Annotated in this window: 51 protein-coding genes and 1 tRNA gene (2 of these 52 cut by a window edge); 27 read left to right on the forward strand and 25 right to left on the reverse strand. The window is 49.0% G+C overall.

The window, feature by feature from the left end:
- The 4 genes in view from KXJ70_RS06115 to KXJ70_RS06130 are tightly spaced (at most 12 nt apart) and all read right to left on the reverse strand, a layout consistent with a single transcriptional unit that may run on beyond the window.
- Positions 1 to 261, reverse strand: partial view of a pilus assembly protein PilP gene (locus tag KXJ70_RS06115; RefSeq protein WP_219042542.1) — the 5' portion only. 267 nt of this gene lie to the left of the window's left edge; 261 of the gene's 528 nt are visible here — the first part of the coding sequence; the start codon lies at positions 259 to 261; its stop codon lies beyond the left edge, outside the window.
- Positions 261 to 881, reverse strand: coding sequence for a type IV pilus inner membrane component PilO (locus tag KXJ70_RS06120; protein ID WP_369409762.1), 621 nt, complete (start codon positions 879 to 881; stop codon positions 261 to 263). The genes KXJ70_RS06115 and KXJ70_RS06120 overlap by 1 nt, the downstream gene beginning before the upstream one ends.
- 12 nt (positions 882 to 893) lie before the next feature.
- Positions 894 to 1,454, reverse strand: coding sequence for a PilN domain-containing protein (locus KXJ70_RS06125; protein ID WP_219042544.1), 561 nt, complete (start codon positions 1,452 to 1,454; stop codon positions 894 to 896).
- Positions 1,454 to 2,521, reverse strand: coding sequence for a pilus assembly protein PilM (locus tag KXJ70_RS06130; protein WP_219042545.1), 1,068 nt, complete (start codon positions 2,519 to 2,521; stop codon positions 1,454 to 1,456). The genes KXJ70_RS06125 and KXJ70_RS06130 overlap by 1 nt, the downstream gene beginning before the upstream one ends.
- Before the next feature lie 170 nt (positions 2,522 to 2,691).
- On the opposite strand from KXJ70_RS06130, the gene KXJ70_RS06135 reads away from it, so the two are divergent.
- Positions 2,692 to 5,145 (forward strand): penicillin-binding protein 1A, encoded by a 2,454-nt coding sequence (locus KXJ70_RS06135; RefSeq protein ID WP_219042546.1) that lies wholly within the window; start codon positions 2,692 to 2,694, stop codon positions 5,143 to 5,145.
- Positions 5,146 to 5,198: 53 nt separating this feature from the next.
- Here the strand turns inward: KXJ70_RS06135 and radA are convergent, their stop codons facing one another.
- Positions 5,199 to 6,563: a DNA repair protein RadA gene (gene radA, locus KXJ70_RS06140; protein ID WP_219042547.1), complete on the reverse strand. Its 1,365-nt coding sequence runs from the start codon at positions 6,561 to 6,563 to the stop codon at positions 5,199 to 5,201.
- Between the two features lie 115 nt (positions 6,564 to 6,678).
- Here radA and KXJ70_RS06145 point away from each other — a divergent pair, with 115 nt between their 5' ends.
- The 10 genes from KXJ70_RS06145 (at position 6,679) to tatC (ending at position 13,759) form a co-directional block, all read left to right on the forward strand.
- On the forward strand, positions 6,679 to 7,854 hold the full coding sequence (locus KXJ70_RS06145; RefSeq protein ID WP_219042548.1) for a DnaT-like ssDNA-binding domain-containing protein: 1,176 nt from the start codon (positions 6,679 to 6,681) through the stop codon (positions 7,852 to 7,854).
- The gene (locus KXJ70_RS06150; protein ID WP_255558206.1) at positions 7,763 to 8,431 is read left to right on the forward strand and encodes a replication protein P; all 669 of its coding nucleotides are present in this window, start codon (positions 7,763 to 7,765) and stop codon (positions 8,429 to 8,431) included. The genes KXJ70_RS06145 and KXJ70_RS06150 overlap by 92 nt, the downstream gene beginning before the upstream one ends.
- A 122-nt stretch (positions 8,432 to 8,553) precedes the next feature.
- A complete protein-coding gene (gene ubiE / locus KXJ70_RS06155; RefSeq protein ID WP_219042549.1) occupies positions 8,554 to 9,303 on the forward strand; it encodes a bifunctional demethylmenaquinone methyltransferase/2-methoxy-6-polyprenyl-1,4-benzoquinol methylase UbiE in 750 nt (249 codons plus the stop codon).
- Positions 9,300 to 9,935, forward strand: coding sequence for a ubiquinone biosynthesis accessory factor UbiJ (locus KXJ70_RS06160; RefSeq protein WP_219042550.1), 636 nt, complete (start codon positions 9,300 to 9,302; stop codon positions 9,933 to 9,935). The genes ubiE and KXJ70_RS06160 overlap by 4 nt, the downstream gene beginning before the upstream one ends.
- A 10-nt stretch (positions 9,936 to 9,945) precedes the next feature.
- Positions 9,946 to 11,577, forward strand: a complete 1,632-nt coding sequence (gene ubiB / locus KXJ70_RS06165; RefSeq protein WP_219042551.1) for a ubiquinone biosynthesis regulatory protein kinase UbiB — start codon at positions 9,946 to 9,948, stop codon at positions 11,575 to 11,577.
- A gap of 41 nt (positions 11,578 to 11,618) precedes the next feature.
- Positions 11,619 to 12,020, forward strand: a complete 402-nt coding sequence (gene hisI, locus KXJ70_RS06170) for a phosphoribosyl-AMP cyclohydrolase (protein WP_219042552.1) — start codon at positions 11,619 to 11,621, stop codon at positions 12,018 to 12,020.
- Positions 12,017 to 12,349 (forward strand): phosphoribosyl-ATP diphosphatase, encoded by a 333-nt coding sequence (locus KXJ70_RS06175; RefSeq protein WP_219042553.1) that lies wholly within the window; start codon positions 12,017 to 12,019, stop codon positions 12,347 to 12,349. The genes hisI and KXJ70_RS06175 overlap by 4 nt, the downstream gene beginning before the upstream one ends.
- Positions 12,350 to 12,386: 37 nt before the next feature.
- The gene (gene tatA / locus KXJ70_RS06180; protein WP_219042554.1) at positions 12,387 to 12,617 is read left to right on the forward strand and encodes a Sec-independent protein translocase subunit TatA; all 231 of its coding nucleotides are present in this window, start codon (positions 12,387 to 12,389) and stop codon (positions 12,615 to 12,617) included.
- Entirely contained in the window at positions 12,618 to 13,004 is a 387-nt protein-coding gene (tatB, locus tag KXJ70_RS06185; RefSeq protein ID WP_219042555.1) for a Sec-independent protein translocase protein TatB, read from the forward strand.
- Entirely contained in the window at positions 13,001 to 13,759 is a 759-nt protein-coding gene (gene tatC, locus KXJ70_RS06190) for a twin-arginine translocase subunit TatC (protein WP_219042556.1), read from the forward strand. Before tatB ends, tatC begins: the two co-directional genes overlap by 4 nt.
- 13 nt (positions 13,760 to 13,772) lie before the next feature.
- On the opposite strand, the gene dnaB is transcribed toward tatC, so the two are convergent.
- The 7 genes from dnaB to rnr all read right to left on the reverse strand — a co-directional run bounded on the left by dnaB (position 13,773) and on the right by rnr (position 20,798).
- A complete protein-coding gene (dnaB, locus tag KXJ70_RS06195) occupies positions 13,773 to 15,218 on the reverse strand; it encodes a replicative DNA helicase (RefSeq protein WP_219042557.1) in 1,446 nt (481 codons plus the stop codon).
- 130 nt (positions 15,219 to 15,348) lie between these two features.
- Positions 15,349 to 15,795 (reverse strand): 50S ribosomal protein L9, encoded by a 447-nt coding sequence (rplI, locus tag KXJ70_RS06200; protein ID WP_219042558.1) that lies wholly within the window; start codon positions 15,793 to 15,795, stop codon positions 15,349 to 15,351.
- Between the two features lie 39 nt (positions 15,796 to 15,834).
- Positions 15,835 to 16,683 carry a hypothetical protein gene (locus tag KXJ70_RS06205; RefSeq protein ID WP_219042559.1) on the reverse strand — a complete coding sequence of 283 codons (849 nt, stop codon included), beginning with the start codon at positions 16,681 to 16,683 and terminating at the stop codon, positions 15,835 to 15,837.
- A gap of 17 nt (positions 16,684 to 16,700) precedes the next feature.
- Entirely contained in the window at positions 16,701 to 16,928 is a 228-nt protein-coding gene (gene rpsR / locus KXJ70_RS06210; RefSeq protein ID WP_103682882.1) for a 30S ribosomal protein S18, read from the reverse strand.
- Positions 16,929 to 16,954: 26 nt separating this feature from the next.
- Positions 16,955 to 17,398 (reverse strand): 30S ribosomal protein S6, encoded by a 444-nt coding sequence (gene rpsF / locus KXJ70_RS06215; RefSeq protein WP_219042560.1) that lies wholly within the window; start codon positions 17,396 to 17,398, stop codon positions 16,955 to 16,957.
- A gap of 152 nt (positions 17,399 to 17,550) precedes the next feature.
- A complete protein-coding gene (gene rlmB, locus KXJ70_RS06220; RefSeq protein ID WP_219042561.1) occupies positions 17,551 to 18,285 on the reverse strand; it encodes a 23S rRNA (guanosine(2251)-2'-O)-methyltransferase RlmB in 735 nt (244 codons plus the stop codon).
- An 11-nt stretch (positions 18,286 to 18,296) separates the two neighbouring features.
- Positions 18,297 to 20,798: a ribonuclease R gene (rnr, locus tag KXJ70_RS06225; RefSeq protein ID WP_219042562.1), complete on the reverse strand. Its 2,502-nt coding sequence runs from the start codon at positions 20,796 to 20,798 to the stop codon at positions 18,297 to 18,299.
- Positions 20,799 to 20,918: 120 nt separating this feature from the next.
- Here rnr and KXJ70_RS06230 point away from each other — a divergent pair.
- Positions 20,919 to 21,005 (forward strand) — tRNA-Leu (locus KXJ70_RS06230).
- Between the two features lie 45 nt (positions 21,006 to 21,050).
- Here the strand turns inward: KXJ70_RS06230 and KXJ70_RS06235 are convergent.
- From KXJ70_RS06235 to KXJ70_RS06250, 4 genes are all read right to left on the reverse strand, one after another.
- Entirely contained in the window at positions 21,051 to 23,000 is a 1,950-nt protein-coding gene (locus KXJ70_RS06235) for a DUF3604 domain-containing protein (RefSeq protein WP_255558207.1), read from the reverse strand.
- Between the two features lie 824 nt (positions 23,001 to 23,824).
- Positions 23,825 to 25,822 (reverse strand): alkyl/aryl-sulfatase, encoded by a 1,998-nt coding sequence (locus KXJ70_RS06240; protein WP_219042563.1) that lies wholly within the window; start codon positions 25,820 to 25,822, stop codon positions 23,825 to 23,827.
- Positions 25,823 to 25,977: 155 nt separating this feature from the next.
- Positions 25,978 to 27,828, reverse strand: coding sequence for an outer membrane protein assembly factor BamB family protein (locus tag KXJ70_RS06245; RefSeq protein WP_219042564.1), 1,851 nt, complete (start codon positions 27,826 to 27,828; stop codon positions 25,978 to 25,980).
- Between the two features lie 44 nt (positions 27,829 to 27,872).
- Entirely contained in the window at positions 27,873 to 30,212 is a 2,340-nt protein-coding gene (locus tag KXJ70_RS06250) for a TonB-dependent receptor (protein WP_219042565.1), read from the reverse strand.
- 286 nt (positions 30,213 to 30,498) lie between these two features.
- Between KXJ70_RS06250 and KXJ70_RS06255 the strand changes: the two genes are divergently transcribed.
- A complete protein-coding gene (locus KXJ70_RS06255) occupies positions 30,499 to 31,158 on the forward strand; it encodes a TetR/AcrR family transcriptional regulator (RefSeq protein ID WP_219042566.1) in 660 nt (219 codons plus the stop codon).
- A 454-nt stretch (positions 31,159 to 31,612) separates the two neighbouring features.
- On the opposite strand, the gene KXJ70_RS06260 is transcribed toward KXJ70_RS06255, so the two are convergent.
- The gene (locus KXJ70_RS06260) at positions 31,613 to 31,822 is read right to left on the reverse strand and encodes a hypothetical protein (RefSeq protein ID WP_219042567.1); all 210 of its coding nucleotides are present in this window, start codon (positions 31,820 to 31,822) and stop codon (positions 31,613 to 31,615) included.
- A gap of 191 nt (positions 31,823 to 32,013) precedes the next feature.
- Here KXJ70_RS06260 and KXJ70_RS06265 point away from each other — a divergent pair, with 191 nt between their 5' ends.
- On the forward strand, positions 32,014 to 32,178 hold the full coding sequence (locus tag KXJ70_RS06265; protein WP_219042568.1) for a helix-turn-helix domain-containing protein: 165 nt from the start codon (positions 32,014 to 32,016) through the stop codon (positions 32,176 to 32,178).
- Positions 32,179 to 32,354: 176 nt separating this feature from the next.
- On the opposite strand, the gene KXJ70_RS06270 is transcribed toward KXJ70_RS06265, so the two are convergent.
- A complete protein-coding gene (locus tag KXJ70_RS06270; protein WP_219042569.1) occupies positions 32,355 to 33,440 on the reverse strand; it encodes a phosphotransferase in 1,086 nt (361 codons plus the stop codon).
- An 11-nt stretch (positions 33,441 to 33,451) separates the two neighbouring features.
- A complete protein-coding gene (locus KXJ70_RS06275) occupies positions 33,452 to 35,944 on the reverse strand; it encodes a TonB-dependent receptor (RefSeq protein ID WP_219042570.1) in 2,493 nt (830 codons plus the stop codon).
- 200 nt (positions 35,945 to 36,144) lie between these two features.
- Here KXJ70_RS06275 and KXJ70_RS06280 point away from each other — a divergent pair, with 200 nt between their 5' ends.
- Both KXJ70_RS06280 and KXJ70_RS06285 read left to right on the forward strand, forming a co-directional pair.
- A complete protein-coding gene (locus KXJ70_RS06280; protein ID WP_219042571.1) occupies positions 36,145 to 36,723 on the forward strand; it encodes a TetR/AcrR family transcriptional regulator in 579 nt (192 codons plus the stop codon).
- Between the two features lie 22 nt (positions 36,724 to 36,745).
- Positions 36,746 to 37,564 carry an SDR family oxidoreductase gene (locus KXJ70_RS06285; RefSeq protein WP_219042572.1) on the forward strand — a complete coding sequence of 273 codons (819 nt, stop codon included), beginning with the start codon at positions 36,746 to 36,748 and terminating at the stop codon, positions 37,562 to 37,564.
- A 78-nt stretch (positions 37,565 to 37,642) separates the two neighbouring features.
- On the opposite strand, the gene KXJ70_RS19540 is transcribed toward KXJ70_RS06285, so the two are convergent.
- From KXJ70_RS19540 to KXJ70_RS06300, 3 genes are all read right to left on the reverse strand, one after another.
- Positions 37,643 to 40,396: a putative bifunctional diguanylate cyclase/phosphodiesterase gene (locus tag KXJ70_RS19540; protein ID WP_219042573.1), complete on the reverse strand. Its 2,754-nt coding sequence runs from the start codon at positions 40,394 to 40,396 to the stop codon at positions 37,643 to 37,645.
- Between the two features lie 83 nt (positions 40,397 to 40,479).
- A complete protein-coding gene (locus KXJ70_RS06295; RefSeq protein ID WP_219042574.1) occupies positions 40,480 to 41,640 on the reverse strand; it encodes a TonB-dependent receptor in 1,161 nt (386 codons plus the stop codon).
- Positions 41,637 to 42,170 carry a type 2 periplasmic-binding domain-containing protein gene (locus KXJ70_RS06300; protein ID WP_219042575.1) on the reverse strand — a complete coding sequence of 178 codons (534 nt, stop codon included), beginning with the start codon at positions 42,168 to 42,170 and terminating at the stop codon, positions 41,637 to 41,639. Before KXJ70_RS06300 ends, KXJ70_RS06295 begins: the two co-directional genes overlap by 4 nt.
- 616 nt (positions 42,171 to 42,786) lie before the next feature.
- Between KXJ70_RS06300 and KXJ70_RS06305 the strand changes: the two genes are divergently transcribed.
- Entirely contained in the window at positions 42,787 to 43,941 is a 1,155-nt protein-coding gene (locus tag KXJ70_RS06305) for an FAD-dependent oxidoreductase (RefSeq protein ID WP_219042576.1), read from the forward strand.
- A 79-nt stretch (positions 43,942 to 44,020) separates the two neighbouring features.
- Here KXJ70_RS06305 and KXJ70_RS06310 read toward each other — a convergent pair whose 3' ends face one another.
- Entirely contained in the window at positions 44,021 to 44,560 is a 540-nt protein-coding gene (locus tag KXJ70_RS06310) for a PepSY-associated TM helix domain-containing protein (protein ID WP_219042577.1), read from the reverse strand.
- Between the two features lie 253 nt (positions 44,561 to 44,813).
- Here KXJ70_RS06310 and KXJ70_RS06315 point away from each other — a divergent pair, with 253 nt between their 5' ends.
- Positions 44,814 to 46,097, forward strand: a complete 1,284-nt coding sequence (locus KXJ70_RS06315) for an ATP-binding protein (RefSeq protein WP_219042578.1) — start codon at positions 44,814 to 44,816, stop codon at positions 46,095 to 46,097.
- Positions 46,094 to 46,636, forward strand: a complete 543-nt coding sequence (locus KXJ70_RS06320) for a response regulator transcription factor (RefSeq protein WP_219042579.1) — start codon at positions 46,094 to 46,096, stop codon at positions 46,634 to 46,636. The genes KXJ70_RS06315 and KXJ70_RS06320 overlap by 4 nt, the downstream gene beginning before the upstream one ends.
- 78 nt (positions 46,637 to 46,714) lie before the next feature.
- Here KXJ70_RS06320 and KXJ70_RS06325 read toward each other — a convergent pair whose 3' ends face one another.
- Together KXJ70_RS06325 and KXJ70_RS06330 are read right to left on the reverse strand one after the other, a co-directional pair.
- Positions 46,715 to 49,663 (reverse strand): choice-of-anchor I family protein, encoded by a 2,949-nt coding sequence (locus KXJ70_RS06325; protein ID WP_219042580.1) that lies wholly within the window; start codon positions 49,661 to 49,663, stop codon positions 46,715 to 46,717.
- A 146-nt stretch (positions 49,664 to 49,809) separates the two neighbouring features.
- Positions 49,810 to 51,030, reverse strand: a complete 1,221-nt coding sequence (locus KXJ70_RS06330) for an argininosuccinate synthase (protein ID WP_219042581.1) — start codon at positions 51,028 to 51,030, stop codon at positions 49,810 to 49,812.
- Positions 51,031 to 51,245: 215 nt separating this feature from the next.
- Between KXJ70_RS06330 and KXJ70_RS06335 the strand changes: the two genes are divergently transcribed.
- From KXJ70_RS06335 to KXJ70_RS06370, 8 genes are all read left to right on the forward strand, one after another.
- Positions 51,246 to 52,328 (forward strand): ABC transporter ATP-binding protein, encoded by a 1,083-nt coding sequence (locus KXJ70_RS06335; protein ID WP_219042582.1) that lies wholly within the window; start codon positions 51,246 to 51,248, stop codon positions 52,326 to 52,328.
- A 3-nt stretch (positions 52,329 to 52,331) separates the two neighbouring features.
- Positions 52,332 to 53,258 (forward strand): ABC transporter permease, encoded by a 927-nt coding sequence (locus tag KXJ70_RS06340; protein WP_219042583.1) that lies wholly within the window; start codon positions 52,332 to 52,334, stop codon positions 53,256 to 53,258.
- On the forward strand, positions 53,245 to 54,027 hold the full coding sequence (locus tag KXJ70_RS06345) for an ABC transporter permease (RefSeq protein ID WP_219042584.1): 783 nt from the start codon (positions 53,245 to 53,247) through the stop codon (positions 54,025 to 54,027). The genes KXJ70_RS06340 and KXJ70_RS06345 overlap by 14 nt, the downstream gene beginning before the upstream one ends.
- A 43-nt stretch (positions 54,028 to 54,070) precedes the next feature.
- Positions 54,071 to 55,129, forward strand: coding sequence for a polyamine ABC transporter substrate-binding protein (locus KXJ70_RS06350; RefSeq protein WP_219042585.1), 1,059 nt, complete (start codon positions 54,071 to 54,073; stop codon positions 55,127 to 55,129).
- A gap of 119 nt (positions 55,130 to 55,248) precedes the next feature.
- Positions 55,249 to 55,551: a ComEA family DNA-binding protein gene (locus KXJ70_RS06355; protein WP_219042586.1), complete on the forward strand. Its 303-nt coding sequence runs from the start codon at positions 55,249 to 55,251 to the stop codon at positions 55,549 to 55,551.
- Between the two features lie 149 nt (positions 55,552 to 55,700).
- Positions 55,701 to 56,735 carry a dihydroorotase gene (gene pyrC, locus KXJ70_RS06360; RefSeq protein ID WP_219042587.1) on the forward strand — a complete coding sequence of 345 codons (1,035 nt, stop codon included), beginning with the start codon at positions 55,701 to 55,703 and terminating at the stop codon, positions 56,733 to 56,735.
- Positions 56,736 to 56,742: 7 nt separating this feature from the next.
- A complete protein-coding gene (rnt, locus tag KXJ70_RS06365; RefSeq protein ID WP_219042588.1) occupies positions 56,743 to 57,375 on the forward strand; it encodes a ribonuclease T in 633 nt (210 codons plus the stop codon).
- Positions 57,376 to 57,486: 111 nt separating this feature from the next.
- Positions 57,487 to 57,671, forward strand: partial view of a superoxide dismutase gene (locus KXJ70_RS06370; RefSeq protein ID WP_219042589.1) — the start only. 397 nt of this gene lie beyond the right edge of the window; only the first 185 of its 582 coding nucleotides appear in the window; the start codon lies at positions 57,487 to 57,489; its stop codon lies off the right edge, out of view.

The raw sequence follows: 57,671 nt of genomic DNA on the forward strand, positions 1-57,671 counted from the left end.
TAAATCAGGCTTGATATTACTAGCCGTCTCCAAACGCGCAATTTCTTTTACATCTACCGGACGATTAAACGGCGCCCTCATTCCTGAGGCCGAATAACTAAATGCACGGTAAGCCTTTAAAGCGGGAATAGGCGCAATTTGACCAGACGGCGACGCGCGCTTTTCGGCAACGAAGGCATCCAGATCCGCGTATTGATTGCCGCCACTACACGCAGCAAGCATTGATACACCAGCAACTAACACCAAACGAGGGAAAATCATTATTTGTCTCCCCCCTGGTCTTTATAGCGATAGGTTTTTGCTGTAATCGACATACTTTGCTGACTTAAGTTTTTATTAGACTCGATATTGTAATCATGCAAAGTCACTATCCGCGGCAATCCGGCAATGCCACTAACAAACGCCGCTAAGTCGTGGTAGCTGCCGCTAACTTTAATCGCAATTGGCAGCTCTACATAAAACTCTCTGGCGCGCTCAGCTTGTAGCTGAATGCTGCTGATATCCAAACCGTTGGAGACCGCCTTTTCTGTCATATCTTCAAGCAGGCCAGGTACTTCGGTGTCTGCCGGCAGCTGGCTGAGAAGAATACCAAAAGACTCCTCCATTTCCGCCATTTGCTTCTTCAACGGGATAAGCTTAGCCGCTTTGAATGCTTTCTTTTCAAAATCCGCCTTAAGCTGCAATTCCTTTGCCTCAACAGCGGCCAACTGCACACGTAAGTCAGCGATAACGTAAAAATAACCACCAACTAAGCACAGGATAAACACTGCAACCCAAGCGCCCACTCTCACTAGTACAGGCCAAGCACCAATATTGTCTACATTGAGTTCGCTGAGATCGAAGCTCTTTAGCTCGTCGACCAGCTCTTGCCATGCTGCCACTGCCATTGCCCCCTATTTCTCGTCGTCAGGCGCAGGCGCACTGATTTTATATGACAGTTTGAAACTACTTGCTTGGTCACCATAAGCAGAGGCCGCACTAACCGCCGTCAAATTTGGATCTGCAAACCACGGTGACGCATCTAATTTACGCATCAAGCTCGACACACGGTTATTAGACTCGGCAATGCCTTGAACATCGATGCGAGAGCCTCGCCGACTGACGGAGGTATAAAACAAACCGTCTGGCAGTGTTCTCACCATCTCATCAAATACACGAACAATTAATGGCCGAGTACCTTGCAAATCCTGAATTATCGTCATTCGATCCAGTAACTGCTGGCGGCGGGTTTCAAGATTTTTTATCTCTGCAACTTCTTTGTTGATTTTCTTGATATGACCCTGCAGGTAGGTATTTCGCCCCTCTTGATGACTAATTGCGCCATTGACTATCGACATTGCCAAGACAACTAACAATACCGACAACAAGGCGACCCCACCCAATACAACCAAAAATTGCTTTTTAATCAGCTGGCGGCGCTCTTCACGCCAGGGCAATAGGTTAATTGTTGCCATTAATCAAAACTCCTGAGCGCCAAGCCACAGGCAATCAGCATCGCCGGCGCATCACTCGTCAACTTCATGGCATCAACCCCCGGTGCCACTGCCATCGAGGCGAATGGATTTGCAATCACGGTGCTTACTTCAACCCGCTCCTCGACCATTTCGGCCAAGCCCTGCATCGCAGCCACACCGCCGGCGAGTAAAATAATGTCAACGCCGCTGTATTGGCTCGCCGAATAAAAGAACTGTAGCGAACGCGAAACCTGCTGAATGACCGCTTCACGGAACGGAGCTAAAACTTCGCTGTCATAGTCATCGGATAGTCCGCCCTGCTTTTTAGCCAAGCCAGCTTCTTCTGCCGTTAAGCCGTAACGCCGCTGGATTTCCTCTGTTAACTGCCGCCCACCAAACATTTGATCGCGGGTATAGACCGTTTCCCCAGCCACGACGACGGTAAGTGAAGTTGTACTTGCCCCCACATCGACGATAGCGACGACGGTATTTTCATCACAACCTATCTGTTTTGCGATGAGGTCAAAGCTTCGCTCCACAGCGTAGGCTTCAACATCTACCACCTGCGGCTCAATACCAGCAATTTCAAGGGCCTCAACCCGCGTATCGACATTGTCGCTGCGGCACGCCACCAACATCACCTCGACTTGATCAGGGCTGTCTTCAACCTCGCCAAGCACCTCAAAATCGAGCGCGACTTCGTCTAGAGGGTAGGGAATATACTGGTCTGCCTCCAGAGATATCTGGGTTTCCAGTGCATTCTCATTCATCCCAGCCGGCATATGGAGAATCTTGGTGATAACAGCCGAACCCGGTACTGCAACCGCGGCCCGCTTCTGTTTCGACTTGGAGCGCGCATGTACCGCCCTCACAATTTCACCTACCGCTTCTACCTCGGCAATATTTTTTTCCACCACAGAATGCGCGGGCAAAGACATGACCGCGTAACTCTCAACGCGATACTTATCGCCGCTACGGCTCAACTCCAGCAGCTTCACGGCGCTGGAACTAATGTCTATACCTAGCAAACTGCGGGAACCCTGACCGCCAAACAAGCCATCTAGCACTGTAATTTTCCTATTTACATCGTGGACTTAGGGCGTACTCTTACAGATAAGATTAAATACCAGTGTATGCCAATGCGCAAATAGTTCTGAAAAAAAGACGCCGAAAACTTCGCACTTTTCGTTATCCTAGCGTTCAATTTGTGATTCCCACCTCTATTTGAAGGAAAAACATGCCCAGTACGACGCGCTATTTTCGTATTTTCATCGGCCTAGCTGCGCTTGCCTGTTGCGGTGCTTTGATGGTGTTTGCCACCGCATTCCTTTATATCAGCCCTAAGTTACCGTCAATTGAGGCGCTAAAAGACACTCAATTACAAACGCCGCTGCGAATTTACAGCGCTGACGGCAAGTTATTGGGTGAATTTGGTGAGAAGCGCCGCTCACCAATTAGCATCCAAGAAGTCCCCGAACTCTTTATTGACGCCTTCCTTGCCGCCGAAGACGATCACTTTTACACCCACCACGGCGTAGATATCAGCGGACTTCTCAGAGCAGCATCACAGCTCGTGACCAGCGGCAGCATTCAATCCGGTGGCTCCACCATCACAATGCAGGTCGCCAAAAATTATTTTCTCACCCAGGAACGGACATTCACCCGCAAATTCACCGAGATTTTCTTGGCCATCGAGATAGAGCGAGCCCTCAGCAAGGGCGATATATTGGAGCTATACCTAAATAAAATCTTTCTTGGCAATCATGCCTACGGTATAGAAGCTGCAGCGCAAGTCTATTACGGAAAACCCATACGCGAACTAAACCTGGCCCAAATGGCGATGATCGCCGGACTACCCAAGGCACCGTCAGCCTACAACCCGGTAGCCAACCCGTCGCGGGCAAGAGTCCGCCGAAACTGGATTCTCGGCCGCATGCTTAGCCTGGGCTACATAAGTGATGCCGACTACCAAGCCGCGATGCTTGAACCCATCAGCGCCAAGGCTTACGGCACGCAGCTTGATGTTGACGCACCCTATGTTTCAGAAATGGTGCGCCTCGACATGCTGGCGCGATTTGGACGCAATGCATACGAAGACGGCTATACCGTTATCACAACCGTCAAAGCGGACTTACAGGAAGTCGCCAATAAAGCGCTACTCGATGGCGTTATGGAATACGATACCCGCCACGGGTATCGTGGTGCGGAGCGCCACTGGACCATCCCCGCTGAGTTAAGCCCAGAAGACAGGCAAGACTTCAGCCAAAAACTCGAAGAGATAGGCCGCATAGGCATCTGGCACCCCGCACTAGTGCTAAATGTAAAAGAAAAGTCGATCACAATTCTGCTCGCCGGAGAACTGCAAACAACCCTTGAGTGGGAACACGGACTCGCCAAAACAGTCCGCTATATCAGCGAAGACCGCGTCAGCTACGCAGCAGAGACCGCGTCTGAACTGGTAAAAACCGGCGATGTCATCCGTGTGAAAATGAGTGACACCACACCACGACACTGGGAGCTGTCTCAGCTACCTAAAGTGCAAAGTGCACTCGTATCGCTGGACGCGGATAGCGGCGCCATTCTTAGCTTGGTGGGCGGCTACAATTATCAAAAAAGCGCCTTCAACCGAGTCACTCAGGCAACACGCCAACCCGGCTCCAACTTTAAACCATTTATTTATACCGCGGCTCTCGACAATGGCTTTACACCCGCCACCATAATTAACGACGCCCCCATCGTCTTTGATAGTGACGCACAGGGAAATACATGGCGCCCAAGCAATGATAACGGCAGATTTAACGGGCCAATGCGCTTGCGGAAAGCGCTGTATTTATCCCGCAACTTAGTATCAATCCGAGTGCTGCGTGAACTCGGTATTTCCAAAGCAATTAACTATGTCGGTCGATTCGGCTTCGACCCAACTACACTTCCACACGACCTTTCATTGGCATTGGGGAGCCACTCACTCACCCCCTTAGATATCGTCACCGGTTACGCCGTATTTGCCAACGGCGGCTACAAAATTTCACCTTACTTCATTGATCGAATTATCGATCGCGACGGCAATACCATTTATCGAGCCGACCCCGAAATAGTGTGTCGCCAGTGCGATGATGAAGACGACAACGCAGTAAAAAACATAGAAGCCGACACTCTCGACGATATCATTTCCGGTGACAGCGGCGCGCTGCAATCTAGATTTGCCAAACGTGTGCTCGACGAAGAGGTCGCTTTTCTTATCGATAGCATCCTAAAAGATGTTGTTACCCGCGGCACTGGACGAAAAGCACTGGTGCTCGAAAGAAGTGATGCAGCCGGTAAAACCGGTACCACTAACGGACCAACCGACGCGTGGTTTTCTGGTTATAGCGGAGGTATTGTTACGTCCACCTGGGCCGGCTTCGACCAAAACCTCAACCTTGGTCGCCGCGAATACGGCGGCTCAGTAGCACTACCGATATGGATAGACTATATGCGCGAAGCAGTTAAAGGGCACCCAGAGCGTCATTTGAAACAGCCGGACAGCGTAATTTCAGTTCGCATCGACCCCGATACCGGCAGTCTTGCTCACCCCGGTCAAGCCAATGCCATCTTTGAGTACTTCAGAGCCGACAGCGCGCCAACTGAAGACTTTGATCAGCCCGCAAGCCCCTACGGTCCAAACAGCGACGATCCTATAGAAATATTTTAAGACGATAGTCACCGCTGTCGAATTGACGGCGGTGGCACAATAGTGTCTCTGCCTTAAATGGCTTCAAGCGCCTCGGCCAGCGTTTTCACCCCAATAACTGTCATCCCCAAATCACCGCGCGGCGCATTGCCATGGGGCACGATCGCTCGCCTAAAACCGTGCTTGCGCGCCTCTTGCAAGCGCTCCTGGCCGCTCGGCACGGGCCGAATTTCGCCAGACAACCCCACTTCGCCAAACACAACCAAATCTTCCGGGAGCGGCCGATCCCTGAAGCTAGACACAATGGCGAACAGCAGCGCCAAATCAGAACCTGTTTCTAGTACCTTAACCCCACCGACGACGTTCACAAACACATCCTGATCGCCTACCTGTAAGCCACCGTGTCGGTGCAAAACGGCCAGCAACATCGCCAAACGATTCTGCTCCAAACCGACCGCCACCCTGCGCGGATTGCCAAAGCCAGAACTATCCACCAGCGCCTGAATCTCTACTAGCAATGGCCTTGTGCCCTCCCACACCACCATCACGGTGCTGCCCGACGTGACCACATCGCCGCGGTTTAAAAAGATTGCCGACGGGTTTTTCACCTCTTTCAAGCCCAGCTCGGTCATAGCAAAAACGCCCAGTTCATTAACCGCACCGAAGCGGTTTTTACTCCCGCGCAAGGTTCGGTAACGACTATCGCTGCTTCCTTCCAACATGATTGAGCAATCAATTATATGCTCTAACACCTTTGGCCCGGCTAAGCCGCCATCTTTTGTCACATGACCAACCATAATCAGCACCGTGCCCGTCTCCTTGGCAAATCGGGTTAATGCCGCCGCGCACTCGCGCACCTGCGATACACTGCCCGGCGCCGAACTCACATCATCACTGTGTAAGACCTGAATCGAATCGACCACCAAGACCTTGGGTTTATTCGTCGCCGCCTGAGAAAGCAGCCTATCAAGGCTGGTTTCGGCACATAATTTTAGCGTATCAGCTTTTAGGCCTAAGCGTTTTGCCCGCATAGCAATTTGGGGCAAGGACTCCTCACCCGTCGCGTATAGGCACTCGCACTGTGCCGCCAGGCGACAAAGTACCTGCAATAGCAGCGTGCTTTTACCCGCGCCAGGGTGCCCACCCAATAGCACTGCCGAACCGGGCACCAAGCCACCGCCAAGCACGCGGTCAAATTCGTCAAAGCCAGTGGACTGACGCGGTAACGCCTCAATACTGACATTCGCCAACATTTGCACCTCACCGCCCACCGCGCCGGCATAACCTTGCCTAGACGCCGTCGCTTTGGCCGCACTCGCCGGCCCCAGACGAAATTCCGACAAGGTATTCCACGCATCACAGTCTTGACACTGCCCCTGCCATTTATTGTGTTCAGAGCCACAATCCACACATACAAAGGCGACTTTTTGTTTTGCCATAGTGTTACCTAAAAACATCCATAATCAATTTATTGAAGCCACTGCGGCCAGACACAGGGCTGACAGCCGACCCACCAAAGCCGTACAATGACCCGCTATTAATAGAGTACTTCAGATGTCAGCTGCACTAGTAGAACGCCCATTACTTGTCTCTCCCTCCCTCGCCGCCACCCTTGGGCTAGAGGCAGCGCTGCTGTATCAATTAATCGCCGAATGGCTGCCACTGCTCACGGGACGGGAAAATCAGGGGCAGCGATGGTTTCTCATCGACAAAGACCAATTAAGCAAACAGTTGCCGTTTTGGGATTTGAACAAAATAGAGGAGGTTCTGCGCACACTCCACAACCAAGGGCTCATTATTATCGGCGCAGCCCTAATGAGCAACGCACAAAACATTCGCCTAGCACTACCTAAAAGCCAAAAAGCGGACGACGCCGGCGTCAACCAATCCCCTCACCTTGCGCAGCCTAGACAACAAACCCATCACACATCTAAACCCCCTGTTGGCAAGCCCAACAGTGCGCCACCCAGCAGACCCGTGCCAGGTAATAATATTATTCCCGCCGACTGGCTGCCTGACAGGGCCGGGCTCGACTATTTAACGCGCTTCAACCAAGTCGAGCCCGCCTTTATTGATGCCGTACTTCCCGAATTTATCGCCCATTACCGCGAAACCGGTGAAACGCGAAGCTCTTGGAATAGCGCCTTCAGCCAATATGTCAGCCGACGCTGGAAAAAACAGCAGTACGCAAAAATTGAAGAATCTCGCACCCAACCTATCGATGGTAACTGGAAGCCAAGTCTCGACGCACTAGAAATACTGCAGCGAGACCACGTTAGCCAGTATTTTATTGAAGACGCGATACCGGAATTCATTTTGTACTGGCGCGAGCGCGGAACACCAGACAGCAACTGGAATTCACGCTTTATTCAACATATTCGGTTACAGTGGGCCCGATACACCAACACGGTGAGCAATGAAAATGAGATTGCGCCAATTAAGTCCAACTGGCAACCCAACGACGCGGTCTTCGACATTCTACATATGGCCCGCATCGACGCTGAATTTGCCAGAGCACAGATCGCCGAATTTATACTATTCTGGCAAGACAGCGGCACCGCCCATCGCTCTTGGAATACAAAATTTCTCCAACATGTAAAATACCGTTGGGCACACAGTCATCAACTGGGACAGAGCAATGCACGACAGCAACAAGCTACTGGAGCAAACCAGCCGGCAACTGGCTTCATCGAAAAACACACCGACCGCAGCTGGGCAGACGAACTCTGATCCCGCACCCGACAAAAATGCGGTTATCGATGCACTAAACCAAATGTTTGCTGAGTTTGAGTTGGTCTATCACAACCAATACAACAAGGCCTTTTCCAACCCAGAAAAGCTCAGCTACGCCAAAAAACTGTGGTTCAGCAACCTGCGGCATATCCAGCCAGATAGAATCATTGCGGCAACCCATCGCGCCATTCGCGAATCAGAGTTTTTGCCTACCATCAAAGGCATCCTAAAATACTGCGAGCCAGATAATATCGAACTCGGCCTGCCGGACAGCCACAGCGCCTACCTAGAAGCCTGCCGCGCACCACAACCCAAAGCTGAATATAAGTGGTCGCACCCAGCGGTATATCATGCGGGCCGCGCCAGTGACTGGTTTTATTTATCAAGCACCGTTGAGCACAACGCCTACCCGGTATTCCGCCGGCATTACGACGAGGTGTGCCAGCGCATAAAGAACGGTGAAACCTTTAGTCTACCCAGCCAAAAGGCCATACCAGAGACCATTAGCAAACCGCTAACGCCAGCGGAACAGCGCCAACGCATGCAAAAACTCCGCGATGACTTGGACATTTAACTAGCGCCCGACAACATAATTACACGCCCATAAAGCAATCGTGCAGGGTCCGCGCGCAAGCGCTACAATAGCGCCCACTTATTCCAGCCCCATGCGGCTGATGACACAGAACAGGCAAGTATATGGCAGACGACAAAACCACCCACTTTGGCTATAAAACAGTCGAAACTCAGGACAAGGTAAAAATGGTTGCCGGGGTTTTCCACTCGGTTGCTGCCAAATACGACCTAATGAACGACCTGATGTCGGGCGGCGTCCACCGCCTCTGGAAACGATTTACCATTGAGCTTTCTGGCGTACGCAGCGGCAACGCGGTGCTCGATATTGCAGGTGGCACAGGTGACCTTGCGGCCAAATTCAGCCGCCTAGTTGGCCCAACTGGCCGGGTGGTGCTTGCCGACATTAACGACTCCATGCTCACTGTTGGCCGCGAAAAACTGACCAACAAAGGCATCGTCGGCAACATCGAATACGTGCAGGCCAATGCCGAGTGCCTGCCGTTCCCCGACAATAGCTTTGACTGCATCACTATCGCATTTGGTCTGCGCAATGTGACAGACAAAGACGCCGCGCTACGATCCATGAATCGTGTACTCAAACCCGGTGGCAGACTCTTAGTTTTAGAATTTTCTAAGCCCGTCAATCCCGTTATCGGCAAACTGTACGACCGCTACTCCTTCGATATTTTGCCCAAAATGGGACAGTTAGTTGCCAATGACGAAGAAAGCTATCGCTACTTGGCAGAAAGCATTCGCATGCACCCCGACCAAGAAACCCTCAAGGGCATGATGGCCGATGCGGGATTTGTCGATGTTCGCTATCACAATATGACCGCCGGTGTAGTTGCCGTGCACCGAGGCGTAAAACCGTGATTCCACCGGTTCTTCAAAGCGCAGCGTTATCGAGTTTAGAAAACTTAGTTAACAAAGCATTGCAACTGGACCCAGCCACCAGCGCCAAGCTACAAGCGCTGGACGGACAGCGCTTCTCGCTAGAATTAAAAGAACCCGACCTTAAGCTTGCCATAGGCATTACGGGCAAGCGCCTGCGCTTACTTCAAGCTAGCGACGCCGTTACCACTAGACTCAGTGGCGCGTGGAGCGAATTCGCCAAAGTCGCCACCGCAAAAGACCCCGCTGGAGCGCTTATCAATGGCGATATCAGCATTAGCGGCGACACCGCGCCGCTATTGGAGTTACGCAAAATTCTTGCCGAGCTCGACTTAGATTGGGAACAACCCCTAGCCGACGCCTTTGGTGATGTCGCCGCTCATCAACTGGGCAATGGCTTACGCGCAGGACATCGCTGGCTGAACAGCACTCGCGTAAATCTACAGCGACAATTTAGTGAATTCATTGTCGAAGAAAGCCAACTGGTTCCTCACCCCTGTCAGGCTGACGATTTTTACAGCGATATCGATGATTTAAAAGCGCGCAGTGAGCGACTAGAAGCCAAAATTCGTCGCCTACAACAACGTATCTCAAGCCCATCCAATAATAAATAAGGACACCAATATGGGGCTGCGCCGACTGCTCGTCATTTGCTGGATCATTTGTCACTACCGCTTAGACACATTGATTCCCGCGGAAAAGCTGCCCTTGCGCGCACGCTTACTGTTACGTTTAGGTCCCTGGCGATTATTTCCACGCAGGCATTTTAGTCGCGGCGAACGACTGCGTTGCGCACTCGAAAACCTCGGCCCAATATTTATTAAATTCGGCCAAATTCTCTCCACTCGGCGGGACCTACTCGCCGACGACATTTCCGATGAGCTAGCCAAACTGCAAGACCAAGTTCCCCCGTTTTGCAGCAAGCTCGCCGTGACCACCATCGAAACTGCACTTGGAAAGTCGATTGACGAGCTATTTGCCGCCTTTGACACCCAAGCGCTAGCCTCCGCCTCCATCGCCCAAGTGCACACCGCGACGCTCCACAGCAATATCGATGTGGTGGTTAAAGTCGTCAGACCCGGCATTGAACGCACCATCAGCGCGGATGTTCGCCTACTGCAAACACTGGCCGGGCTTGTTGAGCGCCACATTCCAGATGGCCGCCGCCTGCGCCCAGTCGAAGTGGTAGAAGACTACCGCCACACCATTTTTGACGAACTCGACCTCAAGCGCGAAGGTGCCAACACCTCTCAGCTTCGGCGTAATTTTAAAGACTCAGAAATACTCTACGTACCGGAAGTATATTGGGACTACACACGTCGCAATGTACTGGTGATGGAGCGCATACACGGTATTCCAGTGACCGACGTGGCCACCCTGCGCGAACAGGGTACCGATATGAAAAAGCTCGCCGAACGCGGGGTCGAAATCTTTTTTACGCAGGTCTTTCGCGATAGTTTTTTCCACGCCGACATGCACCCCGGCAATATATTTATCGCCCACAATAGACCGTCGTCACCACAGTACATCGCCATCGACTGCGCCATCATCGGCAGCCTAAGCGACTTTGACCAATATTATTTAGCACGCAACTTACTCGCCATTTTTCAGCGCAATTATCGCGAGGTTGCCGAACTTCACGTAGAGTGCGGCTGGGTGCCACCCGAAACCAGAATCCATGAGTTTGAAGCGGCGATACGCAGCGTCAGCGAACCCATTTTTGAAAAGCCCCTCTCAGAAATCTCCTTCGGCCAATTACTAGTGTATTTGTTTCAAACTGCTAGGCGCTTTGACATGGAAGTTCAACCATCGCTGGTACTTCTACAAAAAACCTTATTAAACATCGAGGGTTTGGGCAGGCAGCTCTACCCCCAATTAGATTTATGGTCCACTGCCATGCCGTTCCTAGAGCGCTGGGTTCGCGACCGCTATTCGCCGCAAAGCATGCTCAAACGTGTCAGTCATCGCCTGCCGGGGTGGTTAGAACAACTGCCAAATCTACCCGAAACCTTGCTAGAGCGCGGCACTCCGAGCAGACACAACATGCAAAATGAAAACAGTCACTACAAGGGCGAATTAGACGCCCTTATTCGCCAACAAGCAGCGCGCGCCCGCAATCAACGCATCGCGATCATTGCTGCGATAAGTGCCGCCCTACTCGCTGACCCAGGTATTAGAGAGGGACTTCGACACTTGCCAGACAGCAGTATTGTGCTGTTTGGCATCGCTTTGTATTTCTTTATTCGCAGCCGCTGAGGTAAAGTAATGCCCTCGCAAAAACTGTATTGTGTACCACTATGAGCAATGAGTTCCTTAAACATATCAAATGGAATAGCGACGGCCTGGTCGCCGCCATTGCCCAGGACGCGAGTAGCGGTCGCGTACTAATGATGGCATGGATGAACGCTGAGTCACTGCAAATTAGTGTCGACACCGGCGACGCCGTGTATTGGTCGCGCTCGCGCGCCAAGCTATGGCGCAAAGGTGAAAGCTCTGGGAATGTCCAAAAAATTCGCGCGATCGAGCTAGATTGCGACGGCGACGCCCTGCTTCTTCAAGTAGAGCAACTTGGCGGTATAGCCTGCCATACAGGTCGTCAAAGTTGCTTTTATCGCCGCCTCTCTACTGGCGACTGGCAAACGACCGAAGCCGTATTAAAAGATCCGGCCACCATGTATCAACACGTGGACAAGACATGACACAATCTATTCTGGAACAACTAGACACCGTGTTGGCATCGCGCAAAACTGGCGATCCTGACAGCTCTTATGTCGCCAGCCTACATCACAAAGGTTTAAATAAAATACTTGAAAAAGTAGGCGAAGAAGCAATCGAAACCGTACTTGCAGCAAAAGACGCAGAACGCGACCAAGATAATAGCAAACTTATTTATGAAACCGCTGATCTGTGGTTTCATAGCTTGGTTATGTTGTCACATCTCGGTGCTGGTCATGAGCAAGTGCTCGACGAATTAGCGCGTCGATTTGGTCTTTCTGGACACGACGAAAAAGCAGCGCGCGACAAGTAAACTCCCAACAAATTAATAAGCAATAAGGAACGACATTATGGGTTTAGGCGGCATTAGTATTTGGCAACTCTTAATTATTCTCGCCATCGTAGTTTTGCTATTTGGCACCAAAAAACTGAAAGGCATGGGCAGCGATCTCGGCGGCGCATTAAAAGGCTTTAAAGACAGCATGCAAGGCGATGACGACGCCAAAAATATTGAAAAGAAAGAACAAGAAGACACTGACGCTGCTCAAAAAACAGAGAAAAAAGACGAGTCAAAACTGTAAATGTTTGATATCGGCTTTGCAGAACTACTGGTCATTGCCGTTCTAGGCCTGTTAATACTTGGCCCAGAACGCTTGCCCGGTGCAATTAGAACAACGTCTTTGTGGATCGGACGCCTGCGCCGAAGTTTTAATAACATTCGCTCTGAAATAGAAAAAGAAGTTGGCGCCGATGAAATTCGTCGCCAGCTACACAATGAGTCGATACTGGCCTCGCTAAAAGAAACCAAAAACACCGTAAAAAAAGAAATTCAAAATGCCGAGCAGCAACTCAGCGAAGCAGAGAACAGTATCGCGGCAGACAACACGCAAAACAAACCGGCAAAAGACTCAGACGACAACTCCATTCAAGAAACACACACAGCAACAGATCAAGATAAAACACCATGAGCGATGCCGAACAGGATCAAAGTCAGCCACTAATTGCCCACCTAACTGAGCTGCGTGATCGGCTACTGCGTATTGTCCTCGCTGTATTAATCTGCACACTGGCGCTGTTCCCGTTTGCCAATAACATTTACACCTTTGTGTCTGAGCCTATGCAGCGCCTATTGCCTGAAGGCAGCAGCATGATAGCGACGGAAATTGCATCTACCTTTCTTACACCCTTTAAGCTGGTCTTAGTCTCCGCATTTTGCCTAGCTATGCCAGTCATTCTGCATCAAATATGGCAGTTCGTTTCACCGGGCATGTACCGCCACGAAAAACGCATCGCCGCACCGCTACTAATTTCAAGTGTCGCCCTATTTTATGCCGGCCTGGCCTTCGCCTACTATGTAGTATTTCCATTGGTGTTCGGCTTTTTCAGCGGCATTACACCGGAGGGCGTAAGCTACACCCCTGATATAGCACGCTTCTTAGACACTGCGCTTAAACTCTTTTTGGCTTTCGGAGTCGCTTTTGAAATCCCTATTGCGACGGTACTCGTCATCGCCTCGGGCGCCATCACAGCAAATGAGTTAGCCGAAAAACGCCCCTATGTGGTCATTGCCTGCTTTGTCTTTGGCATGCTGCTAACACCACCGGATGTGATTTCACAGATGCTACTAGCGGTGCCTATGTGGCTATTGTTTGAAGTCGGAATTATCTTCGGCAGACTGGTAAAAAAGAAGGCGGCAGCGATTGGCGGCGAAGAACAAGATTAGATTGCAAGCAATATCAATACTCGTCTGGCGGCGCCTCGTAACCAAAGGCTAGATTTTCAAAACGGGTGTGCTTCCCGATAAAGCTTAGGCGCGCTGTTCCAATCGGGCCGTTACGCTGCTTACCAATAATAATTTCAGCCATGCCCTTATCAGCCGACTCTTCGTTGTACACTTCATCGCGATAAATAAACATGATGACGTCAGCATCCTGCTCGATCGCACCAGACTCCCGCAAATCTGAATTGATTGGTCGCTTATTTGGTCGCTGCTCCAGGGCGCGGTTAAGCTGCGACAAGGCAACAACTGGGCACTCAAATTCCTTGGCGATTCCTTTCAAGGAGCGCGAAATTTCAGATATTTCTGCGGTACGGCCTTCACTGCCAGTACCGGCTACTTTCATTAACTGTAAATAGTCGAGCATGATCATGCCGATACCACCGTGTTCACGGACGATTTTTCGTGCACGTGAACGCACTTCGGTCGGCGTTAATGCCGGCGTATCATCGATAAACAAGGGCCGATCTTTCAGCTTTGTTACCGCTGCACTCAGCTTTGGCCAATCCTCCTCTTCAAGTTTGCCGGTCCGCACACGGGTCTGATCAATACGCCCAACCGACGACAACATCCGCATCATCAATTGATTTGCCGGCATCTCCATACTGAACACAAGCATCGGCAAATCGCTATTCAGCAGGGCATTTTCGACCAGGTTCATCGCAAATGTGGTTTTACCCATCGACGGTCTCGCCGCGACAATGATGAGATCAGATTTTTGCAAACCCGATGTCATTTCGTCGAGCTTTTCAAAGCCGGTGGTGAGACCAGTAATTGCGCTGTCACTGCTAAACAATTCGTCGATTTTATCAACGGCCTGTTTGAGTAACGGGTTAATCGGGGTGAGACCACCGGTCTTAGGGCGCTCCTCAGAAATCTGCATGATGGCCCGTTCGGCCTCATCCAAAATTTCATCACTGTTACGGCCTTCGGGATTAAAACTATTATCAGCGATCGCATTAGCTGCGCTGATCAATGAACGAAACGTTGCCCGCTCCCGCACAGCCTGCGCATACGCGCGAATATTGACTACGGAAGGGGTATTACTGGCGATGTCAGCGAGATACGCAGAACCGCCCACTGACTCCAGCTCACCAGATTTTGCGAGCGATTCAGCAAGAGTGACGACGTCTATCGGTTGCTGTAGCTGCACAAGGCGCACCATTTGCGCGAAAATTTTGCGATGCTCAGGCCGAAAGAAATCTCCTTCGCCAACCACGTCGGCGACAGAATCCCAGCCCTCATTGGCAATCATCAAGCCGCCAAGCACCGACTGCTCTGCCTCTACCGAGTGCGGAGGCAATTTCAGCTGTGCGAAATCGCGCTCTTCGGCGAAATCTGGTGGTGACTCTGGGTAAACGTCGGGGTGCACTGGACCATCACTAAGCAATATAAGATCGGGCATTGTTGCAAAAAAAAAGCACCACCGCTACAAACAGCGATCGTGCTTTTTTACTCACATAGCTATATACGCATGTGCTGCGATACTGCAGCGCTATTTCGCTGCAGTCAATCTAGCTAATGGTGTAGCAGTCTTACTCAGCAACAACAGTAATACTGACAGTCTGTACTACATCGCTATGCAATTGAATAACGACGTCGTAGCTGCCTAGGTCGCGAATTGGACCCTCTGGCATACGGACTTCGCTTTTATTCACTTCAACGCCAGCAGCAGTAACAGCGTCTGCAACGTCGCGAGTACCGATAGACCCGAACAACTTGCCACCATCACCCGCGTTTGCGCCAATAGTTACAGCTAGCTCAGCCAGCTTAGCGGCACGCGAGTCAGCGCTGCTGCGCTTCTCAGCTGCAGCTGCTTCCAAGCCCGCGCGGCGAGTTTCAAACTCAGCAACATTGGTTTTAGTAGCAGGAACAGCCTTGCCATAAGGAATCAGGAAGTTACGTCCGTAACCGGATTTAACGTTAACCTGATCACCCAGATTGCCAAGTTTGCCAATTTTCTCCAGCAGAATCACTTGCATGGTTCTTACCCTCTCAAATACGCCGACATTCACGTTGCCCTAAGGTGCAGGACGAACCGGTAAACGCCGTCTAATATCAATCCAACTATCCACAATCGCTGCCAGTATCAACGCCACCCATAGCGGCCGCAATATTAACAACGCAACGTAAAAAACTATTAACCAAGCACGGCCTAAGCCCAAACGACCAACCACACCATGCACTAAAGCTAAACCAGCAATCACAATCGGCATAACGCACATTATCGCCCAAAACCGGTAATCACCACCGACTTTGCTTAACAACAACATCACCACCACAAGCCCGATGGTTATTATCGGCGAGAGCCTAAGCTGCCACATTTCCAGACGAAACCCGCCTGGGTTGTACAACAAAGCCTGCCACCAACGCCCCAACATTACCGCCAAGGTGCTCCATAGCACCGCGCTCACGCCGATCAATGCCGCTACATCTCCAGTGGTAATCTCTGGAAATGCACCCGGTGCTGACGCCTGCATTTGTTGCAGCATAGGCTGCACAAGCTCGAGCACCGACACCAAATAGGCATTGGCAAATTGCGTAAGCAGCAAGGCTGAAAACAAGCCTACTGCTGCCGCAGTAACTAAGGCATTTGACCACTGCTGCGTGTTGCGAAGCACAAGCGCTGTGGCCGAAGCCCCAAGCAGCATTGTCAGCGGACCAACATCTGCCCCGATTGTTGCCACCGCTATAGCCGGCAACAGCGCCCAAAAAACCACATAAGCGCCTTCAGCCAAACCTTTGCGCAGTAACACAAGTACCGCTGCTGCCACGCCGACCCAAGCAAATACCAGGGTGCCGACACCTAAGCCTGCAACGGCTACTGCCTGCAAGCGCCCTTTCATTATAAATTCAGCTAAGGCGCGCATGGTATTACGTCGTTTTCTTACTTATGGCTGTCTGTATAAGGCAGCAAAGCTAGGAAACGTGCGCGCTTAATTGCGGTAGACAATTGGCGCTGGTATTTAGCATTAGTACCAGTGATACGGCTTGGTACAATTTTGCCTGTTTCAGAAACATAGGCTTTCAGGGTTTCCAAATCTTTATAATCGATCTGGCTAACACCTTCCGCTGTGAAGCGGCAAAACTTACGACGACGGAAAAAACGTGCCATAACTATTCTCCTAACTCAGTCCGCAATTATTCAGCGTTATCTTCTGCCATATCGGCATCAGAATCGCTATCGTCATCAGCTGTTGACTCAGAGTCATCACGGCTGCGCTCTACACGTTGCTCGCTGCGGCTACGACGCTCGCGGCTCTCTTTTTCCGCTTTCATGATAGGCGACTCTTCAGTCACTGCTTCATCGCAACGGATAATGAGGTTACGCAATACAGCGTCGTTGTAACGGAAGTTAGTAGTCAACTCTTCCACTGCTTCAGCAGACGCTTCAGCATTGATCAACACGTAGTGTGCCTTGTGGATTTTGTTGATAGGGTAAGCCAGTTGACGACGGCCCCAATCTTCTAGACGGTGAACTTTACCGCCATCTTTTTCTATGGCTTGAGTATAACGCTCAACCATACCTGGTACTTGCTCGCTCTGGTCTGGATGAACCAGGAACACAATCTCGTAGTGACGCATTTTCAGCTCCTTACGGGTTAAGCCACCCTTTACGGTGTGACAAGGAGGACAACTCTGCCTGAACTAGACGGAGCTACCATAAATCAAGAGCGCGGATTTTAGGCAAGGCAGACCTTATATGCAAGCAATTAGCACAATTATTAGCCAATTCTTCACTTTTGACGTTGACGAACAACCTCAAACAGACAAATTCCCGCCGCAACGGAAACATTCAGGCTACTGACCGTACCCGCCATGGGTAGCTTGGCCAAATAATCGCAGTTCTCCCGAGTTAAGCGCCGCATACCGGCACCCTCTGCCCCTAGCACCAAGGCGGTCGGGCCACTTAAGTCGCGATCATACAAGGAGGTATCCGCCTCACCCGCCATACCCACAATCCAAATGCCAGCTTGCTGCATTTGTTGAAGGCTGCGAGCAAGGTTGGTGACCTGAATAAATGGCACCACGTCGGCTGCACCGCACGCCACTTTAAACACGGTAGCGCCTAGCCCAACAGAATTATCACGGGGCGCCACCACGGCAGTTACCCCTGCCGCATCAGCACTACGCAGGCATGCACCTAAATTATGGGGGTCCGTAATACCGTCAAGCACCAATATCAAGGCTGCACTACCTGCCGCCGCCACAAGATCCGGCAAATCCTTTTCTCGAAACTCGGGGGCTGGCTCGACTTGAGCAATCACACCTTGGTGGCGCCCTTCGACCATTTTATCCAGCTCATCCCGCGGCCTCTGCACCACGCCAATTGACGACGACGCGGCCAAACTAAGCACCTCCTGCAGACGCTTATCCGCTCGCCCATTTTGCACATAGAGATTTTTTACCCGCTCAGGACTGCGCGACAACACTGCCTGTACGGCATGGATACCAAATATTTTTTCAGTCACAACTTTTTACTCTACCGACTGCGACGTTTACTAGATACGCCCGATTTCTTTGCGGTTGCGGACTTACCCGCACCGGTTTTCTTAGCTTTAGTGCTTGCGGCCTGCTTGGACGCTGGCGCCTTCGCCGCAGCCGTTTTTGGCTTTGCACCCCGACGCTTAGATCCGCTAGACTTGCCAGTCGTAGCCTTTCCGCGACCCGACTTCGCATTCGCAGGAGGCACCAAACCCTTGGCTAGGGCCTCGCGCACGGATGGCTTTTGGCGCTTGGCGGGCTCGCCCGACGGCAGCGCCAGATCAATCTTACGCTGATCGAGATCAACCCCCATCACCTGTACCCGGACGGTATCACCCAACTGGAAAACCCGCCGAGTGCGCTCGCCAATCAAGCGCTGATGCGCCTGATCAAACTGATAGTAGTCCTGCGGCAAAGCTGAAATATGCACTAGGCCTTCTATATACAAGTCTTTAAGTTCGACAAACATCCCAAAACCAGTAACAGCGGCAATAACCCCGTCGAACTCGCTTCCCACATGCTCTTGCAAAAATTCGCACTTTAAAAACGCCATGACATCGCGGCTCGCATCATCCGCTCGGCGCTCTGCCATCGAACAATGCATGCCCTGCGCGACTAACGCTTCCAGATCATAGGGATAGATTTTCTTGCGATTTAAAGCTGGCGCACCGTCTACTTTCAAAAAGCACTTAGCTGCCTCACCGCCACCACTGCGCACTAAATACCGCAGCGCACGGTGCACGAGTAAATCGGGGTAGCGGCGTATTGGAGAAGTAAAATGGGTATAACCAGTATAGTGCAGGCCAAAATGACCCTCGTTGTCAGGCTGATACACCGCCTGACTCAAAGACCGCAATAACATGGTTTGAATAACGGCCGCATCGGCACGCTCGCCCAAACTAGATAACAGTAGCTGGTAGTCTTTCGGACTTGGCTCCGCACCACCACGCAAGCCCAAACCGATTTCTTGCAAAAACTCGCGAAGATTAGTGAGCTTTTGCTCGGTAGGTCCGCTGTGCACACGATAAAGCGCCTCTAAGCCCGCACGCTCCAGCGCCTTGGCCGTTGCCACGTTGGCGCACAACATGCACTCTTCGATCAGGCGATGTGCGTCATGCCGACGAATTGGCACAATCGCTTCGATGCGCTTCTCATCATTGAACACGATACGGGTTTCAACGGTCTCAAAATCGATTGCACCTCGCTCAGAGCGGGCTTTGCGCAGAGTAAAGTAAAGCTGGTGCAAATCTTTTAAATGGGGCAACAGGTCGCGGTTTTTGCCTGTGTCATAACTAGGGTCAACATCCTTTAACTCCAGTAGAGCGCCAACCTCGTTATACGTTAGTCGCGCATGAGACCGAATAAGCCCCTCATAAAAATGGTAACCGCTCAGCTTACCAGTCGAACTGATGGTCATTTCGCAGACCATGGTTAAGCGGTCTACGTCGGGCTTTAATGAACACAATCCGTTAGACAATGCTTCAGGCAGCATAGGCACAACACGGTCAGGAAAATACACCGACGTCGCACGCTTGTGCGCTTCTTCATCTAATGCCGAACCGACTTGAACATAATGAGAAACATCGGCAATCGCCACCCACAAACGCCAGCCGCCGGATTTTTTCGGCTCGCAATACACCGCATCATCAAAGTCGCGCGCATCTTCGCCATCAATTGTAACCAAGGGAAGCTCACGCAAATCAACACGATGTTTTTTGTCTTTCGCCAAGGGCTCCGAACCAAAGCGTCGCGCCTCTTCGTCTACTGCCTCCGGCCATTCAAAGGGAATATCATGGCTGCGAATGGCCAACTCAGTTGCCACACCGACGGTGCGGCGATCACCCAATACTTCGGTAATCCGACCGCGAGCCTGCTGGCGCGCACCGGGCTGTTGAGTAATCTCAAGCATAACGTAGTCGCCTTCTTTGGCAGTACCTACGTCGGCGTCCTCCAAAGCCAGCCAATTCTGAATACGGGTGTTTTCAGGAACCACCTGCGGCAAGCCACGATGCATCATCAACTTACCAACCAATTGCTGAGTATTGTGCTCAACAACTTCAATAATCACGCCTTCGCGTCGACCGCGCTGGTCAACACCAGTTACCTCAACCTTGACGATGTCACCGTCAAACACTTGCTGCATTTGGCGATTGGCCAAATACACATCCTCATCCTCACCCTCAATGACGACAAAACCAAAGCCATCGCGATGCCCCTGCACTCGACCCAACATGGCATCACCAGCACTGATCGCGCGCAAACGCCCGCGTCGCCCTTCAATGATCTGACCGTCTCGGAGCATCGCTTTCACGCGGCGACGCAAGCCCTCCTCCTGGTCCTCGCCCTCAACTTCTAGTTGCCGGCGAAGCTGAGACAGGCTCAGGCCATTCTCAACATCTTTCAATTGCTCGAGAATAAACTCACGGCTTGGCACCGGATTATCGTAACGCGAAGCCTCGCGCTCAGCGTGGGGGTCAGGGAGATTGCGGCGTTTTGCCATTCAGTAAAACTTCCTTTGAAAAGGGATTTAAAAACATGCTGGGTAGTGTAACGCAACCGTTGACAAAAATACTTTCTATCAGTAAATTGCGCGCCTCGGTATAGTAGCCGCTCATCTCCTGCCCAGGTGGTGAAATTGGTAGACACGCCAGCTTCAGGTGCTGGTCCTCGCAAGGGGGTGGAGGTTCAAGTCCTCTCCTGGGCACCATTTTAAAATCCAAGATAACAAAGAAAAAATCAGGCTCTATAGGCTCTACAACATGCGGGGGCTATACCATATAGGCGATGTATAGGCACGTTCCTGTATGACTGCCGGCCCCTCATAAGGTGTTTCAACCCCCAATGCTACTGCATCTAGTTGCGAATGGCGTATGGTAGGTATTTGCAATACCCGCACGTAATAAACCGCTTCAGCATTTGGATCAAACTCCGGGTCACGCCATACAGTGGCGAGGCGCGCAGCACCTATAGTATTGGCCGTTTTGCCGGTGCGAATATTCACAGTATTACCGACTGGAAGCAGATTTCCCTTGTCATCAATTTGGCGATCTTGCGACCAAGCGATATTAAAGACTTTTTCCTGGGCTTTACCATCCTGGTTAACCCAGCTTTTTACCATTTGAATACGATCCAGATTGTGATCCAATGCTCCCTTAAACGCGATAACCATGAAGCTAGGTGATCGGTCTCCTTCCACCGCTGTTAATTCACCCCCCATGGGTACACCTTTAGCATAGCCGATGCCAGTAAAATCAGTACTAATTAAATCAACTTCGTTAAAATCCCATCCGGCGAATAGTCGTACAGCAATTCTCGGCCCTGTTGTCGCATATGTTTCGCGGCGCTTCATCGCCGCAATTATTTCCTCGCGCGTATTGTCCCTTGCCCATACCGCAGCTAAGCCACCTGCCGACATACTCCAGCCATTAAAACTGTCTATGCCATTGGCATAAATATCTTTATCGCCTGGTTTGTACTTACGTTTGTTCTCTGGGATAGAGTCCGTTGACACTTTGCCCCAAAAATTTGGCTCCTCCGCAGAGGCGATACCGCTATGGGAGTCAGTCGAACCAATCATGCCAAATTTAAAAGGATTAACGCCTAGAACTAACTCAAGCTCAATACCGGACTGCAGTGCACTGCGAGCGGTATCGCCTTTTTGAATTTGATAATCCTTCGCCTGCGGTACGGCTTGAAGGTAAAAATTAAATCGCTCAAAATCAGCAAATTCGTCAGCTGGGCTAAGGTCTGGATGAGTTTCACTATCTCCTTTGATTTGGGTTACTTCGACTATCGGCTCCCATTTTGCTCTCTTACGTGCGTACTCTGCATCAAAGGCATCGCCATTTAATTTTCGTTTAGCAAACATATAGCCTTTTGATAAGTTGGCATTGTGAGGAATGGAAACAAAGTTCGCCCCAGTGCTGGATGCGATTTCTTCGAGCTTGTCCCACAATTGCTCGGGATAGGGCGCATCATCAGAACCTACAGGGTCAAATGTACTCGCCGTTCTACCGTCAGTATCTGAGACAATCACTCTGTGTAGGTTTGCACCACTTGCGGTTTGAGACCACTCCCAACCCACTAAAGTCGTAAATCGGCCCGGTTGATAATGACGATCAGCCGCTTGCATGGATTTTTGCCATTGTGAAGCCATTAAGCGTACGGCCGTTTCATTCGATACTAAACCTAGCTTTTCCAAGCCCCCGTCGGTACCGGCATCTACGGCTGCTTGCACGGGATCCCTCGTGTCGCCAGACTTGATCTCCGGGACGGGTAATAGGCTGGTATAGTACTTTGTACCCACCGTAGGATCTTTAATTTTATAGGCCAAGAATTTAACAATAATCCAGGACTTCAGTCGTGCAAGTAAACTCATTTCACTTGTATCTACATTGCCACTAAAAATTAAAGGCACTACGCCTAAATATTCAGCGTGATCTGCCACAGATAGAAAATCTAATGGTTGCTGGATTTGCACACGGGTTCTATTGTAAGGGTGAATGACCGGCTCCCCCTTGGCATATCGATAAGCTACGTCGGGGTCAGCAGACCGATTTCCCGCCATATAGGCGTCAACTGAATACGAGCTGTGTAAATGTGTATCCCCCCATAACAGCTTGTTTGCATGTTGCGCCGCGGCTTCGCTAGCCATCCACCCGAACATGACGATGGCAATAGATTTACGGAATTGAGTATTCATAGCCAGACTCCTTTATGTATATTTTCGACTAACTTACAAGCAATCTGAAAAAGGTATTTCGTGTCAGAGTTAATAATTTTTATTTTCTAAACAGAGACATGCTTTTTCTAACTCACCGCTCGTTCCACTACACGACATCTACTCGATTCACTAAACACGAAGATTAACGACAATGTCATACCAAAATTGGTACCAGATCGCTAGGGAACCTCTGCACAACCTGGTGATACCTCAGGCTTTGCCTTAAAGTGCTCAGCAAGGCGGCGTTATGCAGGAAGGCTGGTTGCCTTTCAAAAAACGCCAACGCGACGGAGCGCTTTAAGGCAAATCCCCGGAGGGCGGGACTTTGGGGCGCACTGGACGTCGTTGCCGCACTCATCAAGGACAACCAGCATTGATCTTCGCACGGCGCCTCGCCAGTACGCCCCAAAGACTCCGCTGAGGCATTCCCAGGTTGTGCAGAGGCTCCCTAGTTAGGTCACAAGATGCATAGCCCCTCTAATAGTGACTAGGGAAAGTTTTATGCATAGCTGATAAATGCATAAACAAACGGTTATCACTAACAAACCAGCACCATTCAACATTGACAAATAGATGGTTTTTTGAGGCAAACTGAGTACTTCTTCCAATGTATTCCCGTGATCGTATGCATCAAATAATTCTTTGAGTCATGAAATTGCATAGCCTCGTCTAACTAACAATAAGATTCTACGCAGTCAGGTACGATGCGCCTCGGTACGCTTGATGTCTGACTGTGAAGAGTCGAATTTTTACAATGTTTCATGGGCGTTCAAACTAGAAAGGACAAGTATTCCTACTGCAGATTAGGGAGTTACTATCGGAAACACTTCCTTAAATGTGTCCTGTAGCGAAAAGAATTTAAGTAGATCTAACTTACTTCCATCTATGGTTAAATTACCTGATAGAAGTATTTCTTTGATACTCGCCTTGCCAAGCACCACATCCAGAAATAAGTCGTGTGTGATATTTACAGTAGCGTTGGCTGAAGGATCCGCAGCTCCCTGACGATGATGAAGGACTGAATTTTTCAACGTGAGAAGGTGAGTTTCATTGATATCCGTAAAAACGAAATTAATGGTCATCTCGATGCCCTCGGCCTCAGGCCCATTTAACTGAGCAGCCATTACATCGAAAAAATTTTCTCGCGGCGAATGAACCACCATATCTTTCGCGAGCCCGAGATCTAAACTAGGGCTTGTAATACCACTACGTAGCTCATATGCAGCGGTAAGATACACATCTCGCCAAGGGCCAGATTCCGCCTGGTATCCAAGCTGCTCGTAGTTACGAGCAAGCAGATTTTTGGCAGCCTTAAAATTTGGTTCAGCAAAAACGAGGTGGTTCAATAATGTAGCTGCCCAGCGATACTCCCCAGCGTCGAAGTATTTCTTAGCATGCTCTATAACTTTTTCAGGGCCACCCATTAAGGCTATATAGCGACGACCCTCTTCTACCGGCGGCAGCGGGTTTAGATTCGCCGGATTTCCATCGTACCAACCAAAATAGCGCTGATAGACTGCACGCGAATTGTGTACTAGTGTTCCGTAATAACCGCGATTCGAAAAGTCCTTTTGCAAAGATTCAGGTAACTTCAATTCTTCTGCAATTTCCACAGGAGTGTAGCCCTTATACGCCAATCGCAAAGTCTGATCATGGATGTACTTATAAGTATCACTCTGGGTCTCTAAAAATGTCGCAATGCGTGAACTTCCCCAGACCGGCCAATGATGACTGCCAAAGTAAATTTCCGCTTCGCTGAACATGTCAGCAGCCTCATCAATAAAGCCGCTCCAAGCCAAGGCATCACGAACCTTTGCTCCCCGCAAGGTATATAGATTATGCATATTTCTCGATAATAGCTCTGCACCACAAAAGGCCTTCTTGTCTGGGATGTAGAATGTCAGCTCAGAGGCCGCCTCCGATCCAGAAACTATTTGGAAGACAAATTCTAGGCCATCTACTATGAGGGTCTGCCCAGATTTTCTAACGGTGTCTGTCGGCTTGAGTATTCCCAGCGTACCGAAGCTGGGCTCCTTACCTAATCCACTATCCACGTGACCACGCTCTGATCGGGGCAAAGGCATTCCGTACATATATTCAGCGCGTCGTTTCATTGTCTGTCCAGCCAGCACGTTCTCGCTAACTGACTCTTCAACAAAACCTTCCGGCGCTATTACGCGCAAAGTGTCGGACACACCCTTTGCACCCGCCATAGCGCCAAACACACCGCCAAAATGGTCAATATGGCTATGTGTGAAAATAATTGCGCTAATAGTAAGGTCACTCAAATGCTGGCGCGCGAACTTTATAGCGTATTCAGCGTTCTCAGCGCTCGAGAGCGGATCGACGAGTATCCAACCGCTATCACCTTTTATTAAGGTGATATTTGCCAGATCAAAGCCACGTAGTTGGTATATATCGCTTGTAACTTCGAAAAGACCATGGATATTATTCAACTGAGCCTGGCGCCATAGGCTCGGATTTACGCTGCCAGGAGCAGATTTCTCATCTATAAAATCATAAGCGGTGCGATCCCACATCACCTTACCGTCAGGCCCAATAACCCTTAGATCATTATCTTTAGCAATAAGGCCTCGTCGTGCATCAATAAAGTCTTGATTGTCACTAAATGGAAGTGAAGTCAGAATTTCTTCATTTTTTCTTTCAGTGAATTCTGTGGCTGGGAAAGCACCACTACTATCAACATCCGAGTTCGCGGTGAGATCGACATCACTACAACCGGCTAGCAGTAGTGACATGATAAAATGTGGAAAATATCTAAGTGAAAAATGAAATTTCATAGTTTTACAAACTCATCGGAAGATTGAATATTCAATTCTCATAGAGGGCATATTGAGATTGGCCTTGTTCTATTTGCATCGTTCTTATGTCTTTGCGTTGACATGAAGAACCTGCCATTCCAACTAAAACAAATCATGGCTATAGTGTTGAGATATTAATTTGGACAATGACCAAGAAGAACTTCTGATATATTTCGAAGTACCAAGTCCCCACTGATTAGCTCGTGAATCAAAGAGTTATATTGAGAATCGTTCCGAGCGGCCTGCTCTAGCAAAACTCTTACGTGTTCTTTATCCGCAGCGGCCGATTGTGGATGTGTATCCTCGTGATCTGCGGCATTTTTCGCACGGTATGCTGCTGCACATAAAGATTCTCTTGCAAGAAGCTTGTGATTAGTATTTTTATATCGGCTGATACCACCAACTATTTTTGGAATTCGGTCACCAAATAATGCTTTCGCTGCCATCCTTCGAATCGGCGACCCTGCCGTATAGACCTCTCCATCCGGCCCCACCGTCGTTACTGATATAGAGTCTTCTCGACCTTCTGCAAACGATCGCAGCCTTCCTGTATCGCGGTCGAGCAGACCTATACCTACATTCGACATTAAGTGCCCCTTCCCAACCTTCACACCAGCACCCTGAGCAATAAGAAGGCCGTTCGCTACAATTGTGGGGGTAAGCGCATTAAAGTTGTTTGAGGTCGGATAGGCATCAAGTTCTGCTTTCCAAGCCAAGCTAGCGTGACTTCCATGATCGATTAGCTTAAAAACATCCTTTTTTGTTACTGCATAAAGCTCGTTATTGTCACTAGAAATCGCGACTGAAGCGACTAATTGGTCGCCCACATTAAGCCTCCAGTCCTCAACGAGAGTGTGGGCATTAAGAGCAATTACATTGCCTACTTCATCACTAACAACCAGACGTTTACCGTCTTGGGACAAAGCAGGTGTAGAGCCCGACCCACCATCAAAAACAAAGGTCTGCGCAATTTCGAAACGATACCCATCAGTCTCCGGCAAGAGTTCCAATACGTATATAGCGCCGTTGTCGGAATATCCATCTAATCTTCCGTCAATTTCGTCTCGCGCTGTTGCCGCGATGTAAATACGCCCAGTGTGCGGGTCTACAGCGTATGCGTTAGAAACCTGAGCGGTACCACCATAGATAACTTGAAGTACACGAGTAAAATGGTCTACTCCAAAGGCGTCGAGACTGGCAGAGCCTGCTTTATCCACAATCAGCGCTGGAAAGGTATTGGCATTTTCGTTTTCTTTAGTTGGTCGGCCAGGAAGCCTAAAGACCGGCGCCACTGGTCTTCCTGTCTTTCTGTCATGAGCAAACACATAGGCGTTCATTGTTACGCCGATGACAGCGTCTGCCTGTGGAACATAGCTAACACCCCACTGATGGGTTGGCTGATATTCGCGACTATCATCGTCCGGCTCAGGTAACTTTGTCTCTTCCCGCCAAATTACTTTGCCATTTGTGGCAACGGCCCAAAAATCACTATATGTTGAATGATAGACGACTTTTTTTGACGGAATATCAGGGTTATTTAGTACCAAAGGCGCGCCGCCTCCATTTCCGCCCCCAGGAAGTGTCCACAATCGCTCACCCGTTTTTGCATCGAGAGCGACTAAAGACACATCCTCCTTAGGAACTAGAGGGCTAAAAAAGAGGCGCCCCTCGTTGTCAAAAGTTGGGCCCTCAGGAACAAACATGTCTGGCTCAGCAACCCAATCGAGCTCCATACTCGGCGCCGCAGCAATCCACATTTCATCAGATTGCTGCAGATCACCATGCATTGTGTACCATGAGGTAGATTTCGGGATGATGTCATCATTTAAGTACGACGGGGTTCGCGGCCCTTCCGGACGCCAGGAAGTAGGATTAGCCTCCCCAAACACCCTTGCCACTGGAACACTTAACCAGGTATTAAATAACGCCCAACACCCCACTACTATCGCCAGCGCAGACAAAAAATAGACACTCGGTTTCAACATTATCTCACTCCAGCGAAAGTCTTATTAGTTTCTGATTTTTCTTACTACCACTGATACTGGAACTCAACAAAGTAGCGACGACCTGTATTAAACGTACCAAAATGACTACCGGGCTGAAGGGGAACGTCACCACCATGCAACTGTATTAACTTGTCGGTGATATTCTTAGCACTAAGCAAAACCGTCCAGTCGCCATTAAGTCCAGCTATCCTCATATTTCCGTTAATTTCAGTGTGCGAACCTTGTTTATCCGACGAATCGAGATCGGTGCTAAAGTACTGTGTGGTCCGGAACGTCATATCAAGTCCAAATCCCAAATCAATAGGTAGATACTCGCCCAAAGATGGAATTAGGTCACTTGCACTCACGCGAGGGTTAAACGTGATTTCCCACTCAGGCGCTCGAGTCAATTCTGCACCGCTCAAATCACAGGTATCTTGTTCACTTGTAGCCACGCACTGACCGCCTAGATATTTGTCGTATCTAGCATTGAGGTAGGCAATAGACCCGCCCAAACTTAGCCAACTAGCGGGAACCAGTTGACCTTCGATTTCGACACCCTTCGATATAGCGCTTGCTGCATTACCCACCGTAAAATTAATGCCGTTAAACATACTCACTTGGAGATTATCAAATTCCGTGTAGAACAGACCTATATTCAAAGTCGCAGCGCCATCGAGCAATCGCATCTTAGTACCTGCTTCCCAGGTTAGTGCCTCCTCTGGCTCAAACTCCAAATTGGTGTTATCTACAGATTGCTCATTAAACCCGCCTGCTTTAAAAGCCGTCGCCCAGGTAGCATAGAAGTTAATATCGTCACTAATATCGTACCGTACGCTTAACTTAGGGGAGAGATCGCTTTCGTCTCGACGCCGAGATTCTTGGTAACCAGTCTCGTTGAGAAAGGTATTAAAGAAAAGAGCTGCGCCTGCGTTATTATGGCTTAGCGCCATATCGGCTTCTTTAGTTTCTTCGGAGTAGCGCAAGCCAAGCATTAGAGCCAATTTCTCAGTAGCGTACCAAGTCGCCTGGCCAAACAGCGCTATGGATTTAGTCTGCTGATCGAAGAATCGGTCGTTGTTAATATTTTGCGCCGTTGTGCTTATGGGGAAACTACCTGGCGGTAAGCCCAACAGGGAGTCAATTGTGGCGGGTACACCTAAACGATCCTGAGCTACAATTTCGGCAATCCTACTTGCATTCAATATCGTCTGGCCTTTTCCTACAAAGTCAGATTCGAAATAGAATAGACCCGCCACATAATCGATGACCTCACCCGGCGAAGCGATCCTTAATTCAGCACTGCGCTGGCTATAGGAATCCTCATTGGCGACCAATATTGCGGATATCGGGCCAAAGTCACCATCCAAAGCATCAGATTTATCGAAATCCGAACTACTAAGAATTCCCGTCAACGTTTGATATTCAAATTCATAGTCAAACTGAAAGCTATACGACTCCCCTTTCCTGACGGTGTCCTCGTTACTACCAATTGACGTGCGCCTATTACCGACGGCTTCCGTAGCCGGGTCATATCGGCGGTAGACCGTGAGCGTCGCATCTGATGCCTCACTTAATTCAACGCCCGATGAGTTTCCAAAAATTGACGAGGTAGTCGCAGTAAACTTCAAATCGAGCCCATCAAGCAGGTTTGGGGCCTGCAAACTAATGCGCCCTACATGGTTATTTCGATCTCGAAGATTCTGATCTATATTCCCCCTGTCCGGATTTTCAGCGCTCGACTGGTCGAAAGTCGTGTTATAGATCGGCCCGTCATGAGAATCCTCGTCCCACGCAAGTCGAACATTCAGTGCATCCTCTATCACCGGCCCTCCGGCAGCAAAGCGCAAACGCTTCCGATCTTGTTCTCCGCCCATTACAGATAGGTTCCCAGTGAACTCTGGAGACGGGGTAGCTGTTGTAACGTTCAAGGCGCCCGCAATAGCATTCTTACCAAACAATGTTCCCTGAGGACCTCTAAGTATTTCAATTCGCTCAACGTCGACCAGAGATTCAACTAGATAGTCCTGCCTGCCGTAATACACACCATCAATAACGAGTGCAACGGATCTTTCAATTCCCTTGTTATTCCCGGAACCCAAGCCTCGCATCGAAACGTAGCTAACGTAGGGCGATGAGTTAATAACTAGATTCGGCGCAACGCGAGACAACTCAGCAACATCTGTCACTCCCGCGTCATCCAAGAACTCAGCCCCTAGTGCAGTTATAGAAATCGGTACGTCGCGAATGTTTTCGACTTTTTTCTGGGCCGTTACAACAACCTCTTCTATTGCGTAGCCTTGCGTGCCCGAAATACTCGCAGAACAGTAAAACAAAGGTACCAGAACAGACCAATGCTTTATTTTACGACCGATATTTTCCATATTTTTCACCACTAACATGCGACCATTTTTATTTTGTATCACTCTTTAGTCGTTTGATTGGCACATTACACACCCTGTCGGCGCACATGTGGGCGATCAAGCTTATTCGAGCATTGACCACAATCTACACATTTAACCCAATCGAGTCAACCCAGCTGGGTTAATATTTCGTTCTAAGACGACAGTCTTTTAGTATCATCAATTCGATTTTGATATCCTTTCTTGGCTCAACTGGGTTAACTTTGTATAGTGATACTCGTGTCTTGTTGTAACTAGAGCCCACTTGATGTCTAAATCCGCTACTGATCATGTCGACGAAGTACCTCAACGATTAGTTAAATCCGCGATCGAATTGTATGGAACCCAGGGAAGCAATGCGGTCTCAGCTCGCGAAATTCAGAGGAAGGCCGGCGTCGCTAATGAAGCAGCCGTGCGCTACTATTTTAAAAACAAGGCGGGACTACTCGAGGCCTGTATTGCTCATCTAAGCACAACGTACAAACCGCTAATTGAAGAGGCCTGGAAGGAGCTGGAGATTAAAAAAAGCAAGAAAGCGCTAACAGTCACAGACGTTATGAGTGCACTCGTTATCTCATTTGGAAATCTTTCAATAATCGATCCGCCCGGAGTTCATTTGGTAGCTCGAATGATCCGCGAACAAGGCTCATACGGTCAGCGCTTGCTTGTATCCCATTTCGGAGACGTAATTTGGAGACTGGAAGAAGCGCTGAGGGACTTGCTGCCCTGGAAATCACCTGAAGCGTTAAGACTTCATGTATTTCTCGCAATTAATAGCACGGTGAACGGTATGGTAGATCAATCAATACTCTGGCGCTTGCCGGGCACAAAATCAGATGAGAAGACATTTAAATTAGAACCAGATAATTTGGCAAAGGGCTTTATTGCTTTCATTTCTGCCGGCGTGTCCGCTCCTTCAGATTTTTAGATCGAGAAATTGAGCAAGACCTTCGACGCAAGAACAACAGTTAAAGATCATTTAACTTCCGTCAGGATTCTGAAATCCAGCCACCAAGTATTTGACCCCCTTTAAGAACTAGATTCACACTAAAATAGCAGTATATTTCTTTATTTTTTGATATTCAGGATTGCAAGATTTCTGCATAATTAGTGCAGATACTGCAGCGCGGCGGAGATCACGCTCTTGTGCGAGTGACCAGCGGGAATGGTAAATGAGGGCGGGGCCGACCATCGGGTTTATAGCTATATAATGACCCATTGAGTAGAGCCTTCCCTTCATGGCCTGTAGGTATTTATGCCCTACGGGTACGCAAGCGGAGCGAGTGCCTCGGCTACGATTTTGCCAACAGTAGGCGCCTTTAAGCGACGCCGGCAGAGAGCAAAATAAAATCGTGCAAAGGTCTCTGCCTATAATTGTTTGATCATACCACCGGCAAACTGCTGCTCGATGACAAGCTTGGTAGCATTACCCTGCTCTGCCCCAATGTTTGAATAGCCTGACCATAGTCCGAAAGACTTTGCAAAACAACGCCTGTGCCACGGCCATTGAGCAGATTTACCGCCAGTGCTTTGCTAACAAACACGATTAGCATATTGATCAGGCAAAAGCGGAAAACCGCCGAATTAAACACTCCAAGGTTACACCGGCAATTTGGATACTTTGAAGATATCGCTAAGCGCCGAGCGAGGCGATACAACACACCAAAAAGTAATTTTTATTTTACTTTAAATAGTTTAAAGATAAATGTAATTGACAATATTGGAAGGGAATTCTATTCCAAATCGGTGATATGACGACCAAATACCAACGAAAGGCACAACCATGGCAAAGCTGAAGCGAAGCTACTCCAACAGAGCAATGCAGGCCCTTAAGGTCTTTGCACTGCAAATCCAGGTCGCCCGCAAACAGCGCGGCTGGAGCGAGGCAGAATTAGCCGAAAGAGTTGGCCTGCTCGTTACGGGTAATAATCATTTCAGCGCCGAATGATACAAGCTCTGCGGTAACAATTTTGTATTGCTTATACCACTCAAACACTCAGTGCTAACTATTGTGAAGAGGAAAATTCTCGTACCGAGCTTGCGTGAACCTTACCCTGTAACGCCTTACCAACGTCGTCAAAAACAAGACCTTAACGGTGGAATATAGTTTAAGCCTGCAGCACCTCAGCCCCTACTGGATACAATACTTGTCAGCGCGTCTCGCGTATCCAGTTCAACAAAAGCACTGCCGAAACGCTGCGCCAGATTCTGGCAGATCGCGGGGCTCTGGTAGTCATCCTCCGCACCGGTGCATATCCAGATTGGAAGACCGTACGCGGGAGAACAGCGGTAGTGCAGCCAGGCCTCGTCGAAACCGGGCTTATCCGCCACGCCAACTGTAAGCGAATCTATATACAGCCTTAGTAGGTGACGCTCGTGCTCACGACGATCTTCGACACTCAACGCACTTACCAGAAAATAGCCGACGTCAAAAGACCAATGACCGCGACGAACAACACCCCAGTCGTAAAAACCGAAACCACCATCGGGAAGCAAGTAGGTATTGCCAACGTGAGCATCACCATGCAGCAGTGTCTGCGGGCCTATTGAAAGACTCCGCAAGTACTCCGCCCAAGCATCTACCAGCATCCTGGGACCAGCGTCGACTACCTGTGCTGGCAAGTAATCCAACAACCGCTGAATTCCTCGCCCACATCCGTATTTCATCAAAAACGTAAAGGTGCCCGAAGCTTTCCAAGGGCGAACCCACTTAAGTTCTGGATGGGTCTTATTATTCAAACCCCAAAAGGCGCTATGCATCTTGGCAAGTTCTTTTAATCCGGTGGCAACTTGATCGACGGTCAAAGGCGTTGTTGCATCATTCAGGGTAGCACCCCTGCTACCTACATCTTCCATAACGATGACGTCGTTCATACGCAATTTGTCTACGGCGCCATAATAGAACAATGGATGCTCAAGACAGAGGTCGACACCTGAGTTACAAAGGCTACCTTCTATGTAAGCATTACCTGTCATGGCGTGAAAAAACCTGCGCAGCCAGTTTCCCTTAGTCTTCGCAAACACCGTTTTGGGGCCATCCCCACTGGCATATTCCAAAGCGAATAACGCCCTACTGCTTGTTCCATCGGAGCCACCTATACGATGAAACGCCTTTAATCTGGCTTCGGGATAATGTTTGGCAATGACCTTTTCCATCCAAGCAATGCCGATATTCCATGTTGCCGGTACTGCTCGCGTACTGTTATTCATCGTGCTATTCCTTAAAAGCTATAGCGCAGACGAGCGCCGTACATTTTTGGAAATCCAACCTGACGACTCTCAATGCCCGTCGCTACATAGGTTCCAGAGACATAGGTTAAATACTGCTCATCCAAAATATTTGTACCAAAGAGAGTCAAATCAAAATTGCTACCCAACACACCTAACCAAGAGGCATTAACGTTCAACAAGTTATAATCAGGCAGAACGTCGTGAGGTGTTGAATTTGATGCCGCTGCGCGTTGCTCGCCAGTGTAAGTGTAGGTGACACCCACATCCATTAAACCTATGTCTGCGCTGACGGGAAGCTGGTACTTTAGCGTTGCCACCCAAGAGGATTCAGGCGCGTAAGGAAGTTCATCGCCTTCTGCCGCTATGGGAACAAACGTGGATGCGGCTATTTGACCAGACAAGGGATTGCCTGACGCCTCTGTAACTGCGCGTTCAACATCCGCCGGGTCGACATCGCTCTGCTTTAGCAGCTCGGTATCCAGTTGCGAGTATGAAATGCTCAGACTAAGGGGCTCGAACAGCTGAAAGTAGGCTTCAACTTCAAATCCGTTGATTTCCGCCTCACCCGCGTTAACAATCCCCGTAGTAGGACCGGAACTCGCGGAGTTATAGCCGATTTGAAGCTGCATGTCTTTTAGGTCATTGTGGAATACCGCAATATTAACGCGACCAGGAACAGGCCCGCCAAAGGTGGTTTTCGCACCGATTTCATAGGTATCTACCGTTTCGTGCTCATGCGTATCGAGACCAGGATCAGAAGCGACATTAACACTGCCCTGACGATAACCCCTGGTGTATTTTGTGTACAACATCACATCATCGATAGGCCGATAGTTAAATTCTAAGAATCCGGTTGGCGCTTCGCTTTTCACTTCCGGTGTAGAACGACTAAACACAGGCGCTTGTCGAGCCGACAACAAATATGCGTAACGCTCTTTAACGCCTTCGCCCTTGGTTTCATCCCAGGTATAACGCAAGCCAAGTGTGGTACTCAGCTGTGGCAATACGTCGTAAGTCGCCTGGCCATAAACCGCCTGGTTTAGAAATTCGGTTTTGCTTTTGAAGATTAATACGCCACCCGCTATCCCGAGCAGGGGATCGAAGCAGTTAAACTGAGAAGGATCACTCGTTTCGATAGTTGATAGGTCGCAGTAAAGTAAACTGGCGGCATTCTGTCCAGAAAACCCATCTGGCGTGCTAGTTTCATGGTAAAGACCAGCTTGCCAAATCATGCGACTATCGAGCGCCACGCCCTGTAGCTGCAGCTCCCCCACCCATGTTTGCTGGCTGGTAGACGGGAAGTCAGGATTGACAACAGAGGCGCCCAAGGAGATTTCACGACGCGGATCCACCAAACCAAGAGGCAGCCCAAATCCGAGTAGCGCGGCGACGTTTTCCTGAAAGCGCGTACCGAAAATATCAGACCCGTTGGTACCCTCTAGATGAGCATAGGCAATGATGCCTTTCGCTGTCAGATTTTCATCAATCTCCCATGTGGTTGTATTGATAAAGCGCTTTTCTTTGATCGTTGTAATCGGCGTTTTTACAGTACTAAGCAGATCGTAGAAACCATCCTGACCGGTTGATTCCTGCATCTCAAGTTGACGAACACACTCCGAGCCTATTGTTAGCGCGAAGGGATTATCGACAACGGTCTGATCGGTATTACAGTCAAAAAGCGTGGCGGTATAGCCTGCTGATTCGGAATCAACATAGGTGAGAATTGTATAGTTCTCAATGGAGTCACTTATATCCCATACCAAGCTGAGCCGGGCAGCCAAATATTCGGTATTCCCCAGCTTCCGTGCACCGACCCCCGTTATATTATTCAGGTGGCCATCGCGCTCGTTCTGATCCAGGCCGAAACGCACCTTGAAATTATCAGATACCGGAAAGTTCGCTACCACTTGCTGGCGTCTTGATCCTAGTTCTCCGGCAGAAAACTCGACATAGCCTTCATATTCTTCCGACGGTTTATTAGGCACTAAAAGAATGGCACCGCCCGTGGTATTGCGCCCGAACAAGGTTCCCTGAGGCCCCTTGAGAACCTGAATATTGGCAAGATCAAACAGCGTTCCCGGCCCGGCACCATCACCTGACGTCTGAGCCACCGCGCCGCGAGGCGCAACCACGTCGGCAAAGTACGTTGCGACGGAAGCCGTGGTACGAAGCGACTGTGTAAAACCACGAATCGCAAATGAGGTATTTTCATTACCAAATCGAGTGTCGACGGTTAGCGACGGCGTATATGTCGCTATGTCACTCGAATTTATCATGTTTGCATTGGCAATCTGCTCTTGATTAAAAACCGTCACAGAGATCGCTACATCTTGGGCATTTTCCTCACGTCTTTGCGCCGTAATTATAACCTCCTCTATTGCCGGAGTTTTCGCTGCGCTTTGCGGGTAAGCCTCACCCGCAAACATCATTGGCAAGAGAAATAGTATTCCCCTTGATTTTTTCACGCTAATTAACCGAATCATACTGACAACACCTCTTATTATTTTTGCCCGTGTTATCGCACTGACCAGTAGCGCCACAAGCAATGATACGCACTGTATCAAATGATACTCCATGAATCAATTGATATTGTGCGTATCACTAAATTGCCAGTTCTTGTACAATTAGCGACCACATGAGGCAAAGCTTGCCCTCTTGATTTTTGAATGCTTCGGTCGGACAAATGCCTGAATTAAAAACCAAACATAAAGACACCATGGGACTTCGCCCTCAAAAATCTCGAGAAGCCCTACGCGCAGCTCTCCTTTCAGAACTTGGAGAAAGGACGTTTCAGGACATTACGGTAAAGGAGCTCACTGCGAATGCGCGGATCGGCTATGCCACCTTCTTCAGGCACTATGAAGGCCTCGATGAGTTATTAGTAGATGTCGCCAAAGAACAAATTGATAAAATGATTTATGACGTTCTACCGGTGATGGAACAGCAAGATACCCTGTCAGCCTGTAGAGCAATGTGTACATTCATTCATGACAATTGGGTAGTGTGGTCAATTCTGCTTACCGGCGGCGCCTCAGAATCCATTCGCCAGGAGTTGATGCAGCTATCTACCAATTATGCCGGACTACAAACGCAATTTTCGTCTACTCTACCTGACGACCTCGGTATTACCCTCTCAGTGAGCACAACTATCGAACTGCTCATTTGGTGGCTGAGACAAACTGAGCCTCGCCCCATAGAAGAGGTGGCACAGCTGATCAACGAAATAATACACACCCGATTGCTACAAAGCCGAAAGGCCTAAAACCACATACGAGACAGTAATAATGAAAAGAGTTTCGATCATCACAGGCGGCGCCGGTGGTATGGGTCTTGCCACTGCCAAAATACTCGGCTCAGATCACCGCCTAGTGCTCTGCGACCTAAATCAAAATCGTCTTGACCTCGCGGTACAGGAGCTGTCGGAGGCCGGTATCGAAGCGGTCGGAATCGTGACAGATGTCACTGATCGCAATTCCGTAAACGAACTAATAGTCCGCGCTCAGTCGCTAGGAAACCTAGTATCGCTTGTACACACCGCGGGAATCAGTCCGCAAATGGCAGATGCCGAACAAATTCTTCGTGTGAACGTGCTAGGGACTGTAAACATTGTAAATGCCATGTTTGACGCCGCTAGCGAAGGGTTTGTTTTAGTCAATGTGGCGTCTATGGCTGGACATATGCTGCCTGAATTCATGATCCCACGACGAACTTATCGCTATGCATTTTCAGATTCAGGAAAGCTGATAAAGAAGTTATTGCTGCGCTGCAAGCTGATGCCGACAGATTTCTATCGTCGCGGCATAGCCTACAGTATCAGCAAAAATTTCGTCATGTGGTTTAGCCGAGAGAACGCGGCGAGGTACGGCGTCAAAGGAGCCCGTATTCTCAGCATTTCACCTGGAATCTATGATACCGAAATGGGCAAACTCGAAGAACAAAGCGGCGGCGTAGACATTGCAATGAAATCCGCCGCGCTCAAGCGTGTAGGACGACCAGACGAAATAGCCGAACTCCTAGCATTTTGCGCAACCACTAAAGCAGGATATCTTACCGGCATTGATATTCTGGCTGACGGTGGCGTCATTGCCGGGAGGAAGTCCTAAGACAAGTAAAAGCTACTTCTCCGTTAGCACAAAAAACCGGCCACAAAATTTAATAACTTAGCCAACTCGACACGATGCTTACGCGCCTTTGATCGATAGCGAGAGATCAAGGGCGCTAATCGGTACGGGCCGGCACACATAATAACCTTGAACGCATTCGACACCAATTTCCCGCACGATATCAAAAGCCTCACGATGCTCAACACCCTCGACAATAACCTTTTTACCGAGGTTATGGCTCATTTCTACCATCGACCTTACTAGAATCTGATCGCTTTCCCGCTCGTGAATAAAGCGGATAAACGATTGATCAATTTTTATATAGTCTACCGGTAATTCACGAACGTACTCAAACGATGTGAACCCAATACCAAAATCATCCAAGGCAACCTTAGCACCTACGTTTTTAAAGTTGTTTAGCAATTTACGGGCAACACTAAGGTTCTCCAGCGCATCAGTTTCAACAACTTCAAAAATCAAACGCGCTGGATTCGCTCCAGTTCGACTAATCATATCGACTAGGCGGGCCTCAAAATCTGCCTGCTCCAAAGTAAACGCCGTTATATTAATACTAAGACCAACATGAATGCCTGAATCTTCCCATATTCGCTGCTGACGCATGGCTTTCTCCATAACCGAGAAATCCAGCTGCGGCATAAGGCCAGACTCAGCTGCAATACCAAGAAAATGCGCTGGCGAAATAAACTCACCCTCGCTATCGAGCATCCGCACCAAGCATTCACAGTGACTGATACTGTTCGACGCCAAATCGAGAATCGGCTGATAAAAAACCACCAGACGATTATCAGCCAACGCAGACTGCAACTGCTCCCTCATACGATATTTCATTTGCCGCTGCTGCTTGCTTGAGTCGCCCGACTCCGCCGCGTAATACAAACTGCCCTTTATCTTACTTTTTACTTTGGCCATGGTCGATGTTGAATTAGAAATTAACTCATCTATCCCGCTAAGGGACTCGTCGTAACAATCGACCACAATCGAGATACATATTTCTTCATGGATGTCATTGTGAATAAAGATATACCGCGCCAGCGATTCCAGGCTTAAATCTTTAACACTCTGGCCAGTGCTTTTAGCATGTTGGATGATGGCACAAAACTCGCCAGAACCCGTTCTCGCCAGCAAGCAATGATCAGGTAATACTTGCATCAGATATGCCGCCAAACTATTGAGTAAACAATCACCCGCGTCAAAGCCAAACCGATCGTTAAAAATAGCGAAATCATCGATATCAAACATGACCAACTCAATGTGATGGCTATCATGATATTTAGCGATAGCCTCACTTGCACTTTCTGTAAAGCTGCCGCGATTAAGCAAACCGGTGATACGATCATGTTGGCCAAGCCAATACAGACTCTGAGCGGTTTCTTTCCGCTCAGTAATATCAACCCCCATTGACAAAATGCGTGATTCACCATTTATTTGTAGACAGGAATGAGTCCATAAAAAATACAGTTTGTGACCGCTATCAGTAAAAAAGGCCATCTCCCCCTGCATCTTCTTACTAGTTGAATCGAAAATATTTGCCAAAGCACTAGACAAGGATTTGCTTGAGTGTTCATTTTTTACCCAATTATTGATATTCGCTGCTACCGGCGAACTCGATGATAAACCCGCCAGCTCTCGACCGAGTTTATTGATGTTATAAATCACACCATCGCGATCATGGATAACCACTACCAGCGGCGACGAGTCGAGTATCAATTCGTTAAACAGTTTAGCTTCCGTTAGTGCTTCAATTTTTAACCTAAGCTCATCCCGGTGCTGACTAACACTAGCGCTCATGTCTTCTAGTGAGTCGACAACTTCATTAACGGTGTACTGCAAAACATCAATTTCATCACTGAATTTTTTCTTAGCATTTGCTTTATTTAACTTCTTAGCATCACTAAACCGCCCCTTCGGTAATAGTGGCAACACCTCAGCTAATCTCATTACGCGGTTTAGAGATGGCTTCAAAATCAAAGCAATTAGCAACACAACAAGGACTAAAGTGATAACAGTAGAGAAAACGATGTCTTTTAGCGCTTGAATAATTAGCGCTCTAATATGACTTTGGTCTTGTAAAACTGCCGCGTAAGAAATGATATCGCCGTCGCTACTCAAGGGGAAAAACCGAGCGCTGTAAAGGCCGTTTAAGATCGAATCAAAAAATATATGATTGCCGTGAGAGCTATATTTACGTGACTTCAATATACCAACTAATACTGAGCTTATTATTTCAGCATTGCTGGCAACAAATACTTTATCAACAGCGAGCACATCACTTTCTTTACCAACCGAAAACAGAGCAATATCCGCCCCTGTGATTTCATAAAAATCTTGAATCAATAATGTCGCAGAGCGGTTAATATTAATTATTAGCTCACGTCCATCGTCCGCAATAACAGGAATAAATACACTTTGAAAACACTGCAATAGGCAGCTTAGGTTTGCATGAGGACGCTGCTCACGCCGTAAAATGTCCACGGCGTCGCTAATTTGCTTCTCACTCAAGTACTCATTTGAACCAGCTTGCTTGGAACTATTCAATATTGTTCCGGTGTTACTCAAGTAGTAGATCGATTCAATGCCAGATATCAAAGATGGTGCGAAAGCTTCACCATCATCAAGTTCATTTTCTGCGGGAACTCGCAGCTGATCTGCGAGCCGAAAGAGTTCATTGCTCGATCTTTGATGTATTGCGTGGAACGTCGCTTCCAGCTGCGATAAATCAAGCTCGACCTTCTCTCGCTGTGAATTAACGGTTTGAACAAAACTAAGGTATCCCCGCCCGCCCATCACCAGGGTTACAGCTAAAAAAAGCACAATACTTAACTTTCGCTGCAAGCCAAACGTAACTATCGGTGCAGTCGTCACCGAAGCACTGTCATTAATCGGCTCAGAGTTTTTCAGAATCGATACCCTATCATCACAGAAAAGATTTCAGTTCTTTCACTAATCGGCATATTGTCGACATTATCAACACCGGGAATACCAGACTGCCCTCTAATTCCGTAGACATCAATATCGACTATCCAACTTGGTGATGGTGTCCAGCGCGCACCAAACACAAGATGGTGACCATCTGTTTCGCTGCGATTATCTCGATCCAGCACGATGTACTCATAACGGCTAGTCAAGGTAAATTCCGGGCGAATACGATATTGCGCCTGCAGATACGCCGATTCAATTTCGTTGACCTCATTCCCTAGCGACGTCCTGAACTCAGTGCTTAATAAACTGTACTCTGCGGTGAAGGTCCAGGTTGCAAGGTTTTTTTGCGCAGAGAAAACATAACCACTGGCGTCGAGGGTAAGGTCCGAGAAAAAACTGGAATTTGAATGTAAATCCAGATGAACATTCAACATAGAGAACGCAAATTTACTGTCTCCGCCATTCCTGGAATGGAGAAGCTGCATAAATATAGGGGTCTTAAACTCAGCTTTGTGAACGAGCGATGCGCTGGCGCCAAATAAATTTCTCAGGATATCTGCCGAGAGACTCTTGTCCCGTCCAAGTGTGAAGTTAAAATTTGTCGAATTTTCATCCGAATCCCAATAACTGTAGAGCTGAATGCCATCGCTAGCAAAAAACAATTCGCGAAAGCCATTTCCCTCAAAATAAACTGCCTGCGGCATTAAAATGGTGGGACGAGTAAAAAGAACGTCGCGGGTATCATTGTACAAACCAAAGGCATTGCGAACGCGACCAAGCCGAAACCCTAGGCCTGACGCATCACTTTCAAAGGTTTTTATATCGGCGAATAAAAAATCTACCTTAACGTCACCATTATCGGTATTCCCAGCGTCGCGACTGATGATTTGACCTGCAAAATTCAGCGTGGGACTTGCCCTCCACGTGCTATTAATACCAGCCTCTCTGTAGTCAGTACTTCCCCTCAGGCTATTACCATAAAAGTTATTGCCATCACTGAGCAAATACCCCTGAGACAGGAAGCCGTGAAACTGCAAATCAGTATTTTCGTCAGCGCAACTCAGGCTCGAACCGATTAAGGCAGCGAGGAAAACCACTGCGGGTCGACAATATTTTCTATATGAATATCGCATCATTTTGTACTCGCTTCAGATTCTAGCTCTGAACTTTTCGGCGGGATTTTTTCAATAGATGGCATGCCTTTTTGAGTATCCACTGCGGCATAACCTATTGCCCCTGAGGTCGCATTAACCAGAGCAATGAGTTCTTCTTCACTTCCTACCGTCGTTGGCGGAATTCCGGTTCCACTAAACAGCAAGCGATCCCATTGTTCGCGGAGTACATAGGGATAGACTTTCAATACAGATTTACAAAACCGCTGATGAAGCCCGTGATTATCTGGAAGAACATATACCTTGATCGGTGCCTTGTTTTCCCAGCGCCGCTTACGTACGGCAAATATTGCCCGCAAATCTGCCAGTTTCAGTTCACCCGACCCGACATCCGCGTTCCTGATCACCATCACCCCGGCTTCATTAGCCTCACTGCTGACGACATCGGCATGGCTATAACTGCTAAATACCGTCGTAAGAATGAACAGCGCGGACAAATGCCATTGCCTCTTGGGGTGTTTTTTAGTCCTTTTTAAGGTGCGTGGATTGCTCAAAACATAGTCCCGCGGTGTCGACGACTCCATATCCCATACCCGTGCTATATTTCGCAAACACAAGGGGCACTTTCCTTATATAACGTCATCTGTGCAAAATACTTGAATGAATATCTTATTCGGTATTTACGCCGTCCTATCATGGAGGCAGGCCGAACTGTACTTAAATAGCGCGCTAGAGTTACGTGCCCTGAAACAGCCAAAACATGAAAGAGCGACGAGTTCTTTTACCCCAAAAGACATTAAACTCAACGAGCTTGGGCCCGCATCAAACCACCCACCAATCGCTTAGATCAGGCCCTTGGCACTAACTGGCACCATCCCAGCCTTAATCATCCCTTTCGTCGCTAGAGCCTCTCCTCTGGCCTTGCTAAGCTCACATTAATCTTTAAGCACAAATATCATAGTAGCTTATGCACGGCGTATTGCTAGCTGCTCCCGCAACTATTCACTAGCCCAGCGAGTCATCCAAGGCTAAACATGACAATAAGCAAAGGTTCCATCAATCAGCTTCGCATCAAAGACCTCTTTGCCGATATCCCGATTACTACTTACATGCCTCGCGTGTTAATTTACACTCCGATCTACCCCAAACACGGTTTGCGCATAAGACTTTATGACAGCACCTCCCCCAAACAACAATGCTCAAGAACTCGTTCTCATCGGCGGTGGTCACGCACACGTACAAGTACTGAAGTTGTGGGGCCGCAATCCAATCAAGGGCGTTAGCCTCACACTCATCTCACCACAACAACATACGCCCTACTCCGGCATGCTACCTGGACTTATTGCCGGTCATTATCAAATGAATGAAACGCATATAGATTTAGCGGAGCTATGCCACTTCGCAGGCGCGAAATTGATTCAAGGCAGCGTCAGCCAAATCGATCTGCACAATAAGGAATTACAGATTAGTAATGGCGCAACTGTAAAAGCATTTGATTGGCTGTCAATTAATAGCGGCATTACGCCCGATTTACATATCCCTGGCACAACGGAGTTCGCCACAGCTGTAAAGCCAATCAGCGAGCTCTATCCGCGCTGGCAACACATACTGCAAGAGCTAGACAATGCAAATACCAAACAGTCCATCGCTATCGTTGGCGGGGGTGCAGCGGGGGTCGAGCTGGTCCTAGCCATGCGTCATGCTATTTCTGAGCGCCAGTCGATCTCCGCTCCAGTGACACTTCATCTGGTGTTTCGTGGCAACCACGCCCTAAAGGGCTTTCCCCGCCGAATTCGCAAGCGCTGCGAGACTGCCTTGGAAAAGGCGAATATCCATCGTCACAGAAACTGCCATGTTTCAAAACTCAGCAAAGGCGAAATTCACTGCACAGGGACAAAGCCGATTCCAGCTGACTTCATCGTTTTATGCACCCACGCAGCCGCACCTAGCTGGCCGAAAACTTCAGGTTTAGCAACGGACATCAACGGTTTCATATCACTTGACGATACCCTGCAATCGCGCAGTCACCCCTACGTGTTTGCGGCGGGAGATATCGCGCAGCAAACACGTCACCCGCGCCCGCACGCGGGGGTGTTCGCAGTTCGACAAGGCCCCGCGCTGTTCAACAACTTACAACGGGCACTGCAAGGCTTGCCGCTGCAGCCCCATCACCCACAGCGGAATTTTTTGAGTATTCTTGCCCTAGGCGGAAAGTCAGCTATTGCTTATCGACGGTTTTGGCCCGTTATTCAGGGCAAATGGGTATGGCGGTGGAAGGATTCCATCGACAGACGATTTATGGCTCGGTTTTCTCAACAAAAATAATATAAAGACAGCACTGATAGCGGAGTCGCGACCTAGCGCCCGTTAAGAAAAATATCGTTCTGTCTTTGCCATTTTATAATCAGAAAATAATCAAGCTAGCAAATACAAACAATCCCAAACCACTGATCAACAAGGTTTTGCGCTTATACATTGGTGACATCCATCCCAAATATAGGCCGCTGAGCATGATCAACACTAAACCTAGGGCAAATATTTTTTCAAATAAAACATATATTTTAGAACCATGACCTTTGTGGAGTTCCATCATCGCTGCCTGCAAATCAGGATTAGCGACCTCAACATCAACACCCGACTCAGTCTGCCTCAGGGTATAGTTTTGTCGGCTAGATGGGCGAGTATAAAAATTATCGCCGCGCACCCGGACCTCTTCTACCCGAGTGCGAATATTGAGCGCTGCTAGGACTGCAACAACATCACTGCTTAACGTGTGACTACTAGCATCTAGTCTGGCACCGGCAACATGACCGACTTCAGTTCGGATCACTTCACCTTCGTAATCTAACAGATACAAACCACCGGACACGGCCATGATAATGACGACGGGAGAAAAGAAAGCAGCAAGATAGAGGTGGATAGAAACAAATAGTTTGCGCGACATCGGGCAGTGCTCATAGCGGTAAAAACAGCCGAGAATTATCCTTGTTTATACCGATAATTACAGCCGCAATGTGCTTTTAATTTCATTTATTAGAAGCGCAAGCTAATCAAATCCACACTTTCAGGATGCTGGCATAAAACGTCACCGAAGCCCAGCGTAGAAAAAGATGCGACAATGTGTCGCACTCAAAGCTCGTCGCTATTAGCAAGACCCGAGTATACTTATTATCATTTAACTAGCATTGAATAGATTCATGGTCGCCATAGCAAAACAAAACGGGAGCTTAAACCCAAACACAGCTAACTTACGTGGCCTTTGCATCATTCGCAGCCTGGTCATCGCCGGTCAGTTTGCGGCGGTATTTTACGCAGAGGCGCAGCTCGGCTGGCTGCTTCCCTATGTCACGCTTAAATTGCTGCTTGCTGCAATTTCGGTATTTGCGGCCTTCAGCTGGTGGCGCAGTTTTCGCAGCTGGCCGGTGACGGATATCGAGTTATTTGTCCACTTATGCGTAGATACTATTGGCTTTAGTGCCGTGCTTTATTTCTCTGGTGGCGCCAACAACCCTTTTATTTCCTATTTACTAGTGCCACTGTGCATTTCTGCCGCAACCCTGCCATGGGCCTATGCATGGACACTAAGCATACTCGCCTGTGCGGCCTATAGTTTACTGCTATTTTTCTATATCCCTTTAGAAGCGGTATCACCACTCAACCACCAGCACGGTGCATCGCCCAACACTCACATACTTGGCATGTGGGCAAGCTTCCTGGTTAGTGCGCTACTGATTAGCTACTTTGTTTTCAAAATGGCTCACCGCTTGCGCCAGCGCGAAAACGAGTTGGCACGCAGCCGCGAACATCGTCTGCAAGATGAACAAATGCTCGCGGTTGCCACTCTCGCCGCCGGGACCGCCCATGAACTCGGCACGCCGCTATCAACGATGAAAGTGATACTGGAAGATTTAGCAGAGCAGAAAAGCGCTGAAGACGCAGACGACATTCTCTTATTAGAACAGCAGCTCGATCACTGCAAAGACATTTTAAACAAGTTAGTTAGCACCGCCCGCGATCTAAGTGAGGGCGAAGTTATTTCTATTACCGCAGGCGATTATTTAACTGAAATAACTGAACGCTGGCAGATATTGCGCCCCGCGTGCGAACTGAAAACGTCAATCAGCGGTGACACTACATCGCTGCTGATACAACTCGATGGCACAGTTAGCCAAGCAATTTTGAATTTATTAAATAATGCTGCCGATGTTAGTCCCAGCGATATTTATTTGGAATTAAGACATACCAGTAGCAAGCTCATATTCTCTATCGAAGATCGCGGTCCTGGGCTCAGCCCTGAACAGGCAGCTATGTTCACCAAGGCATTTGTTAGCACGAAAGGGAAAGGTCGCGGCTTGGGTTTATTCCTCAGCCATGCCACCGCCAATCGCTATGGCGGCACATTAAGTTGGCAGCAGCGGGAAGGCGGTGGCAGCCAAGTGGAGTTAAAATTACCGCTGGATAAAATACAGAGGCCAGCATGAATCACAGCTTAGAAAAATTTTTGCTTGTTGATGACGATATCACCTTTAGTACAACACTAAGTCGTTCACTAAAACGTCGAGGCTACGCCGTAGAAGTGGCTCACAGTGTCGAGGAGGCATTACAGCGATGTGAAGACTTTACTCCAGACAAAGCCGTTATCGATTTAAAGTTAGAAACCCGTTCAGGGCTAAACCTTATTCCCCTGCTGCGCAAACGCTTTCCCCATTTGCGAATGATCGTCCTGACCGGCTACTCCAGCATAGCCACCACCGTCGACGCCATCAAAATGGGGGCCGACAACTATTTGCAAAAACCTGCCGGTACCAGAGAAATCCTCGCCGCCTTTGACGACCACCCGACCCAAGATGAAACGCCCACAGAGACGCTCAGCCCGCCTTCTTTAGATAGAATCGAGTGGGAACATATTCAACGTGTGCTGGCAGAAAACGACGGTAATATCTCGGAAACCGCACGCCAACTCGGCATGCATCGACGAACCTTACAGCGCAAATTGCAAAAGCGGCCCGCAAAGAACTAATAATTTTGCGCCAAGCCGAACAAGGCAAAAAAAAACCGCCTTGCTAGCAAGGCGGTTTTTGGAGAAAGCTACGTAGCTTTATTCACTTGTTTCTACACCTGGGTCGACTTCGATAACCCGGACATTGCCAGACATAGCATTGGCGATTACTAAATAGGCTTTACTATCCAAGAAAAACACCGCCGTACCGTCGGCGCCGAAATCCTTTGTCACTCCAGGACTGTTGTCAAAACGATTATTCACATATTGAATAAACTGCACACCCAATGGTGAGGTGATATCGTAAACCGCAATACCGCCAGTGCGCTCTAAACTCACAAACGCGTATATGCGATTTAAACTGGATAATAGAGAAATACTTTTGGGCTTAGCGCCGCTCTCGTCACTACCCTGATCGAGATCATTAAAGCCATTATTCGGAAGGTTTTGGGTGATTTTCGCCAGATCAGCACCGGAGTCGTACATCAATTTTCCGTCTTCGCTCCAGATGGAAAACGAACGCGCACCAAAAGCTGTTATCTCGTCAATATCACCGTCGTTGTCCGTGTCACCAGCTTCACTACTGATAAACAAACGACCTAGCTGGCTGCTGTTCTGAGCGGCAAACGCACTTGGGTTAGCTGCATCGATCTCTGCGGCATTTCCGAAACCATCAGCGTCTTGCGCGCGAACGGCTTCATTAAAGGCGGAGTTTGCTCGAACCTTCCCGTCGTTGGCGGTAACAAAGTAGTTTTTATTTCCGAAGCGGTAAGCGGCAATACCATCGGGCTGATACATCCCGTAAACACCACTCCAGGTTCGAATATCAATATTACCGTCGTCATTAACGTCTAGCTCATTACCAGCTACGCCAAAATCCTTACGACCAAGCGGGATAATACGATCAATACTCAGTCCTGCAATATCAATGACGGCAACCGCATTATTTTCCTGAAGAGTTACAAACAATTTATTGTTGTCGAGGGAAACCGCAATATGCTCCGGCTCCAAATCTTGTGCCACAGACGGGTTGTTTGCACCATAAATTCGCACACCAGCTGGCAAAGTTTTACTGCCACCCACATTGAAATCTTCAAACCCGATGGTCGTCAATACTGGCGTATCAACACCGTCTGAGATATCGATAATAGTCACTGAACCAACAGGGTCGACGCTGTAATCATCACTGGGGACACCTTCATTGGCTACGGCAATGATCGTCGACAGGGCGTCGAAAATGATCATCTTGGGTGCGGCACCTACGGTATACGTGGTTACCAAACTCAGATCGTCAAGATCGTATAAAGCGAGAATACCATTGGCCTGCGGGTTAATATTATTAATCGCCACTGCGACATAGCCGCCGCCAATGGTAACCCACTTCGGCGCATCGATACTGATGCCAGCATCATTGGCTGCAGCCACAAGATTGAGCTCGGTACTATTTGCCGGTGGCGTTAGAGGCTCAGAGATATCCCATACATCGACAGAATTACTCTGATTATTGACAACAAACATTTGCTCACTAGCACTATCGGCAACCACCGACGTCGCCGCATTGGAACCGAAATTACTGTCGCCCCGCATATAAGATGCGGAATTGGCGTAATCTAGGGAAGGTTCTAGCGGCGCGGACGATTGCACAACAAATGAACCTATTGGCAATACTTTAGCAATGCTTGCATCATCATAAATGCCGTACTGGTTATCGTTCAGCAGTACTGCAAAATTAGAATCCAACAGTGCCATGCCTTCAATATTTTCGGCCAGCGGCTCAATATTGTCTGGCAGCGGCATCGTCAGCGAATCAAAGCCAAGCTGCTTAGTAACAAACTTAATACCTGAAGGATTCTCCTGCTCCTCCACACTTGGCGAAATACCAAAAGTATCCGCGCTGGTACCAAGAATATTGGTGGCATTTACTAGATTGATTCGAAAATATTTACTCACTGTCTTAGCTTGTTCAACCACCACCAAGTAATCTTCAGCGAGCGCAATGGCCTCATTAATAGTCACTTCACTTTGGGCAAGAAAATCGCCATTGCCATCGAGGTCACCGCTATTATCTGACTTGATACCGTAGTTCGAGCTCGGATCTAGTCGATATAGATACTCCCCCACCATTGCATTCGGCGTGCCGTCACTATTAAGCTCGATCTTACCGATTCGCACATTTCGCGAACTTTCCGCGGTAGCGCTGTCAGGGTTTTCCAGCGGGCTTTGCATAATGAAATACAAAAATTTGTTATCTGGGCTTAAGGCCAAAGCCTCAATACCACGATCTATTTTACGACGGGAAAAAATCGCCGGTAAAATTGCATCACTAACGGTGTAATTGGCGCCACCTAGATCGAAGGCAGAACCCGCTGGCACTTGCCGCTGTAAAACCCGACCATCAACATCGACCAGCAGCAAACTAGGGCCGTTTTCTTCGGCAATCCAAAATTTACCATTGTCGAGTTGAACAATCGCCTCTGGATCGACACCGCTTGGGCTTGGCTGCAACTCTATCCCGCTTGGGCCAAAGGCCTTCTCATTGCTCGCATTGCTAAAGCTATTGGGCAGACCATTAAGCTCAACACCGTTGCTACCACCCTTCAAGGTAATCACTTCGGTTTGTTCAAGCTTCAATGCGGTACCGATACCACTAAGCTGCCACTTGATGATTTTAGGGACATAAGCAGGGATCGCAAATATAGATCCGCTGTTACCACCGCAGAAATTGGCAACGCCAATAGCTGCCTGGCTGTCGGCACAGTCGATAGTTGGACCACGATCACTAATTGTGTAAAACACATCATTAGATCCATTTAATGGCCGAAAAGCACCGCTGCCATAGTTTTCTGTCAGGCTCAAAGTATCACCGCCAGCAAAAGACACCGTCGTCAAACTTTCAGTAATATTAAACTGTCTAGAATTAGGTTCTGTGCCGCTAAATCCCCGGGACCTATTACCGTCGCCGCTACAGGCTGCAATTGCCGTGATACCAATGGCTAGCGACAGAACCTGAAGCCTACGTGCGTACATCTGCGGTTCAAAAAAAGTCATCAATAACGTCCCATTTTGCAAATTCAGCCGATGCGCGACCGGCATCGAAACTTAAGCGTAAGAACAGGAGAGCCCAATCCCTACTGTTTCTTTAATCTTCATTAAAAGCAGAAAGGGGCTGCGTCGCCCCTTTATACTTGCAGCTCTTACAGCTGCGAGCGGCCTTTATTCGCAGCGATTCGCAGGCGCAGCGCATTAAGCTTGATAAAACCTTCTGCATCTTTTTGATTGTAGGCGCCGGCATCATCTTCAAAGGTAGCAATTGCTTCGTCGAACAGCGAATTATCTGATTTCCGACCCACTACGACCACATTACCCTTATAGAGTTTCAAGCGAACAACACCGTTCACGAAAGCCTGCGACTCATCGATTGCAGCTTGCAGCATACGGCGCTCAGGGCTAAACCAGTAACCGTTATAAATCAATTTTGCGTAACGGGGCATTAGCTCATCTTTCAAATGCGCGGCCTCACGATCTAGCGTGATTGACTCCATGGCGCGATGCGCACGCAGCATAATTGTGCCGCCTGGGGTTTCATAGCAGCCCCGCGACTTCATGCCAACATAGCGGTTTTCAACCAAATCTAAACGACCAATACCGTTGTCACCACCGATTTTATTAAGCGTTTCTAACATGGTCGCTGGGCTCAATGCTTCGCCATTCAAGGTCACTGGGTCGCCGTTTTCATAGCCGAGTTCAATATACGTTGGCGTATCCGGTGCCGCCTCAGGGCTAACACTCCAGCGCCACATATCTTCCTCCGGCTCCCAGTACGGGTCTTCCAAATTGCCGCCCTCGTAGGAGATATGCAGCAAGTTGGCGTCCATTGAATAAGGAGACTTTTTCTTTTTACCGGCAAAATCGACCGGGATATTGCGCTCGGCACAATAGGCCATCAAGGTTTCACGAGACGTCAAGTCCCACTCACGCCATGGTGCAATTACCTTAATACCGGGTTTGAGCGAGTATGCACCCAACTCAAAACGGACCTGATCGTTGCCCTTGCCGGTTGCGCCGTGCGAAATCGCATCCGCACCCGTTTCATTGGCAATTTCGATCAAGCGTTTGGCGATCAGCGGGCGGGCAATAGAGGTACCCAGCAAATACTCGCCTTCATATATCGCATTAGCACGAAACATGGGATACACAAAATCACGAACATACTCTTCACGAAGGTCGTCGATGTAAATTTCCTGGACACCCAGTGCCTTAGCCTTTGCTCGGGCAGGTTCCACTTCTTCGCCCTGGCCGATATCGGCGGTAAACGTGACCACCTCACACTTATAGGTATCCTGTAGCCACCTGACAATAACCGAGGTATCGAGGCCACCTGAATAGGCCAACACAACCTTGTTGATATCCGACATTACACACTCCGCTGAAGCCCCGTAAAACGCCACGCCTACGGGATGAAAAAGACCGCCATTTTACCGATCTTTACGCCGCCGCGCCATGCCGCGTTGCAAGACGTGAAATATAGTCAAAATCAATCTGCAAACCGGCAATAAAAGCTATTGACGTGGAGGCCATCAGCGGAAAAAAATAGCGACCATTGCAAACCGCCACGGAAGCCCCCCTAGCAGTGTTAGAAATCATTGATGTTTCGCGCCGTTTTGGCGACTTTGTGGCCTTAGACAAGGTGAGCTTGCACATTGAAGCGGGTGAGTTCTTTACCCTGCTCGGCCCGTCAGGCTGCGGCAAAACCACGCTACTGCGACTCATTGCCGGCTTTGATCAAGCAGACAACGGCGAGATTTTACTCGACGGCAAATCTCTTACTGCGCTGACGCCGGAACAACGCCCAGTCCATACGGTATTCCAAAGCTACGCACTGTTTCCGCATATGACCGTGGCGGAAAATATCGCCTTTCCACTGCGGATGGCCAAAAAAGCCAAACCCGTCATTGATGCGATGGTGCGCGAAATCCTTGAGGATGTGCGCCTACCCGATAAGGCAAACCACTACCCCGATGAGCTTTCCGGCGGCCAAAAGCAGCGTATCGCTATCGCCCGCGCTCTGGTAAATCGCCCAAGGCTTCTGCTACTAGACGAACCGCTGTCGGCACTGGATGCAAAATTACGAGAGCAAATGCAGATTGAGCTTATTAACCTGCAAAAAGAAATTGGCATCACCTTTGTTTACGTAACCCACGACCAAGGCGAGGCACTAGCACTGTCGCACCGCATTGCCGTGATGAACAAAGGGGAAATCAGCCAAATTGACGAGCCCTCTGTGCTCTACAGCTGCCCAGACAACCGCTTTGTAGCAGATTTTATTGGCCAATGTAATTTACTCGATGCCACCGTCGTTGCGACCGGCGAAAAAAATCTGCGCATAGCAATTAAGGGGCTAGGCGAACTCGATGTTTGCACAAATCCTGAAATAGAATTTTTAGCAGGCGACAACTGCGCCCTCACCCTTCGACCAGAGAAAATCAGGTTGGCGGCTCAGCTTGTCGCTGACGACAACGAGGTATTGTTTAGCGGCCAGGTCCACGACATGTTGTATTTAGGCGACGTCACGGTTTACATCATCGAACTCGCCAACGGCGTATTAATTGAAGCCATGCTAGCCAATGACGCACCGGGTCGCACTAGACTCTTCGATACCGGTGACGCCGTGCAAATTGCCTGGCGCACTGACGCCGGCCACTTGGTACGCTGACTAGTGAGCACTTTCTTCACCGCCGCCCTAAACCGAGCTGAACGACTCAGCCGCATTTTACTGTCCCTGCCACCGGGACTTTATTTGCTACTGTTTTTTGCCGTCCCCAGCCTAATGATGCTATTCGCCTCATTTCGATTCTCGGGTGAATACGGTGGCTTAGCGCCTTGGTATTACATTGACGACGGCGGCATTACCCTCGACCTCACACTGGAGAACTGGCAGCGCCTATTTGAGACCGACATTTACCTTAGCTTACTGATTAAGTCGCTGGCCTACGCACTCGTAACAACCTTAATCTGCGTGCTAATGGCGTATCCAATTGCCTTAATGATTGCGCGCAGTCAAAAGCGCTATCGCGATTTATTGCTACTGCTCGTCATACTCCCATTCTGGAGCAATTTTTTAGTGCGCATATACGCGTGGATGATTATTTTCAGCCCACAAGGTGCACTCACTGCTGCATTGAACGCCGTTACAAGCAGCTTCGGGCTAGAGCCTATTTCCCTCATGTTTAGCAGCACGGCGGTCATTGTCTGCCTAGTTTATGTCCACTTGCCCTTCATGATTCTGCCCTTGTATGCCAATTTAGAAAAGCACGACCATCGCTTGCTAGATGCGGCACAAGACCTCGGCGCCAATCGATTTCAATGTTTTTGGTTAATTACCTGGCCGCTCTCTCTACCCGGCATTTATGCCGGCGCCGTGTTGGTATTTATTCCGTCACTGGGGATTTTTGCCATTCCCGATCTGCTCGGCGGCACCGACGGCATCATGATTGGCAATGTCATTAAGCAGCAGTTTGTTGAATCCCGCGACTGGCCATTTGGCAGTGTACTTTCCTTAGTCCTCACCGCAATCACGCTTGTACTGGTGCTAGTTGCGGCCAAGTTGGGCAGTCCAGCTGGAGAAAACAATGGCAAGAAATAGCGCCTATCCAAGCAAGTTTCTGATCGCCGCCGGCAGCCTGGTATATTTATTTCTATATGTGCCGTTGGCCGTCGTGGTGCTGTTTTCCTTTAACGACTCAAAACTCAACGCCGAGTGGGTCGGCTTTACTTGGAAGTGGTACCACAAGCTATTTCAGAACGGAGATATTCTTCACGCTGCGGCAAACTCTCTTATCATAGCCACAATCAGCGCCTTGCTGGCGACCGTGCTAGGCACATTGGCCGGACTCTCTATTTACCGTTTCCGCCAAAAATGGTTGTCGGCACTAGTACTTGGGCCCATCGCCATGCCCGATATTTTAATCGGGGTAAGCCTGCTGCTAATGTTCATCCTCTTCAATGCCACGCTGGGGATGACCTCAATCATTCTCGCCCATGTTAGTTTCTGTATCGGCTTTGTCGCGCTGGCGGTGCAATCTCGGCTATCCGGCATGGACCAAAGCCTAGTGGAAGCTGCCCGCGATCTCGGGGCAACGCCACTACAAGCGTTTCGCCTGGTCACTTTACCCCTGTTAAAGCCCGGCATTATCGCTGGCGGCATGATGGCATTTACACTTTCTATTGACGATTTTGTAATTACGTTTTTTACTGCAGGGGTTGGCAGCTCAACGTTGCCATTGGAGATCTATTCCATGGTGAAAATTGCTGTCACTCCTGAAGTCAACGCGGTGTCCACCTTGCTTATGCTGGTGACGCTGGTACTGATCACCGCGCTTTCCCGAATCTCACCAATGGTGTTGAGAAACTAAGCCGCTATACCCTTTACCTAACCCTTATATAAAGGATGCTACCGTGAAAAAGATACTGTGCTGTTTTGTGCTGTTCGTTTCGCAATTTGCTATGGCCGAGAAAGCGTTACACTTGTTTAATTGGAACGACTATATCGCCGAAGATACTGTCACCCGTTTTGAAGAACAATGCGGCTGCAAAGTAGTGCAAGACTACTTCTCAGCCACCGAAGAAATGATGGCAAAGCTGCTGGCTGGCGCCGGTGATTACGACGTGGTTATTCCCACCCAAAATGCCGTTGAGGCGCTGGTAAAACAGGGCTTTTTGCTACCACTAGATAAAAGTAAGCTGAGCAACCTTGGCAATACCGCCAAGGGCTTTTTAGATAAAGCTTATGACCCAGGCAACGTCTACTCACTGCCTTACGCATTCACCACCACGCTAATTGGCTACAACGAAGAAAAAATTGCTGAGCTAGGGATTGACCCAAGTGACTGGTCGATTATTTTTGACCCAGCGGTATTGGAGAAAATAAAGGGTAAAGTCACCGTTATGGATGATTCGGAAGAGTTATTCGGCGCGGCGCTTAAATACCTGGGCTACTCGATTAATGACAACGACGAAAAACACCTAAAAGAAGCGCAGGCTTTGATATTAAAAGCCAAACCCTACTGGGCTGCGTTTAACTCATCAAGCTATATAAAAGAGCTAACCGTTGGCAATATTTGGGTTGCTCACGGCTACTCTAGCGATATGTTCCAGGCTCGCGTCGATGCCGCGGACGCTGGCCGTGACTTCAGCGTGAACTTTGTACTGCCAAAACAAGGCGCAGTGTTGGCCTTGGACAATATGGTTATTCCGAAAAAAGCCCGTAGCCCTGAATTAGCGCTGCAATTCATTAACTTTATGATGGCACCAGAAAACGCCGCCGAACTGACCAATGTCGTCGGTACCGGCAATCCCAACGCTGCTGCCACACCGTTTATCGAGCCCGAGATTTTAAAAATCTCTGCTATTTTCCCCAACGACGAAGTACAAAAGACCCTAGAAACAGTGGCTGCACGCAATGCAAAACAACGCCGCTTAATCAACAAACTATGGACAGAGATTAAAGTTCGCTAAACAGAGAGTATTGCTGACTTTGCATAATTATCGACATGCTCTATGATTGAAACAGGTGCGCCAGATGGTGCACCTGCACAATTACTCTTAAACACTTCATCTTGAAAAGGATTTTTACGATGAAATACTTTCTTTGCCGTTTCACGGCACCTCGTTTTTTATTCGCCCTACTGTTGTCACTCGCTTTCTTTAATAGCGCGAACGCAATGGATATCAATACCGCCAGTGCCGAAGAGCTACAAACCTTGAAGGGAGTTGGCCCTAAACGCGCCGAGGCCATTATTCGCTACCGCGAAGAAAAAGGCCCCATTCGCAGTGCCGATGATTTATTGAAGGTTCCCGGTGTGGGCGACAGTATCCTCACGGCCAATGGCGATGAATTGACCTTCAGCGCCGCCAAATCGACACCACCTCCCAAGTAAAGCCACCACACCGGCATAAACACCCGCCGTTCCAGCGCGGCAGGTGTTTATACACCCTGCAAATTACTGTAGCATTCTCGATCTAAGATCACGCCTCCAAAAGCCGACCCAAAACGGGTGACCGGTGGACGCTAGCACTAAGGCTCAGCATGCAAACCCTAGAAATCACCCGCCCCGACGACTGGCATATACATTTGCGAGACGGCGAGGTATTACGCCATACCGTAGCAGACGCGAGCCGCTATTTCGGCCGCGTGATCGTCATGCCAAATTTAACGCCTCCGGTACGTAATCTTGCCGAAGCAACAGCATATCGGCAGCGTATAGAGCAAGCTCTCCCATCCACTGGCAATAGGCTTCAGCCTTTGATGGTGCTTTATCTCACCGACAATACCCAACCTGGCGACATTGCCGCCGCGGCGGCCTCAGACGTGGTCTACGCTGCAAAACTTTACCCCGCCGGCGCAACGACCAATTCAGACTCCGGTGTTACCAACATCGAAAAGCTCTATCCGGTGCTAGAAAGCATGGAAAAACACGGTTTACCGCTGCTTGTTCACGGCGAAGTCACCGACGCCGAGATCGATATTTTTGATCGTGAAGCGCAATTCATCGATCGTTATCTACGCCAAATCTGTAAGCAATTTCCAGCACTTAAACTAGTTCTCGAACACATTACGACCGCTGACGCGGTTCAGTTTGTCAGCGAGTCTGGAGATAATGTTGCGGCGACCATCACCGCCCACCACTTACTGTACAATCGCAATCACATGCTGGCCGGCGGCATTCGCCCGCACTACTACTGCCTGCCCATTCTTAAGCGGAACACACATCAGCAAGCACTTATTGCCGCGGCAAGCTCTGGCAGCCCTAAATTTTTCCTGGGCACTGATTCTGCTCCACATGCCCGCAATCGCAAGGAAACAAGCTGCGGCTGCGCTGGCTGCTATACCGCCTACGCAGCAATTGAACTTTACGCCGAAGCCTTTGAAACAGCAGGAAAACTCGACAAACTCGAAGCTTTCGCCAGCTTTTACGGCCCCGATTTTTACGGTTTGCCCCGCAATAGTGACTCAATTATTTTGCAGAAAAAAAGTTGGATCGCGCCGGAGCAACTTCCGCTCGGCACCGACACCATTTACCCACTACGTGGCGGTGAACAACTGCACTGGCAGCTAGCCTGAGACTATTATGGATTTCAGCGATGAAAAATCGATGATTGCGCAACGCTTTAGAGGCTTCCTACCGGTGGTTATTGACGTCGAGACAGGCGGCTTCAACTGCCAAACCGACGCGGTTCTCGAAATAGCCGCTACGTTTTTACGCATGGATGACTCTGGCCAGTTAGAGCCCGACGACACCGTGAGCTACCACGTCGAACCTTTCGAAGGCGCAAATTTAGAACCCGCCGCCCTTGAATTTACCGGCATTGATCCCCATAACCCACTACGACAGGCACAAAAAGAAGTGACTGTAATGGGCGAACTAATGAAGCGAATTCGCCAACAAGTAAAAGCTAATGGGTGCACCCGTGCGGTGCTGGTGGGACACAATGCGCACTTCGATCTCGGCTTTGTATTGGCCGCCATTGAGCGCAGCAATATCAAACGTAATCCCTTCCATCCCTTTTCGGTAATGGACACCGCGAGTCTTTCGGGACTTGCCTACGGCCATACCGTGTTAGCTAGAGCTTGTCAGTTAGCCGATATTGACTTCAACAATAGCGAAGCTCACAGCGCTGCTTACGATGCCTTTAAAACCGCCGAATTATTTTGCCAGATCGTCAATCGCTGGCAGCAATTAGGCGGCTGGCGTTGGCCCTGATTTTGCTGGATTAATTCAAGACCAACAGCGAAATGTCAGCGCAACATCATGTAAATCAGCTGCAACATTTAACCGTTTTACCACACAAAACCATACTCAGGAGAGAATCACATGGCTTTTGAACTACCTGCTCTACCCTACGCAAAAGACGCGCTAGAGCCGCATATTTCTGCCGAAACCCTCGACTTCCACCACGGCAAACACCACAACGCCTACCTGACCAAATTAAACGAACTAGTGCCAGGCAGCGAGTACGAGGGTAAATCACTCGAAGACATCATCAAGACGTCTAGCGG

Source organism: Zhongshania aquimaris, assembly GCF_019312595.1.
In the GTDB taxonomy this organism is placed as follows: domain Bacteria; phylum Pseudomonadota; class Gammaproteobacteria; order Pseudomonadales; family Spongiibacteraceae; genus Spongiibacter; species Spongiibacter aquimaris.

What these genes read in the sequence shown, in the direction of transcription:
- KXJ70_RS06175 (WP_219042553.1), top strand. Translation starts at nt 12,017, where the DNA reads ATGACACAATCTATTCTGGAACAACTAGACACCGTGTTGGCATCGCGC.
- tatA (WP_219042554.1), top strand. Translation starts at nt 12,387, where the DNA reads ATGGGTTTAGGCGGCATTAGTATTTGGCAACTCTTAATTATTCTCGCC.
- pyrC (WP_219042587.1), top strand. Translation starts at nt 55,701, where the DNA reads ATGCAAACCCTAGAAATCACCCGCCCCGACGACTGGCATATACATTTG.
- KXJ70_RS06320 (WP_219042579.1), top strand. Translation starts at nt 46,094, where the DNA reads ATGAATCACAGCTTAGAAAAATTTTTGCTTGTTGATGACGATATCACC.
- KXJ70_RS06285 (WP_219042572.1), top strand. Translation starts at nt 36,746, where the DNA reads ATGAAAAGAGTTTCGATCATCACAGGCGGCGCCGGTGGTATGGGTCTT.
- rpsF (WP_219042560.1), bottom strand. Translation starts at nt 17,398, where the DNA reads ATGCGTCACTACGAGATTGTGTTCCTGGTTCATCCAGACCAGAGCGAG.
- rpsR (WP_103682882.1), bottom strand. Translation starts at nt 16,928, where the DNA reads ATGGCACGTTTTTTCCGTCGTCGTAAGTTTTGCCGCTTCACAGCGGAA.
- tatC (WP_219042556.1), top strand. Translation starts at nt 13,001, where the DNA reads ATGAGCGATGCCGAACAGGATCAAAGTCAGCCACTAATTGCCCACCTA.
- KXJ70_RS06255 (WP_219042566.1), top strand. Translation starts at nt 30,499, where the DNA reads ATGTCTAAATCCGCTACTGATCATGTCGACGAAGTACCTCAACGATTA.
- KXJ70_RS06145 (WP_219042548.1), top strand. Translation starts at nt 6,679, where the DNA reads ATGTCAGCTGCACTAGTAGAACGCCCATTACTTGTCTCTCCCTCCCTC.
- KXJ70_RS06150 (WP_255558206.1), top strand. Translation starts at nt 7,763, where the DNA reads ATGCACGACAGCAACAAGCTACTGGAGCAAACCAGCCGGCAACTGGCT.
- KXJ70_RS06270 (WP_219042569.1), bottom strand. Translation starts at nt 33,440, where the DNA reads ATGAATAACAGTACGCGAGCAGTACCGGCAACATGGAATATCGGCATT.
- KXJ70_RS06235 (WP_255558207.1), bottom strand. Translation starts at nt 23,000, where the DNA reads ATGAATACTCAATTCCGTAAATCTATTGCCATCGTCATGTTCGGGTGG.
- ubiE (WP_219042549.1), top strand. Translation starts at nt 8,554, where the DNA reads ATGGCAGACGACAAAACCACCCACTTTGGCTATAAAACAGTCGAAACT.
- KXJ70_RS06205 (WP_219042559.1), bottom strand. Translation starts at nt 16,683, where the DNA reads ATGCGCGCCTTAGCTGAATTTATAATGAAAGGGCGCTTGCAGGCAGTA.
- KXJ70_RS06355 (WP_219042586.1), top strand. Translation starts at nt 55,249, where the DNA reads ATGAAATACTTTCTTTGCCGTTTCACGGCACCTCGTTTTTTATTCGCC.
- dnaB (WP_219042557.1), bottom strand. Translation starts at nt 15,218, where the DNA reads ATGCCCGATCTTATATTGCTTAGTGATGGTCCAGTGCACCCCGACGTT.
- KXJ70_RS06125 (WP_219042544.1), bottom strand. Translation starts at nt 1,454, where the DNA reads ATGGCAACAATTAACCTATTGCCCTGGCGTGAAGAGCGCCGCCAGCTG.
- KXJ70_RS06305 (WP_219042576.1), top strand. Translation starts at nt 42,787, where the DNA reads ATGACAGCACCTCCCCCAAACAACAATGCTCAAGAACTCGTTCTCATC.
- KXJ70_RS06245 (WP_219042564.1), bottom strand. Translation starts at nt 27,828, where the DNA reads ATGTTGAAACCGAGTGTCTATTTTTTGTCTGCGCTGGCGATAGTAGTG.
- KXJ70_RS06240 (WP_219042563.1), bottom strand. Translation starts at nt 25,822, where the DNA reads ATGAAATTTCATTTTTCACTTAGATATTTTCCACATTTTATCATGTCA.
- ubiB (WP_219042551.1), top strand. Translation starts at nt 9,946, where the DNA reads ATGGGGCTGCGCCGACTGCTCGTCATTTGCTGGATCATTTGTCACTAC.
- KXJ70_RS06295 (WP_219042574.1), bottom strand. Translation starts at nt 41,640, where the DNA reads ATGATGCGATATTCATATAGAAAATATTGTCGACCCGCAGTGGTTTTC.
- KXJ70_RS06265 (WP_219042568.1), top strand. Translation starts at nt 32,014, where the DNA reads ATGGCAAAGCTGAAGCGAAGCTACTCCAACAGAGCAATGCAGGCCCTT.
- KXJ70_RS06345 (WP_219042584.1), top strand. Translation starts at nt 53,245, where the DNA reads ATGGCAAGAAATAGCGCCTATCCAAGCAAGTTTCTGATCGCCGCCGGC.
- KXJ70_RS06325 (WP_219042580.1), bottom strand. Translation starts at nt 49,663, where the DNA reads ATGACTTTTTTTGAACCGCAGATGTACGCACGTAGGCTTCAGGTTCTG.
- rnr (WP_219042562.1), bottom strand. Translation starts at nt 20,798, where the DNA reads ATGGCAAAACGCCGCAATCTCCCTGACCCCCACGCTGAGCGCGAGGCT.
- tatB (WP_219042555.1), top strand. Translation starts at nt 12,618, where the DNA reads ATGTTTGATATCGGCTTTGCAGAACTACTGGTCATTGCCGTTCTAGGC.
- KXJ70_RS06275 (WP_219042570.1), bottom strand. Translation starts at nt 35,944, where the DNA reads ATGATTCGGTTAATTAGCGTGAAAAAATCAAGGGGAATACTATTTCTC.
- KXJ70_RS06135 (WP_219042546.1), top strand. Translation starts at nt 2,692, where the DNA reads ATGCCCAGTACGACGCGCTATTTTCGTATTTTCATCGGCCTAGCTGCG.
- rplI (WP_219042558.1), bottom strand. Translation starts at nt 15,795, where the DNA reads ATGCAAGTGATTCTGCTGGAGAAAATTGGCAAACTTGGCAATCTGGGT.
- KXJ70_RS06250 (WP_219042565.1), bottom strand. Translation starts at nt 30,212, where the DNA reads ATGGAAAATATCGGTCGTAAAATAAAGCATTGGTCTGTTCTGGTACCT.
- hisI (WP_219042552.1), top strand. Translation starts at nt 11,619, where the DNA reads ATGAGCAATGAGTTCCTTAAACATATCAAATGGAATAGCGACGGCCTG.
- KXJ70_RS06280 (WP_219042571.1), top strand. Translation starts at nt 36,145, where the DNA reads ATGCCTGAATTAAAAACCAAACATAAAGACACCATGGGACTTCGCCCT.
- rnt (WP_219042588.1), top strand. Translation starts at nt 56,743, where the DNA reads ATGGATTTCAGCGATGAAAAATCGATGATTGCGCAACGCTTTAGAGGC.
- radA (WP_219042547.1), bottom strand. Translation starts at nt 6,563, where the DNA reads ATGGCAAAACAAAAAGTCGCCTTTGTATGTGTGGATTGTGGCTCTGAA.
- KXJ70_RS06330 (WP_219042581.1), bottom strand. Translation starts at nt 51,030, where the DNA reads ATGTCGGATATCAACAAGGTTGTGTTGGCCTATTCAGGTGGCCTCGAT.
- KXJ70_RS06310 (WP_219042577.1), bottom strand. Translation starts at nt 44,560, where the DNA reads ATGTCGCGCAAACTATTTGTTTCTATCCACCTCTATCTTGCTGCTTTC.
- KXJ70_RS06315 (WP_219042578.1), top strand. Translation starts at nt 44,814, where the DNA reads ATGGTCGCCATAGCAAAACAAAACGGGAGCTTAAACCCAAACACAGCT.